At 55.9% G+C, this 57,671-nt stretch carries 48 protein-coding genes (1 of these 48 running past the window's edge); 18 read left to right on the forward strand and 30 right to left on the reverse strand.

The genetic code is table 11. The features are described 5' to 3' along the window. Nucleotides 1-266: 266 nt before the first annotated feature. The gene (gene dapF / locus JUK32_RS12740) at nucleotides 267-1,121 is read right to left on the reverse strand and encodes a diaminopimelate epimerase (RefSeq protein ID WP_204139236.1); all 855 of its coding nucleotides are present in this window, start codon (nucleotides 1,119-1,121) and stop codon (nucleotides 267-269) included. A gap of 24 nt (nucleotides 1,122-1,145) precedes the next feature. On the opposite strand from dapF, the gene JUK32_RS12745 reads away from it, so the two are divergent. The 3 genes from JUK32_RS12745 (at nucleotide 1,146) to JUK32_RS12755 (ending at nucleotide 2,810) form a co-directional block, all read left to right on the forward strand. Continuing rightward, nucleotides 1,146-1,298: a hypothetical protein gene (locus tag JUK32_RS12745; RefSeq protein WP_204139237.1), complete on the forward strand. Its 153-nt coding sequence runs from the start codon at nucleotides 1,146-1,148 to the stop codon at nucleotides 1,296-1,298. A gap of 257 nt (nucleotides 1,299-1,555) precedes the next feature. Then, nucleotides 1,556-1,771: an RNA-binding protein hfq gene (locus JUK32_RS12750; protein ID WP_204139238.1), complete on the forward strand. Its 216-nt coding sequence runs from the start codon at nucleotides 1,556-1,558 to the stop codon at nucleotides 1,769-1,771. A gap of 109 nt (nucleotides 1,772-1,880) precedes the next feature. After that, a complete protein-coding gene (locus JUK32_RS12755; protein ID WP_239112614.1) occupies nucleotides 1,881-2,810 on the forward strand; it encodes a M23 family metallopeptidase in 930 nt (309 codons plus the stop codon). Nucleotides 2,811-2,836: 26 nt separating this feature from the next. Here the strand turns inward: JUK32_RS12755 and JUK32_RS12760 are convergent, their stop codons facing one another. The 3 genes from JUK32_RS12760 to JUK32_RS12770 form a co-directional block, all read right to left on the reverse strand. Further along, nucleotides 2,837-3,763, reverse strand: coding sequence for an SMP-30/gluconolactonase/LRE family protein (locus tag JUK32_RS12760; protein ID WP_204139239.1), 927 nt, complete (start codon nucleotides 3,761-3,763; stop codon nucleotides 2,837-2,839). Between the two features lie 12 nt (nucleotides 3,764-3,775). Further along, entirely contained in the window at nucleotides 3,776-4,579 is an 804-nt protein-coding gene (locus tag JUK32_RS12765; protein ID WP_204139240.1) for a glucose 1-dehydrogenase, read from the reverse strand. 143 nt (nucleotides 4,580-4,722) lie between these two features. Further along, a complete protein-coding gene (locus tag JUK32_RS12770) occupies nucleotides 4,723-5,616 on the reverse strand; it encodes a M28 family peptidase (protein ID WP_204139241.1) in 894 nt (297 codons plus the stop codon). A gap of 213 nt (nucleotides 5,617-5,829) precedes the next feature. On the opposite strand from JUK32_RS12770, the gene JUK32_RS27510 reads away from it, so the two are divergent. Further along, on the forward strand, nucleotides 5,830-7,044 hold the full coding sequence (locus JUK32_RS27510; protein ID WP_239112615.1) for a septal ring lytic transglycosylase RlpA family protein: 1,215 nt from the start codon (nucleotides 5,830-5,832) through the stop codon (nucleotides 7,042-7,044). Between the two features lie 130 nt (nucleotides 7,045-7,174). After that, the gene (gene grxC / locus JUK32_RS12780; RefSeq protein ID WP_204139242.1) at nucleotides 7,175-7,447 is read left to right on the forward strand and encodes a glutaredoxin 3; all 273 of its coding nucleotides are present in this window, start codon (nucleotides 7,175-7,177) and stop codon (nucleotides 7,445-7,447) included. A gap of 134 nt (nucleotides 7,448-7,581) precedes the next feature. Here grxC and hpf read toward each other — a convergent pair whose 3' ends face one another. After that, entirely contained in the window at nucleotides 7,582-8,211 is a 630-nt protein-coding gene (hpf, locus tag JUK32_RS12785; protein WP_204139243.1) for a ribosome hibernation-promoting factor, HPF/YfiA family, read from the reverse strand. Nucleotides 8,212-8,363: 152 nt separating this feature from the next. Here hpf and lipB point away from each other — a divergent pair, with 152 nt between their 5' ends. Continuing rightward, nucleotides 8,364-9,086: a lipoyl(octanoyl) transferase LipB gene (lipB, locus tag JUK32_RS12790; RefSeq protein WP_204139244.1), complete on the forward strand. Its 723-nt coding sequence runs from the start codon at nucleotides 8,364-8,366 to the stop codon at nucleotides 9,084-9,086. 372 nt (nucleotides 9,087-9,458) lie between these two features. Beyond that, the gene (locus tag JUK32_RS12795) at nucleotides 9,459-9,854 is read left to right on the forward strand and encodes a hypothetical protein (RefSeq protein ID WP_204139245.1); all 396 of its coding nucleotides are present in this window, start codon (nucleotides 9,459-9,461) and stop codon (nucleotides 9,852-9,854) included. A 34-nt stretch (nucleotides 9,855-9,888) separates the two neighbouring features. Here JUK32_RS12795 and JUK32_RS12800 read toward each other — a convergent pair whose 3' ends face one another. From JUK32_RS12800 to JUK32_RS12845, 10 genes are all read right to left on the reverse strand, one after another. After that, on the reverse strand, nucleotides 9,889-11,511 hold the full coding sequence (locus JUK32_RS12800) for an MFS transporter (protein ID WP_204139246.1): 1,623 nt from the start codon (nucleotides 11,509-11,511) through the stop codon (nucleotides 9,889-9,891). Between the two features lie 120 nt (nucleotides 11,512-11,631). Then, on the reverse strand, nucleotides 11,632-12,165 hold the full coding sequence (locus JUK32_RS12805; protein ID WP_204139247.1) for a hypothetical protein: 534 nt from the start codon (nucleotides 12,163-12,165) through the stop codon (nucleotides 11,632-11,634). Nucleotides 12,166-12,305: 140 nt separating this feature from the next. Beyond that, nucleotides 12,306-13,604: a M20 family metallo-hydrolase gene (locus JUK32_RS12810; protein WP_204139248.1), complete on the reverse strand. Its 1,299-nt coding sequence runs from the start codon at nucleotides 13,602-13,604 to the stop codon at nucleotides 12,306-12,308. Nucleotides 13,605-13,684: 80 nt separating this feature from the next. After that, nucleotides 13,685-14,170 (reverse strand): DUF4265 domain-containing protein, encoded by a 486-nt coding sequence (locus JUK32_RS12815; protein WP_204139249.1) that lies wholly within the window; start codon nucleotides 14,168-14,170, stop codon nucleotides 13,685-13,687. Nucleotides 14,171-14,256: 86 nt separating this feature from the next. Continuing rightward, the gene (locus tag JUK32_RS12820; protein WP_204139250.1) at nucleotides 14,257-14,400 is read right to left on the reverse strand and encodes a hypothetical protein; all 144 of its coding nucleotides are present in this window, start codon (nucleotides 14,398-14,400) and stop codon (nucleotides 14,257-14,259) included. 228 nt (nucleotides 14,401-14,628) lie between these two features. Next, nucleotides 14,629-15,240, reverse strand: a complete 612-nt coding sequence (locus tag JUK32_RS12825) for a glutathione S-transferase family protein (RefSeq protein WP_204139251.1) — start codon at nucleotides 15,238-15,240, stop codon at nucleotides 14,629-14,631. Nucleotides 15,241-15,352: 112 nt separating this feature from the next. Further along, the gene (locus tag JUK32_RS12830) at nucleotides 15,353-16,804 is read right to left on the reverse strand and encodes a hypothetical protein (protein WP_204139252.1); all 1,452 of its coding nucleotides are present in this window, start codon (nucleotides 16,802-16,804) and stop codon (nucleotides 15,353-15,355) included. Continuing rightward, nucleotides 16,805-17,293 carry a hypothetical protein gene (locus tag JUK32_RS12835; protein ID WP_204139253.1) on the reverse strand — a complete coding sequence of 163 codons (489 nt, stop codon included), beginning with the start codon at nucleotides 17,291-17,293 and terminating at the stop codon, nucleotides 16,805-16,807. A 250-nt stretch (nucleotides 17,294-17,543) separates the two neighbouring features. After that, on the reverse strand, nucleotides 17,544-18,779 hold the full coding sequence (locus tag JUK32_RS12840; RefSeq protein WP_204139254.1) for a diaminopropionate ammonia-lyase: 1,236 nt from the start codon (nucleotides 18,777-18,779) through the stop codon (nucleotides 17,544-17,546). Then, entirely contained in the window at nucleotides 18,772-20,028 is a 1,257-nt protein-coding gene (locus JUK32_RS12845; RefSeq protein WP_204139255.1) for a Zn-dependent hydrolase, read from the reverse strand. The genes JUK32_RS12840 and JUK32_RS12845 overlap by 8 nt, the downstream gene beginning before the upstream one ends. A gap of 402 nt (nucleotides 20,029-20,430) precedes the next feature. Between JUK32_RS12845 and glgB the strand changes: the two genes are divergently transcribed. Continuing rightward, entirely contained in the window at nucleotides 20,431-22,695 is a 2,265-nt protein-coding gene (glgB, locus tag JUK32_RS12850) for a 1,4-alpha-glucan branching protein GlgB (RefSeq protein ID WP_204139256.1), read from the forward strand. Nucleotides 22,696-22,945: 250 nt separating this feature from the next. Continuing rightward, nucleotides 22,946-25,474, forward strand: a complete 2,529-nt coding sequence (gghA, locus tag JUK32_RS12855; RefSeq protein ID WP_204139257.1) for a glucosylglycerol hydrolase — start codon at nucleotides 22,946-22,948, stop codon at nucleotides 25,472-25,474. 330 nt (nucleotides 25,475-25,804) lie between these two features. Here gghA and JUK32_RS12860 read toward each other — a convergent pair whose 3' ends face one another. From JUK32_RS12860 to JUK32_RS12875, 4 genes are all read right to left on the reverse strand, one after another. After that, nucleotides 25,805-26,623 carry a mechanosensitive ion channel family protein gene (locus JUK32_RS12860; RefSeq protein WP_204139258.1) on the reverse strand — a complete coding sequence of 273 codons (819 nt, stop codon included), beginning with the start codon at nucleotides 26,621-26,623 and terminating at the stop codon, nucleotides 25,805-25,807. Nucleotides 26,624-26,969: 346 nt separating this feature from the next. Then, nucleotides 26,970-27,383 (reverse strand): DoxX family protein, encoded by a 414-nt coding sequence (locus tag JUK32_RS12865; protein WP_204139259.1) that lies wholly within the window; start codon nucleotides 27,381-27,383, stop codon nucleotides 26,970-26,972. Between the two features lie 43 nt (nucleotides 27,384-27,426). Further along, on the reverse strand, nucleotides 27,427-28,698 hold the full coding sequence (locus JUK32_RS12870; protein ID WP_204139260.1) for an NAD(P)/FAD-dependent oxidoreductase: 1,272 nt from the start codon (nucleotides 28,696-28,698) through the stop codon (nucleotides 27,427-27,429). 451 nt (nucleotides 28,699-29,149) lie between these two features. Next, nucleotides 29,150-30,964, reverse strand: a complete 1,815-nt coding sequence (locus JUK32_RS12875; RefSeq protein ID WP_204139261.1) for a DUF3352 domain-containing protein — start codon at nucleotides 30,962-30,964, stop codon at nucleotides 29,150-29,152. A gap of 623 nt (nucleotides 30,965-31,587) precedes the next feature. Here JUK32_RS12875 and JUK32_RS12880 point away from each other — a divergent pair. Continuing rightward, the gene (locus JUK32_RS12880) at nucleotides 31,588-32,094 is read left to right on the forward strand and encodes an SRPBCC family protein (RefSeq protein WP_309224540.1); all 507 of its coding nucleotides are present in this window, start codon (nucleotides 31,588-31,590) and stop codon (nucleotides 32,092-32,094) included. 62 nt (nucleotides 32,095-32,156) lie between these two features. Here JUK32_RS12880 and JUK32_RS12885 read toward each other — a convergent pair whose 3' ends face one another. The 4 genes from JUK32_RS12885 to JUK32_RS27515 all read right to left on the reverse strand — a co-directional run bounded on the left by JUK32_RS12885 (nucleotide 32,157) and on the right by JUK32_RS27515 (nucleotide 37,531). Then, the gene (locus JUK32_RS12885) at nucleotides 32,157-33,491 is read right to left on the reverse strand and encodes a hypothetical protein (protein ID WP_204139263.1); all 1,335 of its coding nucleotides are present in this window, start codon (nucleotides 33,489-33,491) and stop codon (nucleotides 32,157-32,159) included. Nucleotides 33,492-33,526: 35 nt separating this feature from the next. Next, the gene (locus tag JUK32_RS12890) at nucleotides 33,527-34,294 is read right to left on the reverse strand and encodes a precorrin-2 C(20)-methyltransferase (RefSeq protein ID WP_204139264.1); all 768 of its coding nucleotides are present in this window, start codon (nucleotides 34,292-34,294) and stop codon (nucleotides 33,527-33,529) included. 166 nt (nucleotides 34,295-34,460) lie between these two features. Beyond that, entirely contained in the window at nucleotides 34,461-36,701 is a 2,241-nt protein-coding gene (locus tag JUK32_RS12895) for a Na-K-Cl cotransporter (protein ID WP_204139265.1), read from the reverse strand. 413 nt (nucleotides 36,702-37,114) lie between these two features. Beyond that, complete coding sequence (locus JUK32_RS27515; RefSeq protein WP_204139266.1) at nucleotides 37,115-37,531, reverse strand: DUF411 domain-containing protein; 417 nt, start codon at nucleotides 37,529-37,531, stop codon at nucleotides 37,115-37,117. A 729-nt stretch (nucleotides 37,532-38,260) separates the two neighbouring features. Between JUK32_RS27515 and JUK32_RS12905 the strand changes: the two genes are divergently transcribed. Together JUK32_RS12905 and katG are read left to right on the forward strand one after the other, a co-directional pair. Continuing rightward, nucleotides 38,261-38,821 (forward strand): peroxiredoxin, encoded by a 561-nt coding sequence (locus tag JUK32_RS12905; protein ID WP_204139267.1) that lies wholly within the window; start codon nucleotides 38,261-38,263, stop codon nucleotides 38,819-38,821. A 98-nt stretch (nucleotides 38,822-38,919) separates the two neighbouring features. Continuing rightward, nucleotides 38,920-41,235, forward strand: coding sequence for a catalase/peroxidase HPI (gene katG / locus JUK32_RS12910; RefSeq protein ID WP_204139268.1), 2,316 nt, complete (start codon nucleotides 38,920-38,922; stop codon nucleotides 41,233-41,235). Between the two features lie 196 nt (nucleotides 41,236-41,431). Here the strand turns inward: katG and JUK32_RS27520 are convergent, their stop codons facing one another. The 3 genes from JUK32_RS27520 to JUK32_RS12925 form a co-directional block, all read right to left on the reverse strand. Further along, a complete protein-coding gene (locus tag JUK32_RS27520) occupies nucleotides 41,432-41,914 on the reverse strand; it encodes a DUF411 domain-containing protein (protein WP_239112616.1) in 483 nt (160 codons plus the stop codon). A gap of 80 nt (nucleotides 41,915-41,994) precedes the next feature. Continuing rightward, nucleotides 41,995-42,282, reverse strand: coding sequence for a PepSY domain-containing protein (locus JUK32_RS12920; protein ID WP_204139269.1), 288 nt, complete (start codon nucleotides 42,280-42,282; stop codon nucleotides 41,995-41,997). 33 nt (nucleotides 42,283-42,315) lie between these two features. Continuing rightward, complete coding sequence (locus JUK32_RS12925; protein ID WP_204139270.1) at nucleotides 42,316-42,705, reverse strand: hypothetical protein; 390 nt, start codon at nucleotides 42,703-42,705, stop codon at nucleotides 42,316-42,318. Nucleotides 42,706-42,858: 153 nt separating this feature from the next. Between JUK32_RS12925 and JUK32_RS12930 the strand changes: the two genes are divergently transcribed. Then, nucleotides 42,859-44,400 carry a multicopper oxidase family protein gene (locus JUK32_RS12930; protein WP_204139271.1) on the forward strand — a complete coding sequence of 514 codons (1,542 nt, stop codon included), beginning with the start codon at nucleotides 42,859-42,861 and terminating at the stop codon, nucleotides 44,398-44,400. 86 nt (nucleotides 44,401-44,486) lie between these two features. On the opposite strand, the gene JUK32_RS27525 is transcribed toward JUK32_RS12930, so the two are convergent. Next, nucleotides 44,487-47,231: an ATP-binding protein gene (locus JUK32_RS27525; RefSeq protein WP_239112617.1), complete on the reverse strand. Its 2,745-nt coding sequence runs from the start codon at nucleotides 47,229-47,231 to the stop codon at nucleotides 44,487-44,489. Nucleotides 47,232-47,289: 58 nt separating this feature from the next. Continuing rightward, on the reverse strand, nucleotides 47,290-48,576 hold the full coding sequence (locus JUK32_RS12940; protein WP_204139272.1) for an AAA family ATPase: 1,287 nt from the start codon (nucleotides 48,574-48,576) through the stop codon (nucleotides 47,290-47,292). Between the two features lie 188 nt (nucleotides 48,577-48,764). On the opposite strand from JUK32_RS12940, the gene JUK32_RS12945 reads away from it, so the two are divergent. Further along, entirely contained in the window at nucleotides 48,765-50,303 is a 1,539-nt protein-coding gene (locus JUK32_RS12945; protein ID WP_239112618.1) for an NAD(P)/FAD-dependent oxidoreductase, read from the forward strand. 82 nt (nucleotides 50,304-50,385) lie between these two features. Further along, nucleotides 50,386-51,459 carry a hypothetical protein gene (locus JUK32_RS12950; RefSeq protein WP_204139274.1) on the forward strand — a complete coding sequence of 358 codons (1,074 nt, stop codon included), beginning with the start codon at nucleotides 50,386-50,388 and terminating at the stop codon, nucleotides 51,457-51,459. Here the strand turns inward: JUK32_RS12950 and JUK32_RS12955 are convergent. Together JUK32_RS12955 and JUK32_RS12960 are read right to left on the reverse strand one after the other, a co-directional pair. Next, complete coding sequence (locus tag JUK32_RS12955) at nucleotides 51,428-52,090, reverse strand: chorismate lyase (RefSeq protein ID WP_204139275.1); 663 nt, start codon at nucleotides 52,088-52,090, stop codon at nucleotides 51,428-51,430. The genes JUK32_RS12950 and JUK32_RS12955 overlap by 32 nt on opposite strands. Nucleotides 52,091-52,104: 14 nt before the next feature. Beyond that, nucleotides 52,105-52,299: a hypothetical protein gene (locus JUK32_RS12960; RefSeq protein WP_204139276.1), complete on the reverse strand. Its 195-nt coding sequence runs from the start codon at nucleotides 52,297-52,299 to the stop codon at nucleotides 52,105-52,107. A gap of 294 nt (nucleotides 52,300-52,593) precedes the next feature. Here JUK32_RS12960 and JUK32_RS12965 point away from each other — a divergent pair, with 294 nt between their 5' ends. From JUK32_RS12965 to JUK32_RS12975, 3 genes are all read left to right on the forward strand, one after another. Then, complete coding sequence (locus JUK32_RS12965) at nucleotides 52,594-53,370, forward strand: hypothetical protein (RefSeq protein WP_204139277.1); 777 nt, start codon at nucleotides 52,594-52,596, stop codon at nucleotides 53,368-53,370. Nucleotides 53,371-53,518: 148 nt separating this feature from the next. Beyond that, complete coding sequence (locus JUK32_RS12970) at nucleotides 53,519-56,695, forward strand: TIR domain-containing protein (RefSeq protein ID WP_204139278.1); 3,177 nt, start codon at nucleotides 53,519-53,521, stop codon at nucleotides 56,693-56,695. Nucleotides 56,696-57,332: 637 nt separating this feature from the next. After that, nucleotides 57,333-57,671: the 5' portion of a phycocyanin subunit beta gene (locus JUK32_RS12975; protein ID WP_204139279.1), read on the forward strand. It continues 180 nt past the right edge of the window; only the first 339 of its 519 coding nucleotides appear in the window; its start codon is at nucleotides 57,333-57,335; the stop codon falls past the right edge of the window.

Consider the following 57,671-nt stretch of genomic DNA (forward strand, 5'->3'; position numbering starts at 1 on the left):
CGCTCAACCTACCAGTATCGAGAGTTGAGCGGAGTCGAAACTCGGTTCATGGGGATCTTTTTTGCGCGCAAGTCCCTTAGGTAGCAGGGTGGTTGGGTCACAGGGTGGTTGAGTAGCAGGGTGGCTGGAACGGGGCAGCAGGTCATTGAGCCTGAGGGCATACTGTCGGCAGGCACAGTTGCTCGGTCGGCCCCGATTTCCTGAACCGTTCCCATTGACTACTGACTCAACACTCTACCCTCACACCCAGCCACCCTCACACCCACTCACGCCATCGCCCCCGCAAAGACCTTCTCCGCTGGGCCAGTCATGTAGACGCGGTTGTCGATCGCTGACCACTCAATTTTGAGGGGGCCACCGGGTAGCTCAACGGTGGCGGCGCGATCGCAGCGTTCGGTCAACACGCCCGCGACCAGGGAGGCGCAGGCACCCGTGCCACAGGCTAGCGTCGCCCCTGCGCCCCGTTCCCAAACGCGCATTTTCAAATAGTCGCGGCTCATGACTTCGATGAATTCCGTATTGGTGCGCTGGGGAAAAGCGGCATAATGCTCGAACTTGGGGCCGATCGTTGCCAGGTCGATGGCAGCGGCATCCTTCACAAAGGTGATGCAGTGGGGATTGCCCATGCTGACGCAGGTCACTACCCAGTCTTGCTGCTCTACCGTGAGGGCTTTGCTGATGACCCGTTCGTCAGCGGCGGCAAGGGTGGTGGGAATCTCGCCTGCCGTTAAAATCGGTTCGCCCATATCGACGGTGACCTGGCCATCGGGTTGCAGGGTGGGGGTGATGGTGCCGGCCAGGGTATGGATGGTGTAAGCCTTGGGCGGTGCCGTCGGCAGGCCATCGGCGATTTCGAGTTCCGCGATGAACTTGGCGAGACAGCGAATCCCGTTACCGCACATCTCCGGTTCGGAACCGTCGGAGTTGAGGATGCGCATGGTGTAGTCGGTGCCCTGCTGCCCCGGCAGCACAAAAATGACGCCATCGCCGCCAATGCCAAAATTGCGATCGCACCACTTGATGGCCTGCTCGGTGGTCAACATCAGGTCGGCTTGATGGCGATTGTCCACCAGCACAAAGTCATTCCCTAAGCCGTGATATTTACTAAAGGCGATCGTCATTGGTTGTTCCCTTTCCCTGCTGCCATGGATTCATGGTGGTCAAACTGCTCCAGCGAGGCGATCGCTGACGCCGCTTTCCCAGCCTACGAGTCTTTGTATCGTATTATCGTAAATCGTCAGTTGACTGGATTGATCGCTGGCATGGATGCCGACATCGAACGAGTTGGCGGGCGGTGACGGCGGCGCGGGCGATCGGGCACCAGCCCCCTTGGGTCGAAGCGTTGAGAGACGTGATTTAACAACTCGCAAGGAAAACTGGGAAAGCAATTTATCCCCGATAGGACAAACGGTTCAGCATTTGATTACGACCTTTGTAAGGCGCAATGAAAAGCCCGAGGTGACTGACTTTCACGAAGTTTGTCAATCCCCGCCAAAGGTGGGTACCCTTAGACGCAGTATCAGTTGTTTATAAGCAGTATCCCCTGCTGATTGCCATGGCTTTAGATCTGGAAACTGGCTTACCGAGTACGCGCCTATTGCAAAGCTACATGCGCGACAAAAAGACCGTTGAGGTGAAACTCGTCACCGGCGACACGGTGATTGGCACCCTTGCTTGGCAAGATCCACAATGTATCTGTGTGGATGTCGATGGCGTGCCGAATATGCTCTGGCGCTCCGCCCTCGCCTCCATGAAAAGTACATCGGCGTAACCATGTGCTAGCGTCATAGCCATAGTGAGCGAGTCTCGGCTAACAAGCTGAATCTGCTGAACAGCCCGAGTGGAACGAGTTTTGTATTGATTACCCAGCCTTGATTGCCATGAAACAGACCTTTTCGTTCTATGGATTGCCAGGGCTGAATGCGGCTCTCAAGCGGTTTCAGTTTTCTTGGAAAGCGGTCATCTTTATGGCCTTAGCGGGCGCGGTGACGTTGTTTGTAACGTTGGCGCATCGTCCGGCTTATGCGGCTTATGATGTGCAGATTCGGCCAGCGGGGCCGAGCCAAGGGGATACCGTCGCCATCATTACTACTGAGAGCGCAGCGGCGAGTGCGCCTACTGTGCGCATCAACGATACGACTTACCCCACCTTTGCGATTGGCGAGGGGCGCTATCGGACCTTTTTGCCCACCAGCCCACTCCATGCCTCGGGGGAATACATCATTAAGGTGGAGGGGCCAAAAGGGCTGCGAAATCCGATGGTGTGGCTAAGCGATCGCAATTTCCGCACCCAGTACATCAATCTTGGCCCTGGGCAAAGTGACCTAGGCACCGATCATGAATTCGATCGCGTCGATGCGTTCAAACAAATTCAGAGTCCAGAAAAGTTTTGGAGTGGCCCATTTCGGCGACCCAGTCAGGGGCGAGTGAGCTCCGAATATGGCGTTCGGCGCTATTACAATGGCGTCTTTGCCAACGATTATTACCATCGAGGCGTGGACTACGCGGCTCCGGTGGGGACTCCGGTGGTAGCTCCAGCGGCGGGTCGCATTGCGCTAGTCGGGCGGGTTTCCCAAGGGTTCGAACTGCACGGCAACACCATTGGGCTCGATCATGGCCAAGGGGTGAAAAGCATTTTCATTCACCTCAACAGCATCAATGTGAACGAGGGCGACTTTGTGCAGGCCGGGCAAGTGATTGGCACCATCGGGAACACAGGGGCTTCCACCGGGCCGCATCTGCATTGGGGACTCTACGTCAACGATGTGGCAGTCGATCCGGCTCCCTGGCGCAACGGCACCATCGAGTAGTCATGGCAACCTGTCGGGAAACGATGCTAACTCTGGTCGTTGGCGGAACTTGAGGCCGCCTTTGGCAGTGAAGGGAACTGAGCGCAGCGATCGCTGGGAAGTCCCTGAATATCAGTCGGCAAGCAGAATAGGTCTCCCGCTTGGTAATACTGCTTGAGTTCCCCTTGCGACATGCCCGCCGAGGCGGTGGTGATGTACAAGTCGGTCAGGTGGGGGCCGCCAAAGGTACAGGCCGTAACCAAGGGCACGGGCAATGGAATCCGCTGCATCACTTGGCCATGGGGGTCAAAGCGGATGACACAACTGCCATTCCACATTGCTGACCAGAGGCAGCCTTCGGCGTCAACAGTCAACCCGTCGGGGTAAAACGGCTCGTCGGTGAGGTCAATGAACGGACGGCGATCGCTGATGGCCCCACTTTCGGCCTCAAAGTGATACACATAGATGGTTTGGCGGGGGGTATCGGTGAGATAAAACCGACTCCGATCAGGACTCCATCCCAACCCGTTCGCAATCGATAGTCCGGTTGCCATTTGCTGGAGGGTGCCATCGCGATCGTAACGATACAAATTAGCCAGGGGCTGTTCGTCGTTGTTCATCGTGCCAATCCATAAGCGACCGCGATCGTCGCAGCGCCCGTCGTTCAATCGGTTATTAGGGAGATGCGCTTCAATCGGCATGATCGGAGTCACCTGCTCAGTGGGCAGATTGAGTTGGCCCAACCCGTTTTCTTGAGCCACGATCAGATGATCCCGATCGCCCAAAAATAAGCCACTGACCAGCGTATCCAGTTCAATGAAGGTATCCACCGCAGTCGCGGGATCAAAGGTGTGGACGCGGCGATTATAAATATCGACCCAGTGCAGCACTTGCCGCTCAGCATCCCAAAGGGGGCCTTCGCCCAGACGGGCACGCACTGAGAGGACGTTCTGAATGGCAGCATCGGCAGGCATAGGCGCAAAAATTCAAGCCGACCACGGCTCGCGAAAATCAGCATAAAGGGTCAAACCACCGTCAATGTAAAGGGTTTGCCCCGTAATGTAGGTGGCTTCGTCTGAGAGCAAAAAGGCGGCAGCGGCAGCCATTTCTTCAGGGGTGCCAGGACGCCCGAGCGGAATATGACCGTTCACGGCGGCTTCCTCTTGCGGATCATCGACCCAATCGTCGTTGATGGGGGTTTCGGTGGCACCAGGCGCGATCGCATTAACGCGAATGCCTGAGCGCGCGTATTCCAGCGCCAACGTGCGGGTGAGGTTCCCCATGCCCCCTTTGCTGATGGCGTAGCTGATGTACTGGGGGCGCGGGATCACCTCATGCACACTCGAAACATTGATGATGCTGCCCGGTTGCGACTGCTCTAAAAACTGCTGAATGGCGGCTCGCGCACAGAGGTAAGCCCCCCGCAGATTGACATTAATGACTGTATCAAAATCATCAGTGCTGACTTCATGGGAGGCGGCTTCTATTTGAATACCGGCATTATTGACCAAGATGTCGAGGCGGCCAAACGTGGCGATCGCGGTGGCAAAGAGGTGTTTGATCTCAGCCGCTTGGGAAACGTCCGCTTGCACCTTGAGGGTTTGCCTCTGATAGCCAGCCGCTGCGGCTCCTTCATGGGCTTGTTGCGCTGTCGTCTCAGCACCGGCGGTATCACTGCGATAATTGATCACCACATGGCAGCCTTCGGCGGCTAGTCGCACTGCGATCGCTTGCCCAATGCCCGAACTTGCCCCGGTGACGATCGCGGTCTTCCCTTGCAATCCTTTCATGATGGTCACCTGTGGCTCAAACCTGATTTATCTATTGCTAACGTAAGGCGCATTGAAAACTCGGACATCTCCTGAGGGAAAGAGATTTTTCTTGCCCATCCGTTCTGTTGGGTGGCTGACTACCTTCCACCGTTAACCGAGGATCAGCGCGACGCAATTGCCAGCAAACCAGTCATGAGGCCCCGGCAACTGTGAGTCATGAAGTCGAGGTCAAGGGTGTCGAGGCGATCGCTGGGCTGGTGATAATGCGGGTTGCGTAAAAAGGCGGTGTCGGTCACCATCAACGCCGGATAGCCACAGTCCCAAAATGCGGCGTGGTCGCTCTGGCGGGTCGCTGGTATGGCCTGACCGCGATTCGGCACTGGCAGGTACTCGCAAGCGGCCCCGGCTTGTCGTATATGCTGTCGCAGTCGCTGCATTTTTCTCAGGGTTGTGAGATTGCCCACTAGGGCCAGGTAATCGCCCCGGTTGGGATATATCTGCGCCAGCAGCGGCGTTGGGTAGCTCTGGCTGTGGAGGGTGCGATCGCAATAGCCCAGCATCTCTAGCGACAGCATGAGATGCACTGATTGGTTTTGCGCCTGCAAGCTCTGGGCGTAGGCCCGACTGCCCAACAGGCCATACTCCTCTAGATCAAAGGCGACGCACCAAACGGGGCGCGACAACGGTTGGGTCGCCAGATAATGGGCTAGCTCTAACAAGACAGCCACGCCACTGGCATTATCATCAGCCCCCGGAGTACCCGGCACCGTGTCATAGTGTGCCCCAATAATTAACGGCGAGGCGGCCCTCTGGGCTGGGGCGGTCGCGGGCAATTGCACAATCCAGTTGTGATGTTCGCGCGATCGCATCTCAAAGGGATGACCGATCACGGTGCCCACGACGGCCAATTGGCTGTGGATATATTGCTGGGCGAGATAATGACTGCCAGCGGCGAAATAGGGATCGCGATCGCCCACCAAATTTTTCAAATGAGCTAAGAGACGGGCTTTGACTAATTCATGGGTTGGCAGCCTCCCCGCATCCTGGTGTGCCATATCAGTCCCTTAACGCAATTTAAAAATCCGTTAAACTTTCTCGAAAACGCTTGCTCAGCACAGATCAGACGCCATGAGTCTGCCATAAGACTGATCCCCAAGGGGAAAATAACTGTTTATACTGAATGGCTAAAGCAATTTTGTATCCGGTTACACGGATATAAAACTCATTGCTACGCTCAATCTACAGGTCTTGGCCTCTGCCAAATAGTTATGGAAATTCTAGGAATTGTTTGGGCAGCGTCAATTATTTGTCCGGCATCTGCCGCTGCTAAGTCTACCCAGGGAATCTGTTTTGCGCCGACTCAACAATACGAATCTTTGCTTGCGCCGGAGTTGCCAGAGTGGCTACAGTCGCAACTTCCGGTTGATGACTGGGCCGTGTCCACCGAGAGAGCACTGAAATCGGATGTTGTCTGGCGTTCACATTGGGGCAGCGGTACGCTGGATGCCGACCTCAGCGGCCTAGAAACATCAGCTCCGCTCGATACCTTGGAACCGGCCATTGGCGTCGCTCTGACCAGTTTTAAACCAGTGACTGCGTCTCCAACGGTGGCGATCGATCCCCCCGTCGAGGCTGCCGAAAACGTTTTCCTTGACGAGAAGTGGCATAGTTGGTCTGCGGTGGCGGCAGTCCGGGTCGAACCGAGCCTCCCAGAGCCACCAGTCGTCTCAACCCCGCTCCCCCGCCACTGTCTGTCAGATGCGGCGGTGACTTATCAACCCAGTGCCCTCGCCATCAAAGCCTCTCCGAAATACACCGTTTGGGTGCATAACCATTTGGTCGGTGAGGTGGCCGGACAGGTCGCTGCCGAAAAAATTGCGGCCAAACTGCGATCGCTGATCCAGTCAGGCACATTGCAACCAGAGCAGCTGATGCCACTGGTGGGGCCAGACTTTATCGGCATTGCCCACGACAATGATTTGTTGTTGGTGGTGGATGAGGCCCTGCAACCACATCCCGAGGTGCCCGCAGCGGTGACGGCGGTGCAGTGGGTCAATAACCTGCGCAGCGCCTTAAATGCAGCGCCCATGGGGTTAGCCCAAGTGCAAATGGTGCTCAACGGCCTGATGGAAACCTCCGAAACGTTATATGGCACAGCATCATGGTACGGCCCCTATTTTCATGGTCGCCAAACGGCCAATGGCGAGATTTTTGATGAGAATGAACTAACGGCAGCCCACAAGTCCCTGCCGTTCAATACTCGGCTCAAAGTAACAAACCGCATGAATGGTCGCTCGGTGGTGGTGCGGATTAACGATCGCGGGCCTTACATCGGTCAGCGATCGCTCGATTTGTCCAAAGCGGCGGCAAACTGCTTGGGCAGCACCCAGGACGGCGTCGTGCCCTATGAGGCAGTGATTCTAGCACCCGCTACCAGACCCGAATTAGGCGATTTCACGACTGCGCAGCTCACGTTGGACTAGTACCCATCGGGAATTGGCCCGACTCGCAGCCTGGTTGCCCTCAGATTCGTACTTTTAACCGAGGGCGATTTCATACAAAACGTTAAGATAAGCAACGAAACCACTTGAAACAGCGGTAGAGGTTGAGCCTATGGCATCATCTAACGTCGAAATTTACACTTGGAGCAGCTGTCCCTTCTGCATTCGCGCGAAAGCACTCTTAGATCGCAAAGGAGTTGAGTACACCGAATATTGCATTGACGGAGATGAGGCCGCCCGCGCTCAGATGGCAGAGCGGACTCATGGCAAACGCTCCTTACCGCAAATTTTTATTGATGATCAGCACATTGGTGGCTGCGACGAACTCCATGGCCTTGATCGGCAAGGAGAATTAGATGCGCTGCTATCAACAGCACAAGCCTAACTGCAACGCGGCGACAGGCCCCGTGGGGCAAGCCCCGTTCATACAGCCAAGGGGATAGCTGTCATGAGCCCCCTCTGAGTAATCTTCAGAGGGGGCTCACCTTAAGCCCAAGTCGTAGCCATGGAGATCATGGATCAAGCAACGTCTGCCGTGTGTGGTTCAGCAGCGGCCTGCTGGTCGTTGTGATGCTGCCGGGGCTGCAAGAGGCCGTAACCACCATGGTTGCGTTCATACACCACGTTGATCTCGCCCGTTTCAGCATTGGAGAACATGTAGAAATCATGGTCTACCAACTCCAGTTGCTCTAGCGCTTCCGCGACGGTCATCGGGGGCATGGAGAAGTACTTGGTTCTCAACACTGCGTCCGGTAGCGTCGGCGCTTTGTTCAACAGAGCGGAAACATCGGCGGTGGGGCTATCGGTGCTCAGCAAAGCATCATTAGGCTTCACAGAGGAGGTATTGCGACCGTTGCGCTTTTCTTTGTATTTCCGTAGTTGCCGGGTGATTTTGTTGGCGACTAGATCAATACTGGCGTAGAGATTTTCGCTACGTTCTTCAGCCCGAACCACTGCACCGTTAATGTACAACGTGACTTCTGCGCTCTGTTGGGGAGGAGTCTTCCCGTTCTTAGCCACAGATAAGTTGACGTCTACCTCGTTCGTCAAATGCTTGAAATGATTGACGGCTTTGGTAATCTTTTGGTCAACGTAACTGCGGATGGCATCCGTGATCTCGATGTTCTTGCCTTGAATCACGAGCTTCATAGAGTCGCCTCCGTTGCGATATTCTTTTGATACTCTCACCGTAGCAATATTGTATTCTGCACGACAGGCAGCTTCAAGAACTTTTGCATCCGTTGACAATTTTTGATTTCCTTTTCACGAATATTCCCATCCAACCTACTTTTGCCGTGTTAATGGACAGTGAGTTAACTCCGACCTGGGGGCAGGTGACTGCGCTGACGGGTTGTCACCTTTATCGCTGCGGCGAGGTGCCCTATGAAACGGCTTGGCAATGGCAACAACGATTGCTGGCCCAGAGGCGGGCCCAGCCTGAGCAACCGGATACATTGCTGCTGTTAGAACATCCGGCGGTGTATACCCTGGGGCAAGGGGCGGACGATCGCTTCCTCAAATTTACGCCGCAGCCGGGGCTGCCACCCGTGATCAAAATTGAGCGGGGGGGGGAGGTGACGTACCACTGCCCCGGCCAACTCGTGGGGTATCCGATCCTAAATCTGCGGCGGCACCAGCCCGATTTGCATTGGTATCTGCGCCAGCTTGAAGAGGTGATTATGCGGACGGTGGCGGCGTTTGGCCTGATGGGGGAACGGGTGAGCGGGCTGACGGGGGTGTGGATCGCGGGCTATAAAGTGGCGGCGATCGGCATTAAGGTCAGTCGCTGGATCACGATGCACGGCCTGGCGTTGAATATCAATCCTGATCTTTCGGGATTCCAAAATATTGTGCCCTGCGGCATTAGTGATAAACCCGTCGGCAGCTTGGCCCAGTTCATGCCAGGAATTACGCGCCAACAGGTGCAGCCAGTTTTAGAACAGCAGTTTGCGGAGGTTTTTCAACTGCAGCTTTGGCCCCAAGACCCGGCTCAGTTAAGGGCGATCGCGGCCCCACCAGGGTAGGGGGGAGGGCAATTTTCTCTGGCGAAGGTACCGCCGATGCGATGGGGGTGGGTTCGCGTTACAGTAATGATACTGACAAGGTGTATTTACGCTTAGCGATATTGCCATCCTGACAATTTGCATGAGCTAGGTTGTCAGCGGATGAAACGGCCATGCAGGCAGTTGGCTAGCGCTAACTGGCACAATCCATCAGTCATCTGACCAGATTACAGATCCTTGGCGGGTATCGGCGAGGGCCGACTTTTGTCGGCCACAGCAGTCGGCATTTTTGCTCAAAGCCAATAGTCGGACTGGTTTAGCACAGATTAAGTCATTGGTGGTGCTGCCAGTCGGTAACAGTTTTCAGTGAATGAACGGTCACCAATCGCACTTATGGATCACCGGGTAGGCGACTTCACTGCTAATGATCAGGCTTGGCCCTCGGATCAGGCCGGCTTTGGTCTGGTTGATCCGGAGGCGCTATTGCCAACGGCATCGCCTGCAGCCGCAACTGGTGCGACAGCGGCCCGAGGGGCGCAAACCCTGAGCTTGAGCCATGGCGGGTTGCCAGAGAGCCAGCGGGTTGCCCGCACATCGCGCAGTCTAGAGGTGAGCCATGCGAGCCCTTTGGCACCCCTGCGAGCCCGCGATCGCGATGCGTTGGATGAGCTGTTTGACGGCGATGACATATCTGACATGGCGCTGGATGTCCATCGATACCTATCTCGCATTTATCCCGAACCGTGCTGGGAAGATGAGCCCTACGAATTTCTCAACGGCTACATTTAGGGCCAGACTCGTCCAGCCATGGCGATATTGTGGGTTAAGCACGCTTTAGTCGCCGCAGATGGGGGAGTCGGGTGGTGAGCAAGAGGCAAACCAGATTGGCCACCAAAATAATGATGAGTGTCGTTTCCATAGCACCGATAGCGGCCGTTTCAATAATTGTGTCTAAGGACGGCTGCACGGTCTCGGGGAGTCGGGCAAAGAGAGCTTGCATTTCGTCTTTGGTGAACGTTTGAATGGCTCTTTGCAGATAGGTAATGGCGGCTTGTCGGGTGGTGGCATCCAGATTATTATCCAGTTGCAGAATCACCCCGTCCACGATTTTGCTCGAGGCCGCACTGATCAGCACGGTGCCCAGAATGCCTCGCCCGAGGGCCTGTCCGACCTTTTGCAGAGGATTGAAGATGCCGGTCGCTTCGGGTTTTTCGCCCCGTGTGGCGGTGGAGTAGGCGATCGCGCCAATTTGCGAGGTGAACAATCCCGACCCGATGCCCGTGATGACTAAACCGGGCAGAATGCTCCAGCGGGTCATCCCCGGTGCGATCGCCCCCACGAGCCAAAGAATGCCGATGATTTCAATGCTGAGGCCGAGCTGCACAATGCGCCGGGGCAGCAGTTGCAGATTGATAAACCGCACCAGCAGCACAATCACCATCACGAAGTTGTAGGGCAGCACCGTGAGCGCTGTTTGAAAGGAATTGAGGTCTAAAACGGGCGGAATGAATTGAAACAAATTAAACGATAAGCCCGTGATCAGCGCTGAATGGAGCATTGCCACGATGAGGCTGTTAATAAAGTTACGCCGACTGAGGAGCCCCGCTTTGACCAACGAGGCCCGGTTTGCCTGCTTTTGTTGACGTCGCCAAAAGACAAATAGGCCCAGACAGACCAAGCCTGATCCAATCAAGATCGGCACAATGGAAATGCCAAAGGGCACGATCGTCACGCCTAGCGGTGACAACGTTTTTTTGGCTTCCCACCAACCAAACTCGCCTGCCAAGCTGAGACCCAACAGGGTGAGGCCCAGGCCCAAAAACGATAAGCACCCGCCGACCCAGTCAATGGGCGTGTGGTGAGCGATCGGGTCGGTGGGATATTCCGTCACTAGGCCCCAGATGAGGGGGATGAGGAGCAGCTCCAGGGGAAACGCCAACCGCCAACTCAGTTGAAACGCGATCAAGCCGCCGGTGAGGGAACCGACTAAACCGCCCACGACCATTGACAGCGTCAGCAGCAAGAAGGCGATTTTTTCGGCTTGACCATCGTAAAACCGATCCATCAACGCCCAGGGAACGCTGACGAGGGGGGTGGCGGCTAGCCCCGTAAGTAAGGCGTAGCTCACGGCAAACAGGGCCATGCTGGGGCTGATGGTGATCAATAGCGTGCCGATCGCGAACAGCAGGAGCCCGCCGTGAAAAATCCTTTGTCGTCCCCACCGCCGGCTCAGGTTTTCGCTGGTGGGGGCAAAGGCCGCCGTAACCAGAGACAGCAGCACTAGGGCGCTTTGGACGTAGCCGACGCTAGAGTCGAAACTGCGCACTAGGGGCGGCATAATGGCGGGCACGATGCCGAGATGAAACGACACCATGAATAGCGTGAGGCACAGCCCGATCGCCGATTTTTGTGTTGTTGTCCCTGCTGGTTGCGCCCCGACTGTCATGGTTCCCTAGCTCACAAGATGCCAGTATGGTATCCGTTTCGTCGGCACTTACCGTCAGCACTTACCAAAAATAGACCGTGAACGATCCGGGATGCCGCACGGTTGGGTCAGCGGAGCCGCTTACGCCAGCCACCACAAACTGCCTAAAGTCAGCAGAATGACGGCGATCGCGGCCCACAAAAAGCCGTTGTCACTCGTATTCATCTGACTCAGGTCTTCGGGCGTGGACTCTAGGGGCGCAACCCGTTTGGGCTTGGCGGGCGGGTCGTACTGGCGCAGGGTAAAGTCGGTGTCGGTGTTTTCGTCCAGCTCGCTGAGATCAGGAATGGGGGTGAGCCAATCGGAGCGGCGGGAAAGCTGCGGTGCCTGCAAGATTTCCAGAATGCGCTTGCTCTGTTTGCGCACATCGAGGTCGGGGTGTTTGGTGAGTTTTTCCCCCAGGGCGATCGCGTCGGGTAGGCGATTGGCCGCCGAGTAGGCATTCATGAGCCAGAGCTGAATACTACCGCCTAATAGAGTCGCGCCTCCAGCCAGGCGATTGCCCTCCTCAAAGGCCAGAACCGCGTCTTTATAGTTGCCGCGCTCAAAGGCCAGTTGACCAGCGGCAAACAAGGCTTCGGCTTGCGTGATTTTGTCCAATGGCTGTGATGTCATAAGGCGGATTTTACAACGCGGCGTTGTCGAGTCAGAATCCTCAAGATAGCGCCTCTGGGCTGTCGTAAGCATGAGGCAGCGGGCCAGGGGCGTGGAGCATCAGGGGACGGTTCCCTGGGTCTCAAGCTTGACCTGATGGGTTAATCCAACCGGGAACCGTCCCCTAGATGCTTCACTTCGGCTAGTTGCAACAGCACTTGCAGAAGGACGTTGCTGCCGTTTTCCAGGTCTGCCGGGGCGGTGTATTCCTTGACGTTGTGGCTGAGGCCGTTGACGCTGGGCACGAAGATCATGGCGGTGGGGGCGATCGCGGCGATCATGCCCGCATCGTGTCCGGCCCCGCTGGGTAGCCGTTTCACAGAACAGCCGAGGGCTTGAGCGGTGCGCTCGACGCTGTCAATCATGGCGGCATCAAAGCTGACGGGTTCAAACCGGGCCAGAGATTGGGCGGTGATTTCTAATGCTTCGGCGGCGGCGATCGCATCAATGTGAGTCTGGAGTTCGGCTTCAGCCTGTTTCAGCAAAGTCGAGTCGGTGTTGCGCAGGTCCACCGTTAGTTTGGCTTCCTTGGCGATGACGTTGACGAGTCCCGGCTTGAGCTGAATAGAACCGACAGTGGCGACCTGATTGCCCCCCATTTTGAGGGCGAGTTGGCGGGCGGCGACGGCGATCGCGCTGGCTCCGTACCCGGCATCGTGACGCAAGTTCATGGGGGTGGTGCCCGCATGATTCGAGACGCCCTTGACGGTGAACTCTTGCCAGGACATGCCCTGCACCCCCGTGACTGCGCCAATTTGAATCCCTTCTCGTTCGAGGACTGGCCCTTGTTCCACATGGAGTTCCACAAAGGCTTTGACGGGCTGGCTGCCACAGGGCACCGCTCCCGCATAGCCGATGCGATCGAGGTTTTCGGCGACGGTGGTGCCGTCAGTGCCCACTTCAGCTAAAGCATCCTCCAACGACAAGCCGCCACTAAACACCCAACTACCCATCATGTCGGGGTGAAACCGCGCCCCTTCCTCATTGGTGAAAAAGGCGACGGCGAGGGGATGGCGGGTTTGAATATTCTGCTCATTCAGCGTCTCAATGACTTCCAGCCCAGCCAACACGCCGAGGTTGCCGTCGTAGCGCCCCCCGGTGGCGACGGTGTCAATGTGGGAGCCGGTCATCACCGGGGGGCCAGCTTCCACGCCGGGACGGGTACCGACAACGTTGCCAAGTTGGTCAATGGTGATAGTGAGGCCGAGATCACGCATCCAACTCACCACCAAATCGCGTCCGGCTTGATCGGCATCGGTGAGGGCTAACCGACAGACGCCGCCGCCTTCAATGGCTCCAATCTGGGCGAGTTGGTCTAAGCGGTGCAAGAGGCGATCGCGGTTGATGCGCAGAGGGGACAGCGGTGGCCGCGTCATTGGGGTATCAGTAATCAAAGACATGGTGCTCAAATAAATATTCGGCGACAAGATTGACTATAAACCCGACGACTTTTACTTTGCCAATCTTTGACAGCACGGTGTCAGGCATTTTCTGCTTCATCCGGCGTATCATCAAAGCTGCCGTCGATTCTTGCTTCACAGGTTTCAAAAGATAAAAAACCAGCCTGTTCATATTCATCTAACTGATCGTAGACTGCCAGATGATTTCCACTAGGTTTGATGTCTATAGCAACATTTATTGCATCAGCTCGTTCATACGAGGCTTCATACTTTTCCAGTGTTTTCAGAAGCTCAATCTGGCGATCGCGGCCAATTTCTTTGTCAAAGATGATTCGGTAAGTTCTGTGTCCGCTTGGGGTCACAACCTTACGTATTTCTGGTTTGAGTTCATCAGAGTCAGCCGTGGCAACAACAATGTCTAAAAAATTTAGACCATAAGCAAAGAATGGGACATTTTCGATGCGATACAGGTCATTTCCCAGCGGAGTAGCCCAAAGTGACTCACCACCGATCGCCCAGTGATTGGGAAGATCGATATAAACTTTTTCTAAATTTTCATTACTCATAGGTAGTGACGCCTAACAAACTTATTGAATAGTAAGTTGCTGGATATTGTTCTAATTTGGATAGATCGCCAAAAGCTTTCTTACGATCATGGGGCTGTAAGGCGATCGCAATAAACTTTCCACATCTTTTCAGACATAGTCCAAAGCTCATCGCCGTCGATCGCCCCAATCTCGGCCAGTTCATCCAGTCGGTGCAAGAGGCGATCGCGGTTAATGAGCAGGGGTGACACGGCTGGTCGCGTAACTGGGTGTCAGTGGTCAAAGACATGGTGATTAAACGAATATTCAGCGATGCGATCGACTATAAACCTGATGGCTGCTATTACGCCAACCGCGACTACCCCGACTAACGATTGACAGTGCCCTTTTTGGCAACTCTTAACAGTCGCGATAACTGGACAAAAGCACCCTATTTAACTCAGCCGACCATTTCGAGAGGTTTCAGGGCAGCAGGATTGTCAGGCGTTTTCTCTCGCCATTTTGATGTAGCCAGGAATGCTTTCAAAATCTTTGAACCATCGTTGAATATTGGCATACTCTGACAAATCAAAGCCCCCCTCGTGAGCGACATGGGTGTAGGCATACAAGCTAATGTCGGCAATGGTCGCATTCGCACCCAAAAAGAATTGATTGTCAGCTAAATGCTGTTCCATCACGGCCAGCGCTTTGTATCCACCCGCTTGTTTTGCGTGATATTCGGCTTCTCGCTCTTTAGGCAAACCCAGGTACTTATTGATGTATCTGGCGGTGGCAACATAGGGTTCATGACTATACTGCTCAAAAAACTGCCACTGTAAAACTTTCGCTCTTTCATACTTGGTTGAGGGCAAAAAGTCAGTTCCTTCTGCGAAGTAATTCAAGATTGCATTGGACTCCCACAGATAGTTGCCGTCATCCAACTCCACGACGGGTATTCGGGTGTTGGGATTCATGCGCTTAAACGCTTCGGTATGAGTTTCGCTCGCGAGGATGTCAACCGGAATCCATTGATGGGGAATATCCAAAAACTGCATCAACAGTTTGATTTTGTAACAGTTCCCAGACAACATATCCCCGAAAATCTTATACATATAATTTTCTCACTTAACGTTCCGGTTGAGCGGCAGCAGATTGACCACAAAGGTAGACGAAAAGACTCTCAACTATTCGCTCCAACCGGATTGCTAGATTGCCGACACGTTCCTAAATATTTGAAGCTGACGGTTTATCTAGACCTGCGTCAACAGTTACGACTTTAAACAACAAGTCACCAAAATCTACCTTTTCTGCTTCTTCAAGCAGCTTTTCTATCTTCTCAAATTCTTTCTTTCTATAAACGATAATCACATAATATCCATGCTGAATTTGTTTTGCTCTCAAATAAGCGGGAAGTTGCTCTAAACGCCCCTGTTTTAACTTGCTACTCTTTGCAAGTTTCAGTTCAACTAAAGCACGTTTTTGGTAGCCTGATGAGAACTTAAAATCGACTGGGCCTCTCCCAGTTTCAACCTCTCTTGATATGTCTATGTTATTTGCTTGACAATAGCTTGTCACTATGCTTGAGAACAAACACTGTGCTGTATTTTCATCACGCGGTTTACGCTCAGCTTCATCTGAGTTAGTCAATTTCTGTGCATCATTCCAAAGAAGCTTGAAGCAGCCTTGTTCCTCAACGCACAAGCGGAATTGTTGAATTATGGTTTCTACAAACTGTAGAAACTCTTCATCATTCGAGGCAGATAGAGGTATGGGATTCAAGGATGCAAAGTCAAATGCCTTTCTCGTATTGCGATATAAGTTTTTCTCATCCTCCTCAAGATTGTAAGGAGTAATATTCGCTTCATTCTCAACATACTGTATGTATTCACTAACCCACTCTGGGCGCTTTTCCGCAATATCGATAATGGTCGCTTTGCTAAAGGACTTCTCAATCTCATAATTGAGATCTGCCCTCAGTTCCTCGCTCTTATTTCTAGATACGTATTCTGAAAATCCATCAGAGCCTATAGCATGAATTGTGCATAAAAATTCCTTTGGAACTAACAGTACTGCCTTGTTTTTAAGACAAGGATTCTCAGGTAGGCTGAACGTTGCATGATCCCAGCGTCTGTCATGAAAATCAAATTGAGCATTGTCAATCAAAAACTTTTTGGTTGGAATAGAAAATTGCTCGCAAATTTCTTGAGTATATTGAATCAATTCGTATTTCAGAATATTTGCTGTGGCATCGCTAATCCCATCGGGACCAATTCCTTTAGTGAAGATTTCTATCTCCTCAAAATGATCGAGTCCTCTGTAACCTTTTTCAGCTAGCCTTACTAAAGCACCAGCACAAGCCTTCGCAAATTTGCTGCCCGGTCCAGCCCCTCCTTCACCCACGGATAATCCTAATCGAATTTCCATTACTTCTGGAAACTTAAGAAGGTTTTCTAATTTCTTTAGTGCTGTTCCAGACCGTTTTGCCTCGTGTGCTAGCTCAAACGCTGCCCTGAAAAAGTCCAAGAACTTCTGCTTAGCATTTGAGAAAGTAGGAATTTCAGATCTAAAGACGAAAAAAGGGTCAATGAAAAGTCCCGTATCTCGATCCATTCTAGGATCGAGCCAAATCTCCTCTCCAGTTGTAGAAAGCTTATAAAAGTGAGAAAAGTACTGCATTTACTTAGTTTTAGGTGATTCAGGAGATTCTAGAGCTTGATCAATTAGTAAGCGGGCAGTCTCAGCATTTGGTAGCGCCTCTTTATAGCGAAGGTTAGCTGTGGCAAACTCTTTTAGAGCTCTAAAACCTTCTTCAATTTTTTCAAACTCTTCTGCTGTTATTTTCTTGTCTTCAAACAAAATATCAATTTGATGCCTTGCTTCTAGGGCTTGTTCATGAAGTTCTTGAACCTTTCGTCTTGATGCAGAGAGTTTACTAAGAGTCTTCACTGCCTCAATAACTTTATCCTCACCCTGTGCCATTAAATCTTTCTCTGTAATTTCAATAAGCTGTCTGGTGCTGAATCCTTCGGGGATCTGAACATCTAATTGATTCTCGTTAATTAAATGAATAAGCTTTTGTGTAGCTTTATACCTAGCTTTTTCTGGATCTGAATTTGGTACCGTTAGTAACAGTTCTGGACACTGAGGGATAGTGTATCGAGGCATCGACCTTTGCCCTTCCAAAGTTTTGCACTCAATTTAACTTGTACCTCAAAGGCTTACAACCATCTACTCACAAACCAGCTTTCAATACAGTCCGCATTAAAATCCAGGCTATCTAACAATCTTATTAGACAGAAAGATTCTGCATATTATCCCGATTTAGGTGGATCGCGAGAATGTTTCCGCATATTATGCCGACGTCGGTAGATCGTGAGAAACTTTCCACATATTTTTAGTCATCGTCTGGCGATCGCTACGGCATCAAATTTGCGGGCGCGGAGACTGAGCGATTAATCAGTTGTTGATAAATTTCGAGATCGGTTGCGCCTTCGGTGCCGAAAGTGAGCACTCGCGAGGTGGTGGTGAGTCCTAGTTGCTGGCGAATGGCGGGCTGTTGGCAAATGACGAGTAATCCAGCCAGGCCGGCGACTCCAGACTCTCCCGCGACGATGGGCGATCGCTGGTGGGCGAGTTGCTGCATGGTCAGCACCGCCGCCTCGTCGGGAATGGTGATGAACCAGTCGGCGCTATAGCGCAAAATGTCCCACGCAATGGTCGAAGTATGGCCGGAGGAGAGGCAGGCCATAAGCGTGTCTTGGTCGCCCGTGAGGGTCACCAGTTCGCCTTGTTGGGCGGTGGCGTAAACGCAGGCGGCGCGATCGGGTTCCACCACGATGGTGGTGGGGCGATCGCGGCCAAATCGTTCCCACAGATACGCGCACACCGCCGCCGCTAGCCCGCCGACCCCGGCTTGCACCAACACATGGGTGGGCAGTTGGTCGGGCGGCAGTTGGTCAAACACCTCGGCCACCATAACGGTGTAGCCCTGCATCACCACACTGGGAATTTCGGTGTCGCCGGGATGGGCGGTGTCGGAGACGAGAATCCAGCCGTGGGTCTCGGCATCCGCAGCGGCTTGGTGGACGGAATCGTCGTAGTTGCCCGCGACTCTCACCATCTCGGCCCCATAGGCCGCGATCGCGGCTTCCCGTCCGGCACTGACCCCAGCGTGCAGATAGATGACGCAGCGGCAGCCAAACTGTTGCGCCCCCCAGGCGACCGATCGCCCGTGGTTGCCATCGGTGGCGGTGGTGACGGTGACGGTTTGGGTGAGGTCACGATACTGGCCAGAGCACAGGTCGGCAGCGGTGATGTCGGCTTTACCCGTGGCGGCCTCTACCGGCTGCACCAGTTGCCGAAACACCGCATAGGCTCCCCCCAAGGCTTTGAAGCTGCCCAGCCCAAAACGGGAGGCTTCGTCTTTGTACCAAAGTTGCTGAATGGATAGATTGGCCGCGAGGTCATGCAGCGATCGCAAGGGCGTGGGCTGATACGTCGGCCACTGGCGCAATTCGCCCCACGCCGCCGCCGTGCCCGCCAGCGATAGCCACGGCGTCGGCTGCGCATCGTAGACCAGGTCGCGCCGCGCTTGGGGATTGCGCAGGCAGGCCACCGGCCAGTCGGCAAACTGCGGCAGCCGGTCAGTCATGGCGGCCCGTTGCGAGTTGTGCGTCCAACGCGATCAGCGTATTCAGCAACACATCGGCCCCTTGCCCACACTGCTCCGGCGAAGTGTACTCATCTTCGGCATGGCTCACTCCGGCCTGACTGGGCACAAAAATCATCCCCATCTGCGTAAAGCGCCCGATCTCTTGGGCATCGTGGATGGCGCGGCTGGGCATGGAGTAATGGGTGAGATTCAGATCGTCGCAAACAGTGGCGATCGCCGCCTGCACCGCCGGACTCGCCAAGGTCGGCTCGACAAAATGCTGGGGCCGCAGCTCAATTTGGGTGCTGGTGCTGCTCATAATCTCGTCAATGCGCTGCTTCAGTACCGTGACCATGGTGCTCAACGTCTCCAGGGAGAGATCCCGCATATCGATAGTGAGATGCACCTGTCCCGGCACAATGTTGGCGGCATTGGGCAGCACGTTCAGCAAGCCCACCGTCGCCACCTGATCACCGGGAATCTCGACTGCCACATCATGGACGGCAGCCACCAGCAGCGAAGCCGCATAGAGGGCATCTTGGCGCAGGTGCATCGGTGTGGTGCCTGCGTGGTTCGGTCGGCCCGTAATGGTGACTTGGAAGCGCTGCAAGCTGACGATCCCCTGCACCACCCCAATCTGACACTGCTCCGACTCCAGCACGCCCCCCTGCTCCACGTGCAGTTCCAGGTAAGCGGCGATCGCGGCCTCCGTCCGCTGCGCCGTCGCTAGCGCCTCCCAGTTGCCGCCCACCCGCTGCAAACAGGCTTGAATCGTTTCGCCATCTAATCGCCGAAAATGTTCGGGATCGGTCAACTTGGCCGTACCCGCCATGGCCTTGCTGCCAATCATTTCCCCTTCTTCGTCGGTAAAGGCAATCACTTCGATGGGATGCCGCAGCCGCAGCCCTGATTCGTGCAACGTCGCCACCGCTTCAATGCCAGCCAAGACGCCCAGCGCTCCGTCATAGCGCCCTCCGGCTGGCACCGTATCAATGTGGGAGCCCGTCGCCAACGCGGGTAACGCTTCAGTCCCCCCGTAGCGACCGATCAGGTTGCCCGCCGCATCAAGGGTTACCGTCATGCCCGCCGCCTGCATCGCCGTCGTGACCCACTGGCGGGCCGCGAGGTCTTCATCACTGTAGGCGGTGCGTCGTACGCCCCCCTCCGGCAGTCGGCCAATGGTAGCCAGGGCTGACAATCGCTGTTGCAGGCGATCGCGGTTAATCCGCAATAAAGTCGCAGTTTTCATTACACCAGGTCATTCGCTCAGTCGTTCTATCCTGACGAGAAAGGTCGCCAGCCGTTGTCGGGATCACTACTAAATCAACCGCTAAAGATCGCCGAATAATCCGGTTGAGCATCAACCACACGATCCACTCGCTAAAGGTTTCATGCTCGCTGGGCACCAATTCGCCCCCCAGTCAATCACAGAGGGATGATAAAGTCGTCCTCATGGTAGATGTCGGCAACGAGATATATCCTCTAAAACACACATGAGACAGCACTGATCACTCAGAATTCATCAAGAGGTGTACTAGACTCCCCCCTCGGCGTACTTGTTAGCCCGTGCTTGGCACACTTTAAAGATCGGCGCAACAGCCCCCCCGATATTCAATTCACTGCTCACTGCAAACTAAACTTTTTGATTAATATGTCGACTGCATCCATTTCATCCGATCAGGTTTATAGCGTTATCGAAAATCGCCACAATAACCCGTTCGAGGTGCTGGGCTCCCATGCCATGGCCGCCACCGACGGCAACGGTAGCGGGGCCAAATGGGTCGTACGGGCCTACTTGCCAGAGGCCGAAGCCGCCTGGGTCATCCATCCCCAAGAGCGGCGGGAATATCCGATGCAGTCGGTACATCATCCCCACTTTTTTGAATGCGAAATGCCCGGCCCTGAAGACCGCAACTATCGCCTCAAGGTGAAAGAAAACGGTCACGAACGGGTCATGCACGACCCCTATGCCTTCAAGTCGCCGCTGCTGACAGACTTCGATATTCACTTATTCAATGAAGGCAACCATCACCTAATTTACGAAAAGATGGGAGCGCATCCGGTTGAGGTGGATGGTGTCGCAGGCGTTTACTTTGCCGTCTGGGCACCCAACGCTCGCAATATCTCGATTGTCGGCAACTTCAACAATTGGGACGGTCGTCGCCACCAAATGCGCATGTTGAACAGTGGAGTCTGGGACTTATTCATTCCCGAGCTTCAGCCAGGTGAACTTTATAAATACGAGATCAAAAACTCCGACGGACACCTTTATCTGAAGTCCGATCCCTATGGCTTTCAGCAACAAGTGCGTCCGGAAACGGCTTCCATCGTGGCAGATTTGACTTACGAATGGCAGGACCAAACCTGGATGGAGCAGCGCCGCAACTCTGATCCCCAAGAGCAGCCCATTTCGGTTTACGAAGTGCACCTGGGCTCTTGGATTCATGACGGCATGGATAATCTTCCGACGGATGGCACCCAACCCGTGGCCGTGGGCGGACAAAAGCCCGGAGCGCGGTTTTTGACCTATCGGGAAATGGCCGATCGCCTCATTCCCTACGTGCAAGAGATGGGCTACACCCACATCGAAGTGTTGCCCGTGGCCGAGCATCCCTACGACGGCTCATGGGGCTATCAGGTGGCGGGACACTTTGCCCCCACGTCACGCTTCGGCAGCCCCCAAGACTTTATGTATTTCGTTGACCAGTGCCATGAGCACGGCATTGGCGTCATTGTGGACTGGGTGCCGGGCCATTTTCCGAAGGACAGCCACGGCTTGGCCTACTTCGACGGCAGTCACCTGTACGAACACGCTGACCCGCGCAAAGGCGAGCACAAGGAATGGGGCACCCTGGTGTTTAACTACGGTCGCCATGAGGTGAAGAACTTCCTCATTTCGAATGCCCTGTTTTGGTTCGACAAATATCACATTGACGGCATCCGGGTCGATGCGGTCGCCTCCATGCTGTACCTCGACTACGATCGCGAGGACGGCGAATGGGTGCCCAACCAGTTCGGCGGCAACGAGAACCTCGAAGTCGTGGACTTTCTCCAGCAGCTCAACTTCCTGCTGTTCGGCTATTATCCCGGCGTACTCTCCATCGCGGAAGAATCCACCGCCTGGCCCAACGTGTCTCGTCCCACCTACGTGGGCGGTCTGGGCTTCAACCTGAAGTGGAACATGGGCTGGATGCATGACATGCTTCACTATTTCCACGAAGACCCCGTTCATCGGCGATATCACCACAACAACGTGACGTTCTCGCTGTGGTATGCCTTTACCGAGAACTTTATGCTGGCGCTGTCCCACGATGAGGTGGTGCATGGCAAGGGTCATCTCTATCAAAAGATGCCAGGAGACGAGTGGCAAAAACTGGCCAACCTGCGATCGCTGTTTGCCTACATGTTCACCCATCCCGGCAAAAAGACCCTATTCATGGGCATGGAATTTGGTCAGACGACCGAGTGGAATGCTTGGCTCGACCTGAATTGGGGTCTGCTGGAGCAGAAACCCCATCACCAGCTGAAGCATCTCGTCGCCAGTCTCAATACGCTGTACAAGCAAGAGCCAGCGCTATATACTGACGACTTTTCTGACGATGGCTTTGAGTGGATTGAATGCAACGACGCTGATAACAGCGTGGTCACCTTTATCCGTCGAGACAAGCATTCCGACCAGTTCATTGTGACGGTGTGCAACTTCACGCCCCAACCGCTGTACGACTACTGGGTGGGCGTACCCCAAACGGGCTATTACCGCGAATTGCTCAATACCGATGAGTCACAATACGGCGGCAGCGGAACGACCAATCACGGGGGCCAACAGAGCCACGATTGGGATCATCCGCGCTGGCCCCATGCTCTCGCCCTGACCCTACCGCCCTTGGGCGTCGCCGTTTTTAAACTCGACCAGTAAGTAACTTGCGCAACTGACGCAGCACCTCGCCTCGCGATAGGGTGCTGCCAAGCCCGTGAGTTTGATGAAACGCTCCACCCCCATGCTCGGCTTGAGCTTTGAGCAGCGGCGACGCGGTGAGTCGAGTGGGCCGCCTTGGTTCCTGTAGGAAAGCGGTTTCGAGCAAAAGCTCAACGCGCTGATCAAACTCAAGTCACATCAAATCCTTACTCATTCTGTTGTTCATTTTTCTACGAAGGAAGGAAGCTTCATGGTCGCGACGGCTGCCCGTATTCAACTGTTGGAAACCGAGACCCAAGCCTTAGTGGATTGGTCCGAGTCCGTTCAGCAATCAGACGAAACGCTGTACCACAAAGCGCAAATGCTCGCGACCCGGCTGGGGGCGCATTATCGTCCCGATGGCCTGACTGAGATTGGGTTCTGGGCACCGGAGTTGGGGGCCGATATGGTGCAGCCCAAAAATATCTACCTGGAAGTTTTCACGCCTAAGAAGAAGATTGATCCCAGCAAGGCCACCCAAAAGACGGTCTTTCGGCGGGACTACATCGAACTCGTCAAAGAGGGAGAGTATTTTTGGGGCGTGCTATCGGGTATGAAACCGGGCACGAAAACCGAGATTGGCTCGTTTTATTGGCTGCGCTACTTGGATATGAACACCGATGAAGTGCGAGTGATTGGCGATTGCTTGGCCTACTCCCTGCCTTACGGCGTCTATGCCCCCGCTGAGCTGTATGACATGGAGCAGCTACAGCGCGATCGCGCCGATCTGGACTACTTCACCCAGGGCGATGTCGACGAAAATGACGTGATCCGGGTGCATCCACCCACCAACATTCTGCAACTGCACGTCAATACGGCATCGCCCAATGGTTATCTGAGCGGTTTGACGAGCGTGTATCGGGCGATCGCCGACAAACTCAAAACCCAGCAGACGCTAACCCCCGCTGAGCAAAATTTCATCGGTTACGAATCTGTGCAACTGCTCCCCATCGAACCCACGGTGGAATATCTCGGCGAGCACGAACTGGGACATGGCTTCTTCATCATTGACGAAGACGATATGGGCGAAATGGATCCCGAAACCGCCGAGGTCGAGCGAGAAGAGGGGGAGGTGAAAGTCACCCTGAAAAAGCCTGATACCCAGAACTGGGGCTACGACATTGTCATCTTTGGCTGCTCCGCGACCAACCCCTCCGTGCTGGAAACCCTGCGCCCCGATGAACTGGTGGAGTTTATCGAAACCCTGCACAACTTCCCCACAGGGCCAATCCAAGTCATTTACGACATTGTGTACGGCCACGCTGACAACCAGGGCAGCAATTTGCTCAATGGGCGATTTCTCAAAGGGCCAAACATGTACGGTCAGGATATCAACCACCAGAATCCCACCGTGCGGGGCATTTTGCTGGAAATGCAGCGCCGTAAAAACAATACCGGCGCTGACGGCATCCGGGTGGATGGGGCGCAAGATTTCAAATTCTTCAACCCGCTGTCCGGCCTCGTGGAGTATGACGACAACTACCTCAGCGACATGGCCGAGGTGCGGCAAGAAATTGGCGGCAGCGTGCGACGGCTCTATTCCATCTTTGAAGATGGTCGCCCCTGGCCCGCCGAAGGCTGGGAAGAGATCTCGACCTATCGCGATATTGTGGAATTCAAGCCCGACGCCTTCCAATGGGGGCCGCTGGTTTTTGCCCACAATACCCCCAGCATTCGCCAGTTTTGGGACAAAAAATGGCGGCGAGTCACGGAGCAAATGCAGGTCGGGGCCAACTGGATTACGGGCTGTGGCAACCACGACACCCTGCGGCGCGGCACCCAGGTCGATCCCGACCTCGACATTAACTGGAACTTGGGCGAAGGGCTACCGGAAGTGTTGAACAACGCCTACGATAACCCCGCGATCGCGCTCATGACCTACGGCTTCAGTCCCGGTTTGCCGATGGATTTCATCAACTGCACGATGCACGCTCCCTGGGGCTTTTTGCGCAATACGGACGATCGCTACGGCGTCAAAGTCGTTTCCGAAGAGGTCGGCGGCTTTCTCGACTGGCAAATCATCCCCGAAACCTATGAGTGGCCAAACATTTTTCCCCGACTCAAAGCGATGGGCTTTACCAAGCTGGGCGAGCTGCGACAGTTTGTGAAGGGTTTGTATGACGCGATCGAAGACACCGACTATGACTTAGAAGAAGTCGCCCATTTATGTCAGGAATTCATTGTGGCCGATCCGGAGTCGGAAACTGTTAAAGAAAAAGCGAAAACACGCAAGTCGGCCCAAACGCTGCAAAAGTTGAATACTCCCGACAAATCCGAAATTCTGACCCAACTGGATGTCCACAAACTCAAGGACTTCGCCAAAAATTTCATGGAAGATGCCCATGAAATGTGCAACGTGTGGCTGCAAGAAGACGCGATTGATACCGATCAAGCTGCCTACAACCTTGCGTTACGGCGGTTTCGGTTAGCTAATCCCTGGTTGCGGGAAAATCTCTCAAACCTCGATCGCTTCAACCGCATCAATACAGAAGCACAGACCCTGTTTTATGGGTTGCGCACTGCGCCGGAAACTACTGGCAATCCCTATCAGGTGGCGATGGTGACCCATATGGGTGGCGATCCGCTGGAGGTAACGCTCGGCGATTGGCTGCAAGTTAACTTAGCTGACTGGCGAGTGGCGATCGCCTCCCCTGGTGTTGACCTCAAACCCGGCGCGATCGTGCCCAAATCGTTCGCCCTGTCAGACAGTCAAGCCGTCTTACTAGAGCGCACATCATAACTTTCAAGCCAACACAAAAAACAAAAAACAAGTATCCTCCATCTTCATCCAAAAGCCCGCCTGAATTTAATGTTCAGACGGGCTTTTAGTCATCAAACATGTGAAATAGATGACCAGTTGTAGACATTCACTCCAGTTCCGCATCACAAATTTTCCTCTTAGAGAAGCTGCTTTTTCTCAGCTATTAACGATGTTGAAATAGATGTTGAAATAGATGTTGAAATATTGACATTAACTGGTTTACCTAAACAGTAGTGAGAAGCTTTAAAGAGCCAATAACCATTTCACGGAGATGGTTATTGGCTCATAAAACTAATAGCTCACAGCAGCTTAATTTTGCTGAAATAACCGAATTTCTTGCTGCGGGAACGGAATCGAAATACCTTCTGCATCTAGCCGTTTTTTCACATTTTCTTGCACGTTAAAGTAAACATCTAAATAGTGTGCTGCTTCTGTCCAAGGGCGCACCGCAAAGTTGACGCTGCTATCGGCCAACTCAGTCACGCGAATGACGGGCGCAGGCTCACTTAAAACATAGGGATCAGCCTGAACCACCTCGGTAATAATCTGTCGGGTATGGTCGATATCAGCATCGTAGGAAACACCAATGATCATATCGACCCGTAGCGTTCCCTCCGCCGAGTTATTCACGATTTTGTCACCCGTCACCATGGAGTTAGGCAAAATGACTCGCTTGCCTTCTGGCGTTTTTAAGCGGGTCGAAAAGAGTTGAATCTCTTGAACGGTGCCCAACACGCCACCCGCTTCAACAAAGTCACCGACTTTAAAGGGTCGGAATAAAATGAGTAAGACACCTGCGGCAAAGTTAGCCAGAGACCCTTCTAACGCGAGGCCGATCGCTAACCCCGCAGCACCCAAAACTGCTACCAGTGAGGCCGTTTGTACCCCGACTCGACTAAGGGCAGCAATAATGGTCACCGTTAGAGCTGAATAATAGGCGAGGTTGGCGGAGAAGTTGGCCAGGGTGGGATCAGTACCATTTTTGCTGAGCATTCGCCGAAGGAATCGCCGCACGGCTTTGGCAATCCAGCGACCGACAATGAAAATTGCGATCGCGGCCAACACATTCAGGCCAAACCGCGTAATCACATCGACTGCCGTTTGCAGATAATCTGGTATTTCTTGCATAAACAATTCCCCTTTGCCAAGTTAAGCATGACATTGATGTCAGACTCTATTAAAGGGGGGCCACCACTCGAATCAATCATCTAAAGGATAGATTCTATTAGCAGCATAAGTTTTCCAAATAGCTTAAGTGACTCAACGATTGCAGACATTAAAAAATCCTGCCCCAGCACATATCTGAGAGCAGGATTTGCTTATTTGTAGGCAATCCAAACTTGTGTCGTTATCTCCAATCGTGGGCAAACCGCTCACTGTCAATCAGGAAGAAACCGGCAAATCTGAGTTGGCTGTTTAATCGGTGATGACTAGATGAACATCCTTGCGATGAGAACACTGCTGCCTGCAAGTTTCATCGTCCTGAGGGCGTCATTTCACGCGGTTGTTCAGTGCGCTTACTTGAACCATCAATACTGGCTGCACCTGCCCCCGTGTAAATCACCAGCAACAGGCCCCCAACGAGACCCAAATTCTTCAGAAAAGCCGTCAATTCAGCACTATCTAAAAGCGGATTGTGGTAAACCAATGTCGCTGGCACTAAGAACAAAATGAGCAGCGTGGCACCGATGTTGACCTTGTAGCCAAAGATCAGAGAAGCTGCCCCTAAAAGCTGGAACGCAATCGTGCCGATCGCGAACAGCGGAGCCAACGGTAAGGTCTGGCCAATCATGTCAGCAAATCCCGAAAACCCAATCAAATGCTTAATGCCCGCATTCAGAAAGACGAGTGCTAAGGCAATGCGAGCCACTAAGGGTAAATATTTCATCGAAAATACCTCAATAAAACTGCAAAAAAATCCAAGTCAAAGCTCAATGCTTGGCATCTGTATGAGCAGACAGTTGACGCAGGGCGCGATCGCCCATGACGTAGTTTTGCACCCAGGTCAGCAAGACTAAAAGTCGGCTGCGATACCCCGGCAGATAAACCACATGCACCAACAACCACATCAGCCAGGGCAGCCAGCCGCCAAAATTAACGCCCAGCACTGAGCCCACGCCGCCATAACCACCGATAATCGCCAACCGCCCTTTGTTGAGATAGCGAAACGGTCGGGGCGAGTCGCCAGCGAGTTGCCGCCGCAGATTGCGGGCCACTGCCACGCCCTGCTGTAGCGCCTCGGGGGCCACCCCTGATAGGGGCTCGCCGGACTGCTCAAAGTAGGCCACATCGCCAATGGCATAGACATTGTCATGCTCAACTAGCTGTAAAGTCTCGCGGAGCGCCAGCTTGCCTTTGGCTTTTTGATGGCTGGGCTGAGCCAGGGTCGGAGGATTGGCCGTGACTCCAGCCGCCCAGACCACGGTAGCCGTCGCGATCGCCTCTTGGTCAGACAGCTTAACGTCCTGCTCAGAACACGCCGTCACTTTCGTATTCAGGCTCACCTGCACCCCCAACTGCTCTAGCTGGCGATGGGTGTAATTGCCTAACCGCTGGGGAAACTCAGGCAGTAGGCTGGAACCGGCCTGCAACAGCATCACGCGGCCCCAGTCACTCAACTCCGAAAAATCGCGCCGCACTGCGCCCCTGAGCCATTCGGCTAGGGCACCAGCTAGCTCGACTCCAGTCGCCCCGCCCCCCACGATCGCAAAGGTCATGAGCCGCTGGCGCTCCCGGTCATCGGTAATAAAAGCGGCCTGTTCGCAACACTGGAGCACATGATTGCGCAGCTCCAACGCCTCGCGCAGGCTTTGGAGGGTAAACGCATGGGCTGCCACGCCGGGCACGCCATAGTCGTGAACAGCGGCCCCCGTCGCGACCACTAAATAATCGTAAGGAATCAGGTTATCTCCCAAGTCCACCAATTTGTGATGAAAATCGACCCGCTTGACCTCGGCCTGCAAAAAGCGCACATTCCGCATCCCCCGGAGTTTTGTCCGTACGGGATACGCGACTAGACTGGGCTCTAATTGGGCCGTCGCCACCTGATACAGCAGCGGCACAAATGTGTGGTAGTTATTGCGGTCAATTAACAGCACGTCCGCCGTCGCCCCAGCCAAGGACTGAGCTGCTTGAAACCCACCAAAGCCCGCGCCAATAATGACGATGCGATCGCGCTGGGTCGATGGGGAGGGGGGAGCCATGGCAAAGCTGCCTCTAGTCCAAGAAAGAATCTAAATATTAACTTAAGTTAAGCGGCGGCGCTGGAAATCGGCTAACCGATAGATTTTCCGGTTTCGGCGGTGCTGAGTCTGTCTGTCAAGCCCTCCATCGGCGCGCGATCGCTCCATCCCATGGCAACTGCCTGAGTCAGCGGCGGTCAAGCATAAGAGTCGGGACATGCTCACGCTAAGGAAGCTGCAATGAAATAAAGTACCCGTGCCATTCGGTTTCGACTTCGCTCAACCTGCCAGTATCGAGAGTTGAGCGGAGTCGAAACTCGGTCCATAGGGATCTTTAGGGATCTTTTTTGCACGCAAGTCCCTAAAGGTATCCATACCAAAGCAGGGAAAGCCTTCACACTCATCCACCGCCTCTAGTCTGGAATGGTCTTGTGCCGCCCTTCCCAGTAGGAGTCAAAATATATGGCAATTTTTACGGGGTGTCGGTGGGGCCGGACGATTCTGCATCAGCTGGTGAAGATTCTTGATCCGGCGAGGATTCGGTTGACTCGGCCTCGTCAGCGCCGGGCGAGGCGGCGTCTGAGGCGGGGCCGCTCGGCAACGGGCCAGGCCGATTGCCCCGCTTTAAGACCAGGTACAAGTCATAGCGCAAATGCTGCTCGTCGAGTACGGTGGCCGTCACCCCCAACGCCTCGATCGCGGTCAACAGGCCCTGATCTGCCACCGGCAAATCGGGCACAAATAAATTGCTTTCGGTTTGGGTGAGCGCGGCTAAGTTGACGAAAAAGTAGCCGTTGTTCGGATAGGGCGCATCGCCAGTGGTGAGCTGGAACAGGGGCGACTGGGCCAAGGAGCGCCGGGGTGGGGGCACGATCGCTTCATCTGTCCCCACGCCCAGGGCCAAAAAGGCAATGCTGCTATCCAACCACCCCCGCGACAGCATGGTGGACTCAAACGGCGACGTCCAGCGCACGAGTTCCACATCGCCCGCTGACTCATCGCTGATGGTAAAGCGATAGCGGTTTTCCACCACATCATCCAGTTGGGCAAAGGCTTGTTCGGCGGCGAGGCGATCGCTCACCTGGGCCAATGCCACCAAACTCGGATTGGGCAAGGGGGTCGCATCATCCTGAATACTTTCGGTGGCAGGGGGCACCAGGGCGAGAGCAAACTCGCCTTGCAACCAGGGCAGCAGATCTTCTGACAGGGTAAGGCCGGTGCTGCCTTGCAGCGCTAGCGCTAAGTTGTCGGGGTTGAGCGCCGTCAACGCGCCCCAATTGCGACGCTCGCTCAGGTCGGCCCAAAACTGCTGAAAGCTTCCCCCCGAGGCAAATACCAAAGTGTCGCGGGGCACGTAGTCGGGTAGCTGAGCAGGCACGTTGGTATTGACGTAAGTGCGATCGCTGTCTTCGCCAAACCAACTGGTGCTTCTGACTTGTAGCCCCTGGGTTTCGAGGGCGATGGTGGCGGCCAACCCGCGCGTCTCCTGAAAGCTCTCGATCAAAGTCCCGGGCAGCGTGGGTTGCGATGTTTGGGCCAGGAGCTGCGTCGCCGCCGGAATGTTGACATAGAGTTTGCTGAACGCTTGAGTGACGCCAATCTGCTCAAACGAGCGGCGATATTCGGCCAAATCGGCCAGGTTCTTGCCCCCTTTGTAAGCATCAATGGCCTGCTGAGCAACGGTTTCGTCCTCTGCCACGAGAATCAGCTGGGTTCCTAGTAGGCCCACAAACACCATGTCAGTGGCCTCGGCCTCGGAGGGCGATAGTTGATGCAGGGTGACGCCACGATACTCAATCGAGTTGTCATCATTGGCCGCTAGGGGCAACGCTGCCGCCGAAATTTGTGCAGCTTCTGGGTCGGCGATCGGCAGCAGCAGCAGCCGTTGTTCACCGCCCACCAAGCTTCCCGCTGGCTCCCCGTCGGCGCTCGCAGCATTGGGGGGCACCCACGCGATCGTAACTTCTGGCCCGACCCAGGGCGCAATGTCGGCAGTAAAGGAAAGGTCGTATTGGCGCAGCCAGCGATCGCGCCATTCCGCCAGTTTTTGATCAAAAGTGGTTTGGGTCTCGGGGGTGCCAAATTGCCGCACTTGATCCCACTGCTCTGGATTCGTGGACAGGGTGACCGCCGCCACGGCGGACTGGGGCACCGCTCTCACCCCGGCGGGCAGCCCCCGCGCTTGCAAGGTGCGCCATCGCAAGCCGCCATAGCCCAACGCTCCCGCTAGCAGCAGCAAGCCGGTGGTTCCAATAGTGACAACGAGGGGCGGTTTCTTGGCAAACATAGGGCCGCTAATCACAGCAGTGGCGTGAGAGTCATGGAGGGTTCAGACGAGCCCAGCGGTTGAGTTGAGCCCAAGCCGACAACGCGATGCGGGAAGCGGGGCCAGGCTCCTGCTCTGTCAAGCCATCCTGCCGACCCGATCAACCTAGACGCAATTCAGCTCTGACACTTTAGCAAACCCTTTTCAGAATGAGACGCTCAGCAGCAGAGTAATTTGTGAGGGAAGATCGGCGATCGCTCAAACCAGCATGGGCTAGCCTGGACTAGTGCTGCCGCCTGCCAGCATAACGTGGGGCAACGGCAACAAGGTCTGCGATCGCGTATTTGCACGGTATCGAATCGGAGTTATAAACGGTTGGCCCTGAGATCTAGGGTGTAAATTTACATACTCTTGGTCAATCCTGCGGTCGAACTTATTGGAAACTTCATCTGGATTTCGCTCTACTTCTGCTAATTTTCACGTCGTTTAGGGGATACTACGACTACCTCACTCGCACACTTTTCTGTGCACCCTCAGCCACACCTGTCTAAGTCATTCTTGGGAGCTGAAGATTTATGGTCAGTAGTGCATCGCTTATGAACGGTTCTCGGCGACCATCACTGCTCTTTGGGAGTCAGGCCCGTGTGAAGTCAGTTCAGCAAAGTGAGGCCCTGCGACGGGGACAGGTTTTAGTCGAAACAGCCCCCCACGGCATGATGGGTGCGGCTGTGCGGGCCAAAATGTATGTCGCCGCCAGCCGCACTGACCTCTGGACACAGTTGACCCAATACAGTCGGTGGCCCGAACTTTTTCCCAACATCAGCCGGAGTGAGGTGCTGGCCTCAAATCCCCAAGGGCATCGGCTTTACCAAGTTGGCCGCAAGGCATTTTTAGCGATCGCGGCGGAAGTCGAAATTTATTTGAAAGTTTACGAAGACCCGGATCGCAGTATCCAGTTTCGGCTGGAAAAAGGGACTTTTCGGGATTTTGCGGCTGACCTGACGCTGCAAGATTGGCAAAACGGCACGCTGCTCACCTATGCCGTACAAGCCACGCCACTAATTCCGATACCGGCCTTTCTGATTGAACAGGGGATGCGCCAGGACTTGCCAGGCAACATGGAGCACCTGCGTAAAGCCCTTTGTCGGTAAACGCATCGTTCAGAGTCCCGAGTCACCCCTCAGGTTGCCGGTGCGTCGCTGATCCAGCCGAACTATTCTTCAGCGGTGTCGCTGGGTGCGTTAGGGGGGGAAGATTCAGCCTCCGAGGAGGGGGCGGTCTGTGCGCTGGAGGCAGGCGATCGCGGTTTTTCAGGATTGGTGGTCTTATCCTCTTCTGAGGTCTCTCGTTCAGGATCGGCCGCCGCCCCGGTCCCCAGCGTTGCCGGTGCCCGGTTCCCGACCTCGACGCAGTTGTCTGGGTCGTAGGCCACTAACACCTCAAATTGATAGCCCGTGAAGCTCTCCACGGTCGAAAAATCGAGGGTTTCAATATAGTCAATGGCTTGCTGGTTAAGGCCCAAATAGCCCGTACTGCGAATCACCTCGGGTGCGCCCAACAGTTCGCCCGCCGGACTGACCCACGCGCCGATCAAGCCTTTTTGGGGCTCTTTGGTGAGACAGAACCCGGCACCATATTCAATTTCTAAGGCGAGGGGCCGCCGAATGATGCCCGCGACTAGCGCATCCGCTGCGTCAGCCGTGCCCGCTTCATCGGTGGCTGAGGCCGGAGCCAAAATCCCCGCTGTCGCCGCCGATTCGAAGGCGCTGCTGATGGCGTCGGCGTCGCTGACGGCCAAATCTAGGGCAAAGGTTTCGCCATTTTCCAACCACTCGCTGTAGCTGACGTTGATCGCGTCAATGTCCGTTTTATCGCCATCAAAGGTGTAAGCCTGCAAGCGTTCTTCGAGGGGGACAGTGTTGGTGGGATTGCTGTTGGCCGCGATCGCCTCAGCGTCTTCTTGGGAAAGGGAGTTCGATTCACCGGCCTCGGGACGAAGCGCAGCCGCACCAGGCGGCTGCTCTGGCCCTGGCGCAGTGTTCGCAGGTGTCGTCGCGTCTGGATCAATGGTCTCGTTGCCGCTGCTGCCCAGGGGTGGCAAGCCACCTGACAAGGGCAGCGGCGAGCGGGGGCGGCCAATGGAACTGATATCAAACGGCAGATTATAGGCGGATGGGGGAGAATTATTGCGCCCGGGAGACAGCAGGGGATCCGAATTGATGATGCGATCGCCCTCACCCCGCGAATTACCCTCGGCAAACAGCGGCGAAAGCGGGTCTAAGCTACCAAACTCGCCAAAATCGTAGAACGGGCTGGAAAAATCGGGCAACCGCTCCTGTTCCGCTGCCGTGAGTTCAACCAGGGGCACATTGCGGCGCTCGGCGGCCAAGTCAGCCTCGGTCATTGGCTCAAATCCGAGACTCGGAAACGTGGGGCCAACGGCAAACAGCACCCCGTGAAAGCCAACAGAAATGACTCCCGCTAACCAAGTGGGTTGTAAAAATCGTTGCCAGTTAAATCGTGGCGATGAAGGTGGGTTGGCAGTCATGAAAGTGATCGCTCCCTTAAGCCCAGACGCGATAATTATCCTAGACGGAAATCTGGACGCTGTGTTGCCTGTGGGGCAGAAGATGCGCGATCGCAGTCAATAATCATGAGCGAGAAATAGGGCAAATCGAGATCGGGGCGATCGCGCAAATCCAGATAAATTTGCTCGTCGGCTTGCGTGGCCCGCACAATGACGCGGCTCTGGGCTAGCAAATCCCGGCGCTGCAAAATTTTCCACACGTCGGCATACACCGACGCCACCTTCATCAAGACCACGACATCGGCCTGGTCAAGGGCGGCTTCGAGATCGGCGATCGCATACAGGGCAGGCAACACCAGCAGCCGCTGTTGCAGAATGGTGAGCGGCATGCCTAGCTGGGCCGCCGCCGCCAACGGTGAGCAGACCCCCGGCACGGTGGCGACCTGGGCCTCGGGATGATGATTTTGCAGGGTGTGGGCCAGGTACGTGAATGTGCTGTAGAAACTAGCATCGCCCTCGGTGGCGAATACCACGTCTTGTCCGGTTTTGAGGTGTGCCCAAACGGCCCCAGCGGCCAGCTCCCAAGCCGCCGCTAACGTGCCCGGATCTTGCACAAACGGAAACGCCAACGGTAGCTGTATTTGATGGCTCGACAACAGCGGCTGGATGATGGTTTGCGCTACCCCAGGTTGCCCCTGCCGTCCCGCCGGAAACGCCACTACCGGACAGGTTTGCAGCAGTCGCGCCGCTTTGAGCGTCAACAACTCTGGATCGCCCGGCCCCGCGCTCACGCCCCAGAGGGTTCCGATTGGTTGTTCTGCCATCACACCTTCATTCCGCTAACACTGGCCGCCTGAGTGCGCCAAAGGAAAGCTAGAGCTTGGTCGAGTGACCTCAGGCGGCTCTCAAAAACTACGGTCATCTAACAGGGAACCGTCCCGTCAGTCGCATCCCACCGCGTCTGTTTTCATCGTTGGGGGACACCCTCACTTATTCCTTTTGCAACACGTCCGAAAAGTCGAGTTCTTCCGAGGCCATCACCAATAATGTGTTGGCCAAAGGCGTAATGCGTTGCTGCAACTGCGCATAGTAGTCGGTGAAACTTTCGACGGCGTTTGGCGTTGCCAGCCCCAGCAGCACCAGATCCGCTGTCTGCGAGGAAATCAGCAAAATTTCGTCGAACGATCGCCCTTCTGACACAATCACCTGGGAAACTGCTCCAATCCGCAGGCTTTCCGTCAATCCCTGCAAATTCTTTTCGGCGGATTCGGCAGCAGCGGCATCGGGCACCACCAGCTTGAGACAAATTTCGGCATTGCGCCAGGCCCAGCTCGTCCGCAGCAGGTAGGCCAAGATCAGCATCAGCCCCCCATTGGATTGCAAGCCGCCCCACCACACGTCGATGCGGCGAAACCGGGCGGGGCGGCGCTGCACCAGGGTGAACTGTTCGGGACTGCTCCGCAAAATCGCCACGTTGCGCCGGGCTTGGTGACATTGGGCCACCAGTTCGCTGAAGCGATCGCGCCCCTCGGGATTTTCGGTATCCCCCAGCAAAATCGTGTTGGGCAACAGCGGCCCGATGCCATAGGCCTCAATCAACTGCTTCATTCCCTGAAAGGGATCGGGAGCCGTCACCAGCCGCACGAACGCCTGAATCCCGCGCTTTTCGAGATAGTCCTGTAACGTAGCTTCCAATTTTTCTTGGCGGCCCACGTCCCGGCTGCCCTCGGGCAATACACTCGCCACGGTGAACAAGCCCCGTTTGTGGGTCAGGGCATCAGCCATATCGAGCAAATGCCAGCGCTTGGTCGGCGCACCGGAAAAGACAAGCAAATGCGGTCGCCAGTTTTTCGAATCCAGCGGCCCCTTGATGCGAAACAGACCGGTGCGAATCAGGGTCATCCACGCGCCCTGGCGCACATCACCCCAGGTCCCTTCAATTTCTCGCCGTTCGAGCCAGAGATAAATGCCCAGCACGATCGCCGCCGCTACCACGGTCGCTACGGCGTTAATCAAAAACATGATGCTGATGCAGCCGACGGCCCCCAGCAGCGAAAGCATCCAGGGCACTTTAAAGGTGGGACGGAACGAGGGGCTACGCAGAAACCCCTCAATGCCCGCCGAGACATTGAGCACCATGTAAGTCGTGAGGAAGAACATGGTCAGTACCGGGGCGATTAAATTGAGATCGCCAATGGTGACGGCAGCCAAGGCAATGCCAAGGGTAAACAATGTGCCCAGGCGGGGCTCATCATTGGGGCCTTCGCCTTTGCCGAGCCACCGCATGGATTTGGGGATCACGCCATCCCGCGCCAAAGCTTGCAACACGCGAGGCGCACCGAGGATGCTGCCGATCGCACTCGACAGCGTCGCTCCCCAGACCCCCAGCAAAATTGAGTCGCCCCACAGGGCAATGCGGCGCATAATCAGCGGATCGGCGATCAGCGACGCCGGATCGGCCCGAAAATACAGCGTCAGGGGGATGAGCATGTAAATGACATAGCCCACCCCGATCGCCGCGAGCGTCCCCACGGGAATCGCCTTCGACGGATTCTTCAAATCGCCGGACATATTGACGCCGGACATGATGCCCGTCACCGCCGGGAAGAAAACCGCCAGCACCTCCCAAAAGCCCACCGAGCCGACCTCGACTGAGTCGGCAGCGGCGGTGGGCTCCGTCGGATGGCCAAAAACCAGGCAAATCAACGAGAGGGCGATCGCCGCCATGATGAAGTACTGCGCTTTAATGGCAATCTCGGCGGACTGCAAGGCCAGCACCGTCACCAGTACCGTCACAATCAAGGCCACCAGGGTCAGATTCAGGGTCGGAAAAATGCGCACCACACTCTCAGCAAAGCCCAAGGTATACAGCGCCACCGATAACGCTTGGGCAAAAAAGAGGGGAATGCCCACCGCGCCCCCCGTTTCGATGCCGAGGGAGCGACTGATCATGTAGTAGGCCCCGCCCGCGCGCACCACTTGGTCAGTGGCGATCGCCGAAATCGACAGCCCCGTCAAGAAGGTAATGCTGGTGGAAATGGTGACAATCAGTAGCGTATTGAACAAGCCCATATGTCCCAACACCCAACCAAATCGGAGGTACATGATCACCCCCAAAATGGTCAGAATCGAGGGCGTGAACACACCACCAAAGGCGCTCAGGCCCGTTGCCTCATCCGCAGTTTGAGACTTCGTTGCAAACTGGCTCGAATCAGAGCTGTGTTGAGACATAAAAGTGCACGACAAAAAAAGAAAAAGCGTTCTAACCCTGACCTGGACGGTGACTGCCGCATAGACCAGCCGAACTCGCGATCGCTGCGCGGTCACCAGTCTCTTGCGAAACCTCAGGTGGTGTTGTCACACACACCCCAAGATGACGCATTTGCCAGTTTTGGCAAACGGTTGAGCCGCCCCAACGGTTGGGGGCGATCGCGTTCATATTACAGGCATTCATTGTAAAAGCCGGTGGAGCTGAAAATTACGACAGATGATCATCGCTTGAAGATGCTCAAAGCAGCTAGCAGCAGGACAGGTTCCTCACCGCCTGAGTGATTGACTCAGCGTGACGAGAAATCAGCCGAGTGTACCCGGTTTGGTCTTGCCACTACCAGCAGGCAAATTTTTGAGCAGGACGATGTTTCGGGTTAGGAGTGCTCGACCAAGGCCCCAGGCTCGCCAGAGTCAGCCAAGGAAAATACCGTGTCGGGCTCGACATCAGGCCCAGACTCCATGCCCGGTGAACCGATGCATACCCGGCACGGCATCCCCGCAATGTCAGGCTTCTCAGTCAGCCGGCGCGGCACATCGGCGGCAGAAATGTGTCCCTCAATGACATCGCCATCGGCAAAGCTGGTATGGCCAGCGGTCAGATTTTGCGGCAGCCCAGATTCCTGCTTGAGCGCGGCCATGTCTTCCGTCACTTCGTCGCGCACTGTCAATCCGGCTTGCTCCAGGTGCCCCATCCACAGACGGCAGCACCCACAGATCGGCCTCCGAAACACCGTGAGTTCGGCAGCGATCGCCCTCGGTCCACCGCTCCCAATGGTGGTGTAAGCGTCCACCTCCCAGCCCGCGACGATCGCACTGAAGAACCAGAACTTGATGGGTACTCAAGGATTTTTGATGGTGCTGCGCTCAAATTGTGTAATCTTGCCAAGCAAGATCAGAAAATGACGCGGACGAGTCGTAGAACCGAGGCGATCGCCCTTTTTCAGAAGGCTACGATCGCCTCGGTTCGAAGCCCTCCCTGTTGGTTCGAAATACTCCCTTTCAGGCGAATTTAGAAATACTCAGTAGAGCTTGCAGTCCCCCCCTATTTTCAGACTTGAGAGAGGAATATAGGGTGAGGCAATAGTGGCAAATAGACGCATCCGAAACTGAGATATCTTCCAATGCATTCCATTACCGCGCCCGGCTTTACTCAACCGGCTAGGGTCGATCGCCCTTTTGCTGACGATATTGAACTGTTCAATAAAGACAGTCCGTAGTGCCACATGATTATTGGTGATGGCAAAAAAAATGCAGAATTGAGAGTCGTAAAACCTGAATTTTCTGGCTAAGAAAGAAAGATGGGCGGCTTTTTTAGAGATATTAAGTTTCGCGAAATAGTTGTGTTGTTTTGAAAGTTCCAGAACACACGGGGTATGGCAATTGATTACGCTAACGACATGCAAACTTGTAACCAGTATGACTTGATGTAGAGGAATTTGGGTGCCTTAGCTCCGGTGAGGAACAGTCTACCTAGCGCTGAATGCGTACCCAACTGAATGAATGCCTAAGGAGTTAGTTCAATGCTATGTAATCGGGAGGGCGATCGCGTTCCTCAGGTGACCTTTCGGATCCCTGGAGAGGAGGGCTGGCACGATCTAGCAACCGCAGATCTGTTTGCTCATAAAACTGTGGTGGTGTTTGCCGTACCAGGGGCCTTTACATGCCCTTATTCCCCCATTCAACTGCTGGAATACAACGAATATGCGGCGACGCTACGCGCCCACGGCGTGGATGACATTGTTTGTATTTCGGTCAATGATCCGTTTTCGTTGGCGGCTTGGGCGCAAGAAGAGGGAGCCGATCAGGTGCGCTTTATCGCCGACGTCAAGGGGGACTTTACCCGCGCCATGGGGATGATGGTAAACCTCTCTGATCAGGGAATGGGGCAGCGCTCCCGGCGCTATTCCATGTTGGTGAATGACGGCGTGATGATCAAAATCTTTGTCGAACGAGAGTCCCTTGAGGCCATGCCGGTGGTTTCTAATGCCGAGACGATGCTGCACTACATCAATCCGGCAGCGGAGAAACCTGAACAGATGTCTGTGCTGATGCAGATATGGCGATCGCTGCTCTCTGCCTAAACAGCAGTGCCGAGCGGCAAACGAAGCAACACACAATAGGAAAGATAGTGATGACAAGTAGCGAAATGAAATGCCCGTTCCCCATGAGCGGGAAGCTAATGGAAATCTGGCGAGCCGTGACGTCGGCCCTGGGGTCCAGTCGCCCAGACGAGGTGAGTCAGAGTGTCTTCCAATCGACGGCATCGACCTCTGTGCCTGGTAGCCACAGTGCGGCCAGCGGTTGCCCCTTCATCGGGAGCCCATCAGCCTTCGCCGCTGGGGGCGGCACCTCAAACCAGGACTGGTGGCCGAATCAGTTGAACCTGAGCATCCTGCATCAGCATTCCCCCCAGGCCAATCCCATGGGGGCAGCATTCGACTATGCAGCGGCGTTCGAGTCCCTCGACCTCGCCGCATTGCGGGCGGACATTTTTGAACTGATGACGACCTCTCAGGACTGGTGGCCTGCCGACTACGGCCACTATGGCCCCCTCTTCATTCGCATGGCGTGGCACAGTGCCGGGACGTACCGCATCGGCGACGGTCGGGGCGGCGCAGGCACCGGTAATCAGCGGTTTGCCCCGCTTAATAGTTGGCCGGACAATGCCAATCTTGATAAAGCCCGGATGCTGCTGTGGCCGATCAAGCAAAAATATGGCCAGAAAATTTCCTGGGCTGACCTGATGATTTTTGCGGGCAACTGTGCGCTGGAGTCGATGGGCTTCAAAACCCTGGGTTTCGCGGGCGGACGAGAAGACGTTTGGGAGCCCGAGGCCGATATTTACTGGGGGTCTGAGACCACCTGGCATGGGGAGGCCGACTACAGTGGCAAGCGCTATAGCGGCGATCGCGTGCTGGAAGATCCCCTCGCGGCGGTGCGCATGGGCTTAATTTATGTGAATCCGGAAGGGCCGGACGGTGAGCCGGATCCGGTCGGCTCTGGGCGCGACATCCGGGAAACTTTTGGCCGCATGGCGATGAACGACGCAGAAACCGTGGCGCTCACCGCCGGGGGACATACCTTTGGCAAATGTCATGGCGCGGGCGACGCGGCCCACGTGGGGGCGGAGCCGGAGGGGGCCAGCATTGTGGCGCAGGGCCTGGGTTGGAAGAGTACCTTTAAGTCTGGAATCGGTGTGGATGCCATCACCAGTGGGATTGAAGGGGCTTGGACGCCCACCCCAACCCAGTGGGACAACAGCTATCTCGAAACCTTGTTCAAATACGATTGGGAGCGGGTGAAAAGTCCCGCCGGGGCATGGCAGTGGGAACCCAAGGACAAGGCGGCGGCTGACCTGGTACCCGATGCCTTTGATCCCTCCCAGCGACATGCCCCGATCATGACCACGGCGGACATGGCGATGAAGATGGACTCCATCTATGAGCCGATTGCCCGGCGCTACCACGAAAATCCCGATGAGTTTGCCGAGGCGTTTGCCAAAGCCTGGTTCAAGCTGACCCACCGCGATATGGGACCGCGATCGCGCTACCTTGGCCCGGAGGTGCCGACCGAAGATTTCCTGTGGCAAGATCCCATTCCAGCGATCGATCATGACCTGATTAATGATCAAGACATCACGGCGCTCAAGGGCAAAATCCTCGCGACTGGATTGTCGGTGGCTCAACTGGTCGGAACGGCTTGGGCCTCTGCTGCCACCTACCGCGATTCTGATAAGCGGGGGGGGGCCAATGGCGCGCGGATTCGGCTGGCACCGCAGAAGGATTGGGAGGTGAACCAGCCAGCGCAACTGGCCCAGGTGCTCCAAACGTTGGCAGGCATTCAAACCGAGTTCAACCGCACCCAGGCGGGTGGCAAGCAGGTGTCTATCGCCGACTTGATTGTGCTGGCGGGCTGCGCCGGGGTCGAACAAGCGGCCAAGAACGCGGGGCATGAGGTGACGGTACCCTTCACGCCGGGCCGCACGGATGCCTCCCAGGAGCAAACGGATGCCGAGTCTTTCGCCTACTTGGAACCCAAAGCCGATGGCTTCCGCAACTACCTCAAAGGAGAATCTGCTGTATCAGCCGAGGAATTGCTGGTGGATCGAGCGCAGTTGATGGCGCTCAGTGCGCCGGAAATGACCGTTCTGGTCGGGGGGCTGCGGGTTTTAGGGGCCAATTATGGCGGGGCCAAACACGGTGTGTTTACCCAGCGGACAGAGACCCTGACCAATGACTTTTTCGTGAATCTGCTTGATTTCGGCACGACTTGGCAGGCGGTTTCAGAGGCGGAGCAGGTGTTTGAGGGCCGCGATCGCCAGTCTGGCGAACTCAAGTGGACCGGCACCCGAGTTGACCTGATCTTTGGGTCTAACTCGCAACTCCGGGCGCTGGCGGAAGTCTATGGCTGTGCCGATGCTTCAGAGAAGTTCGTGCATGACTTTGTGGCGGCGTGGGATAAAGTGATGAACCTCGATCGCTTTGATCTCGATTAATCGTCTGGTCGCCACCGTCGGCAGCGGTGACTCAAGGCCGCCTCAATCGATCACACAATGATTGATTGAGGCGGCATCGTTTGTCAGAGGGTGTGTTGAGTCGGCAATGCGGTTTGCTTCCAAAGCACGTGAAACCTTGTGGCAGGAGGGAGCCGCCGCCCCGTACAGAACGGTGAACGAGGGGATCGAAGGCGCTTTAGGAATGCTCCGCAAAAGCCGCTGTTTCGCCAGCGTCCGTAAAGGAAAACACCGTGTAAGGCTCAACGTAATTGCCAGACTCCATGCCCGGTGAGCCAATGGGCATCCCCGGCACGGCAATCCCCGCAATGTCAGGCTTTTCAGTTAGCAGACGCTGCACATCGGCAGCGGGAATGTGTCCCTCGATGACATAGCCATCAGCAATAGTGGTGTGGCAAGAGGCCAGATTTTGCGGCAGGCCATATTCCTGTTTGACGGTTGCCATGTCTTCCGTGACTTCATCGCGCACCGTAAAACCAGCCTGCTCCATGTGGTCGATCCATAAACCGCAGCACCCACAGGTCGGACTCCGAAACACGGTGAGTTCGGCGGCGATCGCACTCTGTCCGCCGACCCCGATGGCACTGCAAGCGCTCACCACCAAACCCGCGACGATCGCACTTAAAAACCAAAACTTGATGGATGCCAAAGGATTTTTCATCGTGCTTGATTACGCTCCAATAATGTCATGTTGCAGACCGGAATCGAAAAATGACGCGAATGCATTTGACCCGCTAATGGTTATAAGCGAGCGGCCCGCCGCCGCGATCGCGGCCCCTGCCACCACATGAAAATGCCCGTCACGACTAACGCCAGCAGTCCCAGTCCGTTGAAAAAGGGATAGACCAGTTCTAAATTGATACTGCCAAATTTGCCGCGATGCAGCGCCAGCAGCCACACAAAATCGCTCCCCTTACCCAACGAGATCGCCGTCTGAAACAGCATCCCCGTGGTCAAAGTCAAGAGCAGCGGCATCATCATGATCGGGGCTAGCCAACGGTGCAGTTGACGCACTTGCAGGCGATTCATTCTGGCAATCCTCACAGTAACGCAGTAGACGCATCAGGCCGACTTTTGACAGCGATCGCGGGCGACATATAGCAACATCGGTGCGCCGATCACCAACAACAGAGTCGTCTCGCCTAAACCACCGAGCCCGGCTGGCGAGGCGAGTTGAGCGACGAGACCACCGCTTTCGATAGCAGCCACCGCCGTAAATTCAACCTGTTCGGCAAGTTGCACGGCTGGCGCAACCACCCCCCCAAAGGGATGCTGCATCTCTTGAGCGAGGGCAGCAGAATGACTAGGTCGCGCATGGGTTGTCGTCTCTGGAGCGGTCGGAGTTGTCGCGGTCTCCCCGTGGGGATGCCCGGTATGGGCCACTGCCCATTGCGTGATCAACACGGTCAGCAGTCCAGCGGCCCCCAGCGTCAAGTGCGATTTCCAACGCAAGATGACTCCTCGCAATTTGCCTGACTTCGCCCATACTATAGACCCTCCATCCGACTGGAGTATCTAGACTAAGCAAGTGGGCATCGGTAAGCTCGCTGTGAATCAGTCTAGATTGTCTACTTCGGCACAGAACGCAAGTTGAGCGGATCAGATATGCAACGCCGACGATTTTTAAAGTGGGGTTTGGTTGGAGCCAGTGCCGCGATCGCCCCCCGGTGTGCTCAGCGCCCCTGGTTAGGGCAGCTCAACACGGGCAATGCCGGCAACGCGATGGATGCCACGCCCCCGGTGTATCAAAGTCAAGGCGGACTGTTGGAAGCGACGTTGCAGGCCCGTCCGCAGTCGGTGCAACTGGGCGATCGCCCCGCGTCCCTGCTGACCTACAACGGCCAAATCCCCGGCCCTCGGCTAGAAGCCCGACCGGGCGATACCGTGCGCCTGCAATTTGACAATCAATTGGCTCAGCCGACCAATCTGCACTACCACGGGCTCCACATTCCCCCTACTGGCACTGGCGACAACGTCTTTCTCAAAATTCCGCCAGGCGAACGTCACCAGTACGAATTTCAGATTCCCACTGATCACCCTGCGGGTACCTTTTGGTATCACCCCCATTTACATGGGCTAGTGGCGGAGCAGTTGTTTGGCGGCCTCGCGGGCTTGTTTGTCGTGCGCGGGACGCTGGACGAGATTCCCGAAATTCAGGCCGCCCAAGAAGCCTTTATGGTGCTCAAGGATTTTGCGCTGACAGGGAACGGCGCGATTCCTGATCCGGGTCACATGGCCCAAATGACGGGCCGTGTGGGCGATTTGCTCACGGTGAATGGGCAGTTCAATCCCCAGGTAGAGATCGCCCCCGGTGGCTTGTTACGCCTGCGCTTCTTGAATGCATCGTCATCGCGCTTTTTTGCCCTGTCGTTAGAAGACCATCCGCTGCATCTCATCGCCACGGATGGGGGGGCGATCGCGGCCCCGGTTGAACTAGCGGAGTTAGTGCTGGCTCCGGGCGAGCGGGCGGAGGTGTTGGTGCGGGGCGATCAATCTCCGGGTGCCTATCGCCTGCTGAATCGAGCGTTTAATCCGGCGCAAGGCATGATGGGCGGCCTGGGGCGTGGTCCCGGCATGATGGGCGGGATGGGGCGCGGCCCCGGTATGATGGGTGGCCCCGAGACGCCAGGGAACGCGAACCCGCCTGGTCGGCGCGAGGCAGGGCTCGAAGCCATTGCGACGGTAGTTTATGAGGGCGATCGCCAGGACACCCCATTGCCCAGTCAGCTCATTGCCGTAGATCCCCTGCCGGAACCGCAGCAAGTGCGCCAGTTCACCCTGAATCACGGCATGGGCGGCGGCATGGGCATGGGCGGCGGCATGACGTTTTTGATTAACGGTCAGCCCTTTGCCCACGATCGCATTGATACTCAGGTAGCGCTGAATACCGTAGAAGAGTGGGAAATCATCAATACCGGCATGATGGCCCATCCCTTCCACGTTCACACCAACAAGTTCCAAATCATCACTCGCAACGGTGAGCCCGAGCCCTACCGAGCGTGGAGAGATATTGTGAATGTCGCCCCCGGTGAAACGGCTCGCATTCGCATGGCTTTTCGCAATTATCCCGGCAACACCGTTTACCACTGCCACATCCTCGACCATGAAGATCGCGGCATGATGGGGACGCTACAGATTCAAGCGTAAGAAAGGCCGCAGCACCCGTCAATCGCACGGTTACGGGTTCTTGGCGGCTGCACCTATGCAAGCCTGATGCGGCAATTAAGGCCGGACTAGCATGGCTCATCTAGCTGTTGCAGCAGCCAGCGGCGAAAGAGCTCAACGCGGATGCGGGCGTGATCATGCTCGACCGTAACGACATCATGGCGATCAAGGCGAGTGAGGGCCGCTGTGAGGGCGGGCTGCTTGAGGGCTGCGGCCTGGGCCAAAGCTTCTAGACTGAGGCCATCAGGGTGAGGCGCAAGGGCTGTCAGCACGGGACGCTGCTCGGGCACGTCGCGGCCAGCCTGATCCCAGACGCCGGTGAAGTAGTAGCGCCCCCGCTGGAAGAACTCCGGGGCGGTGGTGACGATATCTACGTCACTGACGGTGAAGACAGGCTCTCGTTCATGCCCCTGCTCAAAGACCGCATCGTTGTAGCGGCGGACGAGTTGGAAGCCGACAAGCTGGGTCAGGTAGGGTTGGCCGCTGGTGAGTTGATAAATGCGATCCAGAGCAGCGCGATCATAGTCGAGCAAAAACTCGCCCGCAGGGTTGGCCAGCAGTTGGTTGACCGCCCCCGGTTTGAGGAAACCCACTTTAATAGGGATGACGCTGGCGAAGAAGGGATTGAAATAGTCCTGGGTCATCTCTTCCAAGGTGTGGAGACCCGCGAAGGCAAAGCCCAGTTTGGGGCTCATCTGCACCAGCCCCCGCAGGTAGCCGATGAAGTCGGGAGCCAGCTTGCCCGTATCAATCAGTTCTTCAATTTTTTCGAACTCATCGATCGCAATAATCAGAGTTTCATCCTCGTTGAGGCGGTCGAGAATGCGCTTGAGGTAGCGATCGCACGTCCGTGTTGGATTCGCCATCATAGCGTCGTCACTGGGCGGCGGCGCATTCATCACCGCTGCCAGCTCATCGGTGATCGCCAGCAGCACATCGCTGATGGACTCGGCACTGGCCGACCGCAGCATGTTCACATACACCAGCCGCAACCCGGCCCCCACCGTCTTCGCCGCGTTGCGCAGGATGGAGGTCTTGCCCATGCGACGATGGCCATACAGCACCACCGACTGCATTTGCTGCCCCATCAGCCACAGCTCTTCCAACTGGCGCAGCACATCCTCACGCCCCACAAACAGGTCGCCCTCCACCGAATCACCAATGACGTAGGGATTTTGGATCGGGGAAGTAATCGTTTGCTCACCTACGGCGGTGGCCACGTCCAGCAGGGCATTACGCCACTGGGTGGCAATGTCCTCAATTAGTTGCCGCTCCGCCTCGGGCAACTCGTCTGAGTGATCGAGAATGTGCTTGAGTTCTCCTAATGCCCGGTTAGACGCAAAGGCTTTAGATGTGCGGGAGACGCTGCCCACCACCGTTTTGGTGTCGGAGATGACATGGCAAAACCGCTGCATAGCCTGCCACGTCACTGGACGTAGCAAGGGAGCTTCAGGAAAGTCAGCGACTTCAATCGTAGCGATGGCGGAAGCGGTTTCAGCCTCCTGAAAAAGTGCTAAGTTGCTTGCCAAGGCAAACATTTCCTGGCCATACAGCAGCTCTCGCACAACTTGAAAGGCTTGGCTGGCCGCTGCTGGCTCCCCTTTATGTAAAAGCCAAAAGCCAGCCGGGGCTGCACGCGCTGGGCGATCGAAGTGCAAATGAGTATTGATCCGAGCCAGCCACCACTTGCGAAACGGGAGGACGAATAGGTTTTCTAGAAATTTTGCTTTGAGGGCGTTGTCTAAAGATGCAGAAGCAAAATACAGCATCTGCCAATCGAACGGAACTGCTGCGACTTGGGAAACCCGGTAGATGAGTTGGTCTGAGGGTAAGCACGCTAACACACGATTCAGGGTCTTAATTACAGGAAAGAATTGATATGAGTAAGCTAGGAGGGTATTCATATTATGGAGACCAATAGCCCAATCGTTTTGCAAGCCATAGGTTAATTGCTTAGAAATGCCTGGTAGCGCTAAGAGCGTAATTTTGCCCAGGCCTAAGCGATGGTTAGATGAACCCATAAGAAACCCAATCGACCTGAGCAGCCAGGCATCAGGACGCATGATTATCACGCTGACCGCTACGCTGAAAAACACGCTGACCGCCACGCCGAAAAACGCGCCGCTTGCCACGCCGAAAAACACGCCGAAAAACGCGCCGCCCGCCACGCCAAACGTCACGCCAAGTACTACGCCTGTCGCTACGCTGCCCGCCACGCTTAACGCCACGCCACCTGTCACACCTCCCACCGCGCCTGCAAACACGCCGACCGTCATCACTCCCGCCACCACTCCCGCCACCACTCCCGCCACGCCTTCCGCCACGAATCCTGACACGCTTCCTACCACGCCGCCCGCCACGCCAAACGTCACGCCACCTACTACGCCGAACGCTACGCCGCCTGCAACGCCGAACGCCACGTTTCCCATCACGCCGCCCACCACGCCGCCCGTCACAGCGAACGCCACACCAAAAAATACGCAGAACGCCATGATTCCCCAATTGATGGGGATGCGGAGCTGCTCAAGACCGATCACCACGCTCAAAGGTGTCACCACCGTAAGTAATAGCCCATGCAGCAGCAGTTGTCGTTGCACTGGGTTGTGGCGAAGAATTTCCCAGCCCTTGCGCCAGTTCATTTCTTTGTTTGGAATATAGCCCCTGCCAAAGGTATTGACATACCACCGCAACGCCTGCGGAAAGTAGAACACCCAGTACAGCAACCGTAGATAGTCCAGCGGGTTCCATAAGGAGAGGGGGCGCTTGAGTTTGGGGGCGAGGTCGAGTCGCGGGACTGCGGTGGGGCGAGGCATGGTGGGGAGTGGCTGGGTAGCAGGGTAGTTGGGTGGCTAGATGATTGGGTGCGAAGGCCTAGGTTTGGCGGTATTGGTTGTAGAGAGTGTGGCAGGCTTGGGTGAGGGCTTGGGGATTGCCGTTGGCGTCGTTGATGAGCTGGTCAATTTCGCGCTCGGAAAACTGAATCGTGCTGTTGGCCAAGCGGACGGCAATATAGGCACGGGCGGTATCTGGTGCCCAAGGGGCAATGGGCTGCTCTTGACAAATATTTTCGAAGGGGGAAACGGTGAGTTCTTGATTTCGGTCTGGAAACAACATGTCTAAAGACACTCTGGCTGCGATCACAATTTTTAGCGGCGCATCTTGGGTGTCGGCAATGCCACGTAGCTGTTCTCGAATATTACGGGTAAATCCTGCTTGGGCAAAGCGTTCCACTTCATCCAGCAACAGCAAATAGGAATGGTTGGCTTTTTCTCGGTTCAGCTTGCGCACTAAGGCGCGGCCATTCAGCGTTTCGATCTTGATCGCGGTGCAGAGATCTTCAAAGAATTCCGCTTCCGTAAACACGTTGGTGAGGTCAAGAAAGATAGGAGTGCGATCAACAGTTAACCGTTCCGGGGCTTGGCGCATGAGGGCGCGCAGGAGCGAAGACTTCCCCGAATTATGCTCGCCAATCAGGGCCACGTTATGGTTCGTGTTCAGCAACTCGAACAGGGTATTGAGCAGCCGTTCACGGTCAAAAAACTGCTCAGGCTGTTCAATGCCGCCGTGCAGCGGAAAAAACGGATTGGTGGCGTCCTCGGGATTGTCGGCAAGGGCCGGGAATGACGGCTGACTGTCGGGCTTGGCGCGATCGGTTGCCTCATTTTCTGAGACCGCCTCTAAATTCAGCTCACCGAGAAAATTGGCGCGACGCGTGTAATAGTCCTTTCGCTGCTGCTCGTTACTGGCCAACCGTTCCAGAATAAGGGTCGCCAGCTGTTCGGGCGTTTTCTGATCCAATTCAATGAAGCCAGAGGCAGGGCTGAGCCCATCGGCAGTGGCATAGTCAAAGCGGCAGGGCATTACCCGTTCGCCGTCAGCTTTCGTCAGCAAGCCGTAGATCTGCACCCATTCCCAGCCAGTCCAGCGTTTCTGGTCGTAGTCTGGGCACAGCACCGGCACAATCAGAGCAGACTGTTCGCTGTAGAGTCGCGGCAAATAGAGGCCCAGGTCATAACGAGCAAATTCCGCCTCGCAATACTTGTCGTAGAGAATCTGCGCTTCGCCAAAATAGTCGGCCAGTAGTGCCGCTACCTGTTCGACAAAGTCGCGCTTTTCTCCTGCAAAGGAAAAGGCCACCCGAAATCGCTTGGTGCTCATCGAATCACGCTGTGCAAGTCAACAACTCTCCCCTCAGTTTTAACCCGTGGATAAAGAATTCCGACACGGAGGGCCGATATCAACACCGCCTTAGCCCAAGTTGGCCCGCGATCGCTCGCCTCCCACCCCTGCTTTACAGCCTCGCTCAATTTTCGCCACACTAGAGAAAAATGGGTGATGGGAAATCGATGAATACAGACGTAGTCGTCATTGGCAGTGGCATCGGGGGCCTGAGCTGCGCGGCCTTGCTGGCACGGTATGGGCTGGAGGTCGTCGTCTGCGAAAGCCACACGATCCCCGGTGGAGCGGCCCACGGATTTGAGCGGGACGGGTTCACCTTTGACTCCGGGCCATCGCTGTATTCCGGCCTGTCCTACAGCCCCTCCCACAATCCCCTGCGCCACGTGTTCGATGCCATTGGCGAAGCCCCCGAATGGCACACCTACGACACCTGGGGCTGCTGCCTGCCCGAAGGCACCTTTGAGACCCAGGTGGGAGCCGAACAATTTTGCGAGGTACTGGGAAAATTGCGGGGCAGCGAGGCGATCGCCCAGTGGCGCAATCTCCAAACCTTTATGCAGCCCTATGGTGAAGCGGCTGTCGCCTTGCCTCCAGCAGCGCTGCGCTTCGACTGGGGAGCCGTCCAAACCGTAGCGCCGTTCGCCTTGCCGATGCTGCGTCACGCTCCCTGCATGTTGGATCTCACGGGGCCGTTTACCCGCCTGATGGATCGGGTGGTGAGCGATCGCTTTCTCCGCCACTGGCTGGATCTGCTGTGCTTTTTGCTGTCGGGCCTCCCCGCGTCCGGCACCAGCGCCGCCGAGATGGCCTTCATGTTTGCCGACTGGTATCGCCCCGGTGTCGCGCTGGATTATCCCGTGGGCGGCAGTGCGGCCCTGGTGAATGCTCTGGTGCGCGGGCTGGAGAAACATGGCGGCACCCTGCGCCTTGGTGCCCACGTCGAGGAAATTTTGGTGACGGGCGATCGCGCTTCTGGAGTGCGCCTGCGATCCGGCGAAACCCTCCACGCCAAACGCGCCGTAGTTGCCAACGCCTCCATTTGGGACACGTTGAAGTTGCTGCCGGATCATCCCGCCACGCGATCGCTCCGTCGCCAGCGCCAAGCCCTGCCCCCCTGCGACAGCTTCATGCATCTGCACCTGGGCATTGACGCCGCCGGACTCCCCGACGATTTGGCCTGTCACCACATCGTCGTCAACGATTGGGATTTGGGCGTCACCGCACCGCAAAACGTAGTACTCATCTCCATCCCCTCCCGCCTTGACCGCACCCTCGCCCCATCCGGCAAAGACACAATCCACGTCTACACCCCCGGCAACGAACCCTATGACCTCTGGCAGGGGCTCGATCGCCGCAGCGACGCCTACCACCAGCTCAAGACGGCCCGCTCCCAAGTGATATGGCAGGCGCTGGAGCGGGTGATTCCCGACATTCGCGATCGCGCCGAAGTTTCCCTCGTCGGCACGCCCCTCACCCACGAGCGCTTTTTGCGACGACATCGCGGCAGTTATGGCCCCGCGATCGCGGCTGGCAAGGCCCTCTTCCCCGGCCCCACCACGCCCCTTGACGGGTTGCTTTGTTGTGGCGACTCCACCTTTCCCGGTATTGGTCTGCCAGCGGTGGCCGCCAGCGGTTGGCTCACCGCCAATACCCTTGTGCCCGTCCACGACCAAATAAAGCTACTAGAAACTATCGGGCTGCGTTAAGTTGTCTGACCTGGCGGCTAGTTTCTCCGGGCGATCGCTCAGACGGGGCGAAACATGAGTCGAAGGTTCTCAGCATTTGACCATGTCCTCTTCTTTCTCTGCTTCGGAGCCTGCCACTCCTGTCATTCCTGTCACCGCCGGGGCGATCGCCACCGCCCCGGTGGACTTGTCGGAGTGGCAGCGCTTTCTCCAGTCCCAACCTTTGAATGCTGAGGCCATCGCCAGCCTGGATGAGCCAGCTTGCGATCTGGACGCCACACCGTCAGCCTCAATGTGGCGGCTGCTGGGCCAAACGCTCGGGAGCCTGTCTAGTAGTTGGCCTCTCGGCCTCTTAGCTGGGGCCGTCGCCGCTGGGAACCTGACGCTGCTAGCCTTTGATCACCTATTGACGTTGCCGACAGAGCCTGACTGTGACGCTTGGGCGAGCCTCGACTTGGCGCGTGACCAATTAACCTGCTGGCAAACGGCGATCGCAAACGGCGACACTCAGGCAAAGCAAATGGCCCTGGCCGAGGTGAGCCGCTGGCCCGTCAGCCATCCCCTCTTTAGCGAAGGGCAAAACTTATTGGAGGACTGGTCGCACACCGCGCTGCAAGAAGCCCAGCAGGCCGCCACCGACGACAATTGGGCCACGGCGATCGCCCTGGTCGCACAAGTGCCTGGGCAGAGCCCGCACTTTCAGGCCGCCCAGGCACTGCAAGCCCAGCTACAAACTCAACAACAGAAATTAGCCCAGGCGCTTAACACTCAAGCTCAGTCGGCCCTCGCAGTGGCGGACTGGGCGACCGCTTACCAGGCTCTATCACAGCTACAGCAACTCGATCACGCTGCCGTCCCCTTAGATTCACCCCAGCAACTAGCGCAGCAAATCACCGCCGAACGCGAAGCTGTCCGATTGTGGAATGAAGCCCAGCGGTTATGGGATTCTGGCCTGGTCACCAATCGCGACACGGCGATCGCGATCGCCTATCAAATCGATTCCCGTACCCATCGCTGGCAAGCCATTCAACCCGTCGTGAGTCGTTGGCGCGAGGCCCAGCTGACCCTGGCGCAGACCGACACCGCCCCCACTGCAACCCCCATGTCTCCGCCCCAACTGGTTTCGTTCCCTTACCAACCGCACTTTAGCGGGAGTCTTCAGCCCGTTCAGTATTAGTGCTCTGGTGGGGCGGCAACACTTCTGCCCGCGTCGGCCCCAGGTAGCGCGTCAGATAGGGCGAAAAGACCTCATAAATCAGCGTCAACGGCTTGCCATTGTGCCAAAACAAATAGTGCCGTCCCCAAAAAGGGCCGCGCTCGCCAAAAGCCACTTCCAGCGGTTGTGAATGGCCGTAATGAATGCCCCGAATGTCGCGGTACAGTTCGGCGCGGATGCGGGTGAGACTGGCCCAAATAGGCAGCGATCGATTTTGCAAATACTCATCCACATGGCTGGCTTCCCACCAAGAGGTGGCATAGGCGAGCCGCTGGCCCGAGGCAGTCCGCAACCAAACCTGGCGACGCAATCGAGGCCCAGGCACCGCATCAATGATCTGCGGCGCATCGTCAGGCTCCATACCAATCGCCGACATATCAATCACATCCACTTCAGTACGCTCGCGGGTGAGCAACTGCAAGTGCCGCGTCGGCGAGCCATCCCCCAGCAGCAAAATCTGCCAAGCGGGCGAGAGCTGATCGTGTGGCAACCCTCGTTTGACTACGGTGCCGCCGCCCTGCCAGAGAACGTCTAGGGCCAACCACGTAGAAGAACCAGAAATCACTTGGGAGGGTCTGACAACCGAAGTCAAAATGTTTACAAAAGTTAAGCTTCTTTCACATCATAGTACCTGCTTTCCCGCTGGGACCGCAGCCGCGCCCCAATCTCGTCCTGGTTGGGCCGCCGCCCGCCCCAGCCAAGCCCCAAAAACGAGAGAATCCCAACGGTGCGCCGTTCGCAACTGAATGCGGCGGCCACGATGCCATTGCGCGATCGCTGCCAGCCGTTGGGATGGCCCATTGACTCAGTCAGATCTCTCTCCAGCGGTAGCATAGGGCCACAGTCAGCCACCCATCAGCCGCCTAATCGTTGCAATCCATCAATATGTGATGCATTCATGCATCCGGTCGAATTTCTTTGGGTAATATTGAATTCTGAAACCACGTGAGTGCTTCCAGCAGTCAGATTGGGCACCTTAAAGCTTGGTTAGGGTGATATCCCGCTGCTAACGGCAGTTTCTGGTTTGGACAATTCACAACAGAACTGGCGTCAGGGCGGACAAAATTCAGTTACTAATACATCCAGTTTGGATATATGCCATCTCCCGTTCAGACTTATCAATTACTGGCAACTAAAACCGACCACCAAGGGGTGCAGGTTGGGTTTATCGATCGCACCGAAGATGTCACGCATTTTTTGACCGCGACGGGGTTAGATAAACCGCACCTGACCTTAGTCATTGTGGGCGGTGCCAGTGGCTTGGATAATGACCAGCAGACCCAGCTAGACGGGCTCTTTCATCGCGTCCTAGCGCCCCTAGCGGAAGAAATGCAGCTCTATGTTGTGGATGGCGGCACGGATGCAGGCGTCATGCGACTGATGGGACAGGCCCGCACAGCTATTAACGGGACTTTTCCGCTGATTGGGGTGGCCCCGCGATCGCTGGTCAGCTTGCCCGACCAACCCGCGACTCATCCCGACGCCTCCACCCTAGAACCGAACCATACGCACTGCCTGCTGGTCCCTGGCGAACAGTGGGGCGATGAATCTCGCTGGATTGCCGAGATTGCCACCCATTTGTCGGGCGAGCACGAGTCCATGACTATCTTGATCAATGGCGGTTCCGTGACCGTCAGCGATGCCTACGCCAGTGTGGCCGCTGGGCGGGAAATTGTGATTGTGGCGGGTACCGGACGCATTGCCGACGACATTGTGCAAGCGCTACGCTACAAAGTCGTCGAAGGCAGAACCATTGAAGATCCCCGGCTCGCCAAACTAATTGACACCTCGGACGACTTACTGACTGCGATCGATTTAGACAACCGTCCTGCCGATTTCATCCAAGATCTCAAAACTTTGCTCATGACCTAAGCCTGCCAGGCATCATTGGCCATTTGCCCACGGTTCAGTCAGAGCCACCCAGTCGGGCAAATTTCCTTCGATATGATAGGAGGCAAGGAGTTCCCGCCATGGGCCAGATTGGGATCGTGGTCCGTGGCCTCAGCAATCAGGAGTGCCCATGCCAGATGATGCGTTAGACGCGCTACTCAAAGGTGAACCGAGGAAGCGGCAGTCGCGCCTGCCAGGGCTCAAGGTGGCAGATATTTTAACCATGCCATCCGAACAGCAATCGCTAGTGAATTGGTTGCTGCGTCATTATGAAGCGAATGCTGAAACCATTGCCCAGAAGATCAATCAACCGCTGCCGCAAGTGCAATCGAGCCTGGATAACCTGATCCAGCAGGGATTACTTAAAACGATCAACCGTCAAGGCGCTACTCTTTATCGCGTCAAGCTAGCGCCGAAGTCGGGCCGACAAATGCCGACGGATGTCTGGCAGGTATTGGATCAAGACACTAAGCAGGCGAATGTCTTCATCTCTTACTCGCGGCGCAACAAGGAATTTGTGCAAGAACTGCACGGCGCGTTGGAGGCCACCAAACGCGAAGTCTGGGTCGATTGGGAAAATATTCCCGTCGCGGTGGACTGGTGGCAGGAAATTCAACTGGGCATTGAATTAGCCGATACCTTCGTCTTTGTGCTGAGTCCTGACTCTGTGTCCTCTAAGGTGTGTGGCCAGGAAATAGAAGAAGCTCTGAAGCACAACAAACGCCTGGTGCCCGTCATCTGCCAGGATGTGCAACCGGATCAGGTACATCCCGAACTGGCCCGCCTCAACTGGATTTTCTTACGCGCTCAAGACGACTTTCAACAAGGATTCAAAAACCTATTAGAAGCCCTAGACCAAGATTTAGACTACGTTCGCACCCATACACGCCTTCTCGTTCGGGCACTGGAATGGGATCGCAACGGCCAGGATGGTAGCTATCTGCTGCGGGGAGCCGATCTCGATCGCGCCAACCACTACCTCGCCCAAGGCAAAGATCAGGAACCGCGTCCCACTGCCCTGCACCATCAATATGTTATCGCCAGTGGCGAAGTCGAAGCCGCTGTCAGGGATCTCGAACTGAGACGCCAAAAGGCGGCGATGGCAGGGCAACAGCGGTGGTTGCAACTCGTCACGGCAATTTCGGTTTTGGCCGTGGCGATGGGCATCACTAGTTGGGGTCTATCGCGGCAGGCCCAAAGCGCCCAAAAGCGGGCTGAGCAAGCTCAACTCCGAGCCCTGAACCAGTCGGCGCAGGCGTTATTCCTGTCCGACCAACGGTTTGACGCCCTCTTGTCGGCGACCCAAGCGGGACAGCTCTTCCAATCTTTAGAGCCCGAATGGCAGACGCCTGAGCTGCGATCGCAAGTGCTCAGTGCGCTCCAGCAGTCGCTGTTCTGGATTCAAGAGCGCAATCGTTTAGAGGGACATACCGGCACCGTTTGGCAGGTCGCCTTTAGCCCCGATGAGCAAAAACTAGCTTCGGTCAGTGCCGATGGCGACATTCGCCTGTGGGGACTCGATGGCCAGCTCTTAAACGTGCTGGAATGTGACGGCTCCCCCTTGCTGGATGTCGCTTTTTCGGCCGATGGCGATCGCCTCGTGGCGGTTGATGATGACGGCTCGATACACTTATGGAGTTCGAATGGCATCCTACAGGGCACCTGGCAGGCCCACCAACAGCCCACCCGAGCCGTCGCCTTTGCGCCATCAGGCACCCAAATCGCCACTGCCAGCGAAGATGCCACCGTCAAAGTTTGGTCCACAGAGGGCGACTTAGTAGCCACCCTAGAGGGCGATATCGGGGGCTTTCAGGCGCTCTTGTGGACGGCTGACGACCAAATTATCGCCGGCGACGAACAAGGCAATATCTACGTTTGGGACGCTACCGGAGTCTTGATTAGCCAGTTCTCCAGTTCCTCTGAGGCGCTGATTGCCCTGGCCTTGAGTCCCGATGGGGCCACCCTAGCAGCCGTCGGGGACGATCGCCAGGTCAGGCTACACAATCTCGCCGATCAGTCCCTGATCCGCACATTCCCCGCCCACAACGGTGCCATCTACAACGTGCAGTTCACCCCCGATGGCGAACAGCTAATCACCGTAGGTGACGATAAGGTCATTCGCCTGTGGCAGCTAGACGGTACGGCATCGGCTAACCTCGTCGGCCACACGGGCTTGATTGCGGCGCTCGCCATTAGCCCTGATGGCTTGATGATCGCCACCTCTGGCGGCGATCACGCCATTCGATTATGGGATTTACAGCGCGATAACCTGCACCTGCTGCTGGGTCATCAAGACTCCGTTAATAGTGTGGCGATCGCCCCGACCGAAGACCTGATTGTCACGGGCGGGCGCGATGGCACGGTGCGTCTCTGGCAGGAATCGGGCACGCCCCTCAACACGCTAACCGGCCACGACAGAGCCGTCAATGCGGTGGCCTTTAGCCCCGATGGTGAACTCGTAGCCTCTGCGGGGGCCGATGGCACCGTGCGCCTCTGGCAAGATGTCCAGTCCAACACCCCGACCGCTCAAGTCCTGACAGGGCACGTGGGAGCCGTCAACAATGTCGCCTTTAGCCCCGATGGTGAGCTCGTGGCTTCCGTCGGCGAAGACCACACTCTCCGCTTGTGGCGACCCGATGGCCGCTTAGTGACCACCATCGAAGAAGCTCACCGAGATGGAGCCTTTGGCGTCGCCTTTAGTCCCGATGGGCAACAAATTGTGACCAGCGGCTGGGATCACCTGGCGAAAATCTGGCCCGTTGCCGACATCGACCAGGCCAAGCCGCAAATTTTAGCCGGCCACCAAGGGTGGGTGCTCGATGCTCAGTTCAGTCCGGATGGAGCCCTGATCGCCACCGCCAGTTACGACAATTCAGTACGGCTTTGGCAGGCCAGTACGGGCGAACCGTTGACCACCCTGCAGGGCCATAGGGATGGAGTGTTATCGGTGGCATTTACCCCCAGTGGCCAAAACATTGTTACCGCGAGCAACGACAACTCCATTCGCATTTGGGACCTAGAGGGTCGAACCGTCTCGACCCTTTCCGGGCATACCCAAGGCGTGAACGCAGTCGCAGTCGACCCCAAAGAGGGCTATGTGGTGTCCGCCAGCAGTGATGGCCGGGGCCTGATTTGGGAACGTGATGGCATTGAAGATATTGCCACCTCGCTAGCGAGTAGCTGTGACTGGCTAGCGGATTACCTCGCCCACAACCGCCAAGATGACCCGACGCTGCAGACGCTCTGCCAGGCACCAGAGGCCGATACAGCAGTCGGTACGGCGACAACCGTCACAGACACACCCTGAACTCTGTCTGAGCGATCGCGCTGAACGGCTAAAAACCTGCCCTCAATCCTCATGATCACCGGTTCTCCCCTGGGCATGAGGGACGGGGGAAGCGAGGCGCGGGGCGATCTGGCCTGTTGCGATCGCCCCGCGCCGATCAAAATTGCGAAGAACTCAGCGCCAAAACCGGCCCAGGCATTTTTATGTCGTCGCGTTTTATTGACTTATGTAACGAAGACTCATTTATTTGTGACCGACAACTCTCGAAAAACCCGAAAATCCACTGAAGCCAATACTTTTCGGGAGTGTTGCAAACTGTATCAAGCTTAACAACTCGTAAATTGTGTTGCCCCGAGAGCAGTGTATAAAATTCTGGAGGGCTTAATTCAGGAGCTGCAATGACTTGCAAATAACGCTCTCGGTTATAGCAAGCATTTAATTCCAAAGGACTGTCTCTCTTGTTACATCGATTTTTCTCCTCTTTGCTGCAAAGCAGTCTTTGTGTCAAAGGTTGAAGAAATGTCAAGAAAATAAGAGTCGACTGTTGCCTCTCTTTAAGATCCTCTCATATACGCTTTTAGGCAGCGTGAGCTGACTAACTGGCGATTCCAGTCAAGAAAGAACAAACCAAACTCATCTATTTAGGAGACTGAGTCTAATGTTTGACGTTTATTCCAAGGTTGTTTCCCAAGCTGACGCTCGTGGCGACTTCCTGTCCATGGATCAGATCGATGCGCTCCAGAAAACAGTTGCTGATGGCAACAAGCGTCTGGACTCCGTTAACCGGATCACCAGCAGCGCTTCCAAGATCGTCTCTGATGCCGCTCGGGCTTTGTTTGCTGAGCAGCCTCAGTTGATCGCTCCTGGTGGCAACGCTTACACCAACCGCCGCATGGCTGCTTGCTTGCGCGACATGGAAATCATCTTGCGCTACATCACCTACGCGGTGTTCACCGGCGACTCTTCCGTGCTGAACGATCGCTGCTTGAATGGTTTG

Source organism: Halomicronema sp. CCY15110 (assembly GCF_016888165.1).
Lineage (GTDB): Bacteria > Cyanobacteriota > Cyanobacteriia > Phormidesmidales > Phormidesmidaceae > Halomicronema.

What these genes read in the sequence shown, in the direction of transcription:
- dapF (WP_204139236.1), bottom strand. Translation starts at nt 1,121, where the DNA reads ATGACGATCGCCTTTAGTAAATATCACGGCTTAGGGAATGACTTTGTG.
- JUK32_RS12745 (WP_204139237.1), top strand. Translation starts at nt 1,146, where the DNA reads ATGGATTCATGGTGGTCAAACTGCTCCAGCGAGGCGATCGCTGACGCC.
- JUK32_RS12750 (WP_204139238.1), top strand. Translation starts at nt 1,556, where the DNA reads ATGGCTTTAGATCTGGAAACTGGCTTACCGAGTACGCGCCTATTGCAA.
- JUK32_RS12755 (WP_239112614.1), top strand. Translation starts at nt 1,881, where the DNA reads ATGAAACAGACCTTTTCGTTCTATGGATTGCCAGGGCTGAATGCGGCT.
- JUK32_RS12760 (WP_204139239.1), bottom strand. Translation starts at nt 3,763, where the DNA reads ATGCCTGCCGATGCTGCCATTCAGAACGTCCTCTCAGTGCGTGCCCGT.
- JUK32_RS12765 (WP_204139240.1), bottom strand. Translation starts at nt 4,579, where the DNA reads ATGAAAGGATTGCAAGGGAAGACCGCGATCGTCACCGGGGCAAGTTCG.
- JUK32_RS12770 (WP_204139241.1), bottom strand. Translation starts at nt 5,616, where the DNA reads ATGGCACACCAGGATGCGGGGAGGCTGCCAACCCATGAATTAGTCAAA.
- JUK32_RS27510 (WP_239112615.1), top strand. Translation starts at nt 5,830, where the DNA reads ATGGAAATTCTAGGAATTGTTTGGGCAGCGTCAATTATTTGTCCGGCA.
- grxC (WP_204139242.1), top strand. Translation starts at nt 7,175, where the DNA reads ATGGCATCATCTAACGTCGAAATTTACACTTGGAGCAGCTGTCCCTTC.
- hpf (WP_204139243.1), bottom strand. Translation starts at nt 8,211, where the DNA reads ATGAAGCTCGTGATTCAAGGCAAGAACATCGAGATCACGGATGCCATC.
- lipB (WP_204139244.1), top strand. Translation starts at nt 8,364, where the DNA reads ATGGACAGTGAGTTAACTCCGACCTGGGGGCAGGTGACTGCGCTGACG.
- JUK32_RS12795 (WP_204139245.1), top strand. Translation starts at nt 9,459, where the DNA reads ATGGATCACCGGGTAGGCGACTTCACTGCTAATGATCAGGCTTGGCCC.
- JUK32_RS12800 (WP_204139246.1), bottom strand. Translation starts at nt 11,511, where the DNA reads ATGACAGTCGGGGCGCAACCAGCAGGGACAACAACACAAAAATCGGCG.
- JUK32_RS12805 (WP_204139247.1), bottom strand. Translation starts at nt 12,165, where the DNA reads ATGACATCACAGCCATTGGACAAAATCACGCAAGCCGAAGCCTTGTTT.
- JUK32_RS12810 (WP_204139248.1), bottom strand. Translation starts at nt 13,604, where the DNA reads ATGTCTTTGATTACTGATACCCCAATGACGCGGCCACCGCTGTCCCCT.
- JUK32_RS12815 (WP_204139249.1), bottom strand. Translation starts at nt 14,170, where the DNA reads ATGAGTAATGAAAATTTAGAAAAAGTTTATATCGATCTTCCCAATCAC.
- JUK32_RS12825 (WP_204139251.1), bottom strand. Translation starts at nt 15,240, where the DNA reads ATGTATAAGATTTTCGGGGATATGTTGTCTGGGAACTGTTACAAAATC.
- JUK32_RS12830 (WP_204139252.1), bottom strand. Translation starts at nt 16,804, where the DNA reads ATGCAGTACTTTTCTCACTTTTATAAGCTTTCTACAACTGGAGAGGAG.
- JUK32_RS12835 (WP_204139253.1), bottom strand. Translation starts at nt 17,293, where the DNA reads ATGCCTCGATACACTATCCCTCAGTGTCCAGAACTGTTACTAACGGTA.
- JUK32_RS12840 (WP_204139254.1), bottom strand. Translation starts at nt 18,779, where the DNA reads ATGACTGACCGGCTGCCGCAGTTTGCCGACTGGCCGGTGGCCTGCCTG.
- JUK32_RS12845 (WP_204139255.1), bottom strand. Translation starts at nt 20,028, where the DNA reads ATGAAAACTGCGACTTTATTGCGGATTAACCGCGATCGCCTGCAACAG.
- glgB (WP_204139256.1), top strand. Translation starts at nt 20,431, where the DNA reads ATGTCGACTGCATCCATTTCATCCGATCAGGTTTATAGCGTTATCGAA.
- gghA (WP_204139257.1), top strand. Translation starts at nt 22,946, where the DNA reads ATGGTCGCGACGGCTGCCCGTATTCAACTGTTGGAAACCGAGACCCAA.
- JUK32_RS12860 (WP_204139258.1), bottom strand. Translation starts at nt 26,623, where the DNA reads ATGCAAGAAATACCAGATTATCTGCAAACGGCAGTCGATGTGATTACG.
- JUK32_RS12865 (WP_204139259.1), bottom strand. Translation starts at nt 27,383, where the DNA reads ATGAAATATTTACCCTTAGTGGCTCGCATTGCCTTAGCACTCGTCTTT.
- JUK32_RS12870 (WP_204139260.1), bottom strand. Translation starts at nt 28,698, where the DNA reads ATGGCTCCCCCCTCCCCATCGACCCAGCGCGATCGCATCGTCATTATT.
- JUK32_RS12875 (WP_204139261.1), bottom strand. Translation starts at nt 30,964, where the DNA reads ATGTTTGCCAAGAAACCGCCCCTCGTTGTCACTATTGGAACCACCGGC.
- JUK32_RS12885 (WP_204139263.1), bottom strand. Translation starts at nt 33,491, where the DNA reads ATGACTGCCAACCCACCTTCATCGCCACGATTTAACTGGCAACGATTT.
- JUK32_RS12890 (WP_204139264.1), bottom strand. Translation starts at nt 34,294, where the DNA reads ATGGCAGAACAACCAATCGGAACCCTCTGGGGCGTGAGCGCGGGGCCG.
- JUK32_RS12895 (WP_204139265.1), bottom strand. Translation starts at nt 36,701, where the DNA reads ATGTCTCAACACAGCTCTGATTCGAGCCAGTTTGCAACGAAGTCTCAA.
- JUK32_RS12905 (WP_204139267.1), top strand. Translation starts at nt 38,261, where the DNA reads ATGCTATGTAATCGGGAGGGCGATCGCGTTCCTCAGGTGACCTTTCGG.
- katG (WP_204139268.1), top strand. Translation starts at nt 38,920, where the DNA reads ATGGAAATCTGGCGAGCCGTGACGTCGGCCCTGGGGTCCAGTCGCCCA.
- JUK32_RS27520 (WP_239112616.1), bottom strand. Translation starts at nt 41,914, where the DNA reads ATGAAAAATCCTTTGGCATCCATCAAGTTTTGGTTTTTAAGTGCGATC.
- JUK32_RS12920 (WP_204139269.1), bottom strand. Translation starts at nt 42,282, where the DNA reads ATGAATCGCCTGCAAGTGCGTCAACTGCACCGTTGGCTAGCCCCGATC.
- JUK32_RS12930 (WP_204139271.1), top strand. Translation starts at nt 42,859, where the DNA reads ATGCAACGCCGACGATTTTTAAAGTGGGGTTTGGTTGGAGCCAGTGCC.
- JUK32_RS27525 (WP_239112617.1), bottom strand. Translation starts at nt 47,231, where the DNA reads ATGCCTCGCCCCACCGCAGTCCCGCGACTCGACCTCGCCCCCAAACTC.
- JUK32_RS12940 (WP_204139272.1), bottom strand. Translation starts at nt 48,576, where the DNA reads ATGAGCACCAAGCGATTTCGGGTGGCCTTTTCCTTTGCAGGAGAAAAG.
- JUK32_RS12945 (WP_239112618.1), top strand. Translation starts at nt 48,765, where the DNA reads ATGAATACAGACGTAGTCGTCATTGGCAGTGGCATCGGGGGCCTGAGC.
- JUK32_RS12950 (WP_204139274.1), top strand. Translation starts at nt 50,386, where the DNA reads ATGTCCTCTTCTTTCTCTGCTTCGGAGCCTGCCACTCCTGTCATTCCT.
- JUK32_RS12960 (WP_204139276.1), bottom strand. Translation starts at nt 52,299, where the DNA reads ATGGGCCATCCCAACGGCTGGCAGCGATCGCGCAATGGCATCGTGGCC.
- JUK32_RS12965 (WP_204139277.1), top strand. Translation starts at nt 52,594, where the DNA reads ATGCCATCTCCCGTTCAGACTTATCAATTACTGGCAACTAAAACCGAC.
- JUK32_RS12970 (WP_204139278.1), top strand. Translation starts at nt 53,519, where the DNA reads ATGCCAGATGATGCGTTAGACGCGCTACTCAAAGGTGAACCGAGGAAG.